58 protein-coding genes (1 of these 58 running past the window's edge) are annotated in these 57,671 nt (G+C 32.7%); 17 read left to right on the top strand and 41 right to left on the bottom strand.

Features of this window, described 5'->3' with window-relative positions; genetic code table 11:
• The 4 genes from IEU88_RS11245 to IEU88_RS11230 form a co-directional block, all read right to left on the bottom strand.
• Window positions 1-51 carry the 5' portion of an ABC transporter permease/substrate-binding protein gene (locus IEU88_RS11245; protein WP_096810711.1) on the bottom strand. It extends 1,464 nt beyond the left edge of the window, so only the first 51 of its 1,515 coding nucleotides appear in the window; it begins with the start codon at window positions 49-51; its stop codon lies off the left edge, out of view.
• Complete coding sequence (locus IEU88_RS11240; protein WP_103373362.1) at window positions 48-1,010, bottom strand: ABC transporter ATP-binding protein; 963 nt, start codon at window positions 1,008-1,010, stop codon at window positions 48-50. The genes IEU88_RS11245 and IEU88_RS11240 overlap by 4 nt, the downstream gene beginning before the upstream one ends.
• Window positions 1,011-1,300: 290 nt before the next feature.
• The gene (gene recQ, locus IEU88_RS11235) at window positions 1,301-3,079 is read right to left on the bottom strand and encodes a DNA helicase RecQ (RefSeq protein ID WP_103372533.1); all 1,779 of its coding nucleotides are present in this window, start codon (window positions 3,077-3,079) and stop codon (window positions 1,301-1,303) included.
• A gap of 13 nt (window positions 3,080-3,092) precedes the next feature.
• A complete protein-coding gene (locus IEU88_RS11230; RefSeq protein ID WP_103372534.1) occupies window positions 3,093-4,973 on the bottom strand; it encodes an ABC-F family ATP-binding cassette domain-containing protein in 1,881 nt (626 codons plus the stop codon).
• 112 nt (window positions 4,974-5,085) lie between these two features.
• On the opposite strand from IEU88_RS11230, the gene IEU88_RS11225 reads away from it, so the two are divergent.
• Complete coding sequence (locus IEU88_RS11225; protein ID WP_103372535.1) at window positions 5,086-5,904, top strand: ZIP family metal transporter; 819 nt, start codon at window positions 5,086-5,088, stop codon at window positions 5,902-5,904.
• 461 nt (window positions 5,905-6,365) lie between these two features.
• On the opposite strand, the gene ltaS is transcribed toward IEU88_RS11225, so the two are convergent.
• From ltaS to IEU88_RS11190, 7 genes are all read right to left on the bottom strand, one after another.
• Complete coding sequence (gene ltaS, locus IEU88_RS11220) at window positions 6,366-8,306, bottom strand: polyglycerol-phosphate lipoteichoic acid synthase LtaS (RefSeq protein WP_096810716.1); 1,941 nt, start codon at window positions 8,304-8,306, stop codon at window positions 6,366-6,368.
• A 955-nt stretch (window positions 8,307-9,261) separates the two neighbouring features.
• Window positions 9,262-10,266: a 5-oxoprolinase subunit C family protein gene (locus tag IEU88_RS11215; protein ID WP_103373317.1), complete on the bottom strand. Its 1,005-nt coding sequence runs from the start codon at window positions 10,264-10,266 to the stop codon at window positions 9,262-9,264.
• Window positions 10,254-10,961, bottom strand: a complete 708-nt coding sequence (locus IEU88_RS11210) for a 5-oxoprolinase subunit B family protein (RefSeq protein ID WP_096810718.1) — start codon at window positions 10,959-10,961, stop codon at window positions 10,254-10,256. Before IEU88_RS11210 ends, IEU88_RS11215 begins: the two co-directional genes overlap by 13 nt.
• The gene (locus IEU88_RS11205; RefSeq protein ID WP_157772557.1) at window positions 10,958-11,137 is read right to left on the bottom strand and encodes a hypothetical protein; all 180 of its coding nucleotides are present in this window, start codon (window positions 11,135-11,137) and stop codon (window positions 10,958-10,960) included. Before IEU88_RS11205 ends, IEU88_RS11210 begins: the two co-directional genes overlap by 4 nt.
• 249 nt (window positions 11,138-11,386) lie before the next feature.
• Window positions 11,387-11,995 carry an aminotransferase class IV gene (locus tag IEU88_RS11200; protein ID WP_103373316.1) on the bottom strand — a complete coding sequence of 203 codons (609 nt, stop codon included), beginning with the start codon at window positions 11,993-11,995 and terminating at the stop codon, window positions 11,387-11,389.
• A complete protein-coding gene (locus IEU88_RS11195) occupies window positions 11,995-13,134 on the bottom strand; it encodes a chorismate-binding protein (RefSeq protein WP_103373315.1) in 1,140 nt (379 codons plus the stop codon). Before IEU88_RS11195 ends, IEU88_RS11200 begins: the two co-directional genes overlap by 1 nt.
• Window positions 13,118-13,711 carry an anthranilate synthase component II gene (locus IEU88_RS11190; protein WP_103373314.1) on the bottom strand — a complete coding sequence of 198 codons (594 nt, stop codon included), beginning with the start codon at window positions 13,709-13,711 and terminating at the stop codon, window positions 13,118-13,120. Before IEU88_RS11190 ends, IEU88_RS11195 begins: the two co-directional genes overlap by 17 nt.
• Before the next feature lie 246 nt (window positions 13,712-13,957).
• Between IEU88_RS11190 and queC the strand changes: the two genes are divergently transcribed.
• The 5 genes from queC (at window position 13,958) to IEU88_RS11165 (ending at window position 16,919) form a co-directional block, all read left to right on the top strand.
• Window positions 13,958-14,629 (top strand): 7-cyano-7-deazaguanine synthase QueC, encoded by a 672-nt coding sequence (gene queC / locus IEU88_RS11185; RefSeq protein ID WP_096810723.1) that lies wholly within the window; start codon window positions 13,958-13,960, stop codon window positions 14,627-14,629.
• A 1-nt stretch (window position 14,630) separates the two neighbouring features.
• The gene (gene queD / locus IEU88_RS11180) at window positions 14,631-15,056 is read left to right on the top strand and encodes a 6-carboxytetrahydropterin synthase QueD (RefSeq protein ID WP_096810724.1); all 426 of its coding nucleotides are present in this window, start codon (window positions 14,631-14,633) and stop codon (window positions 15,054-15,056) included.
• The gene (queE, locus tag IEU88_RS11175) at window positions 15,049-15,765 is read left to right on the top strand and encodes a 7-carboxy-7-deazaguanine synthase QueE (protein WP_103373313.1); all 717 of its coding nucleotides are present in this window, start codon (window positions 15,049-15,051) and stop codon (window positions 15,763-15,765) included. The genes queD and queE overlap by 8 nt, the downstream gene beginning before the upstream one ends.
• Window positions 15,766-16,009: 244 nt before the next feature.
• Entirely contained in the window at window positions 16,010-16,603 is a 594-nt protein-coding gene (locus IEU88_RS11170) for a hypothetical protein (RefSeq protein WP_096810726.1), read from the top strand.
• 61 nt (window positions 16,604-16,664) lie between these two features.
• The gene (locus IEU88_RS11165) at window positions 16,665-16,919 is read left to right on the top strand and encodes a GlsB/YeaQ/YmgE family stress response membrane protein (protein WP_096810727.1); all 255 of its coding nucleotides are present in this window, start codon (window positions 16,665-16,667) and stop codon (window positions 16,917-16,919) included.
• A gap of 58 nt (window positions 16,920-16,977) precedes the next feature.
• Here IEU88_RS11165 and IEU88_RS11160 read toward each other — a convergent pair whose 3' ends face one another.
• The 11 genes from IEU88_RS11160 to norA form a co-directional block, all read right to left on the bottom strand.
• Complete coding sequence (locus IEU88_RS11160) at window positions 16,978-18,069, bottom strand: glycosyltransferase family 2 protein (protein ID WP_103373651.1); 1,092 nt, start codon at window positions 18,067-18,069, stop codon at window positions 16,978-16,980.
• A gap of 518 nt (window positions 18,070-18,587) precedes the next feature.
• Window positions 18,588-19,427, bottom strand: a complete 840-nt coding sequence (locus IEU88_RS11155; protein WP_103373652.1) for an aldo/keto reductase — start codon at window positions 19,425-19,427, stop codon at window positions 18,588-18,590.
• A 362-nt stretch (window positions 19,428-19,789) separates the two neighbouring features.
• Window positions 19,790-21,142, bottom strand: a complete 1,353-nt coding sequence (locus IEU88_RS11150; RefSeq protein ID WP_103373439.1) for a hemolysin family protein — start codon at window positions 21,140-21,142, stop codon at window positions 19,790-19,792.
• 308 nt (window positions 21,143-21,450) lie between these two features.
• Window positions 21,451-22,608, bottom strand: a complete 1,158-nt coding sequence (gene nagA, locus IEU88_RS11145; protein WP_103373440.1) for an N-acetylglucosamine-6-phosphate deacetylase — start codon at window positions 22,606-22,608, stop codon at window positions 21,451-21,453.
• Between the two features lie 185 nt (window positions 22,609-22,793).
• Window positions 22,794-24,740 carry a PTS fructose transporter subunit IIABC gene (locus IEU88_RS11140; protein ID WP_103373441.1) on the bottom strand — a complete coding sequence of 649 codons (1,947 nt, stop codon included), beginning with the start codon at window positions 24,738-24,740 and terminating at the stop codon, window positions 22,794-22,796.
• Between the two features lies 1 nt (window position 24,741).
• Complete coding sequence (pfkB, locus tag IEU88_RS11135) at window positions 24,742-25,665, bottom strand: 1-phosphofructokinase (RefSeq protein WP_103373442.1); 924 nt, start codon at window positions 25,663-25,665, stop codon at window positions 24,742-24,744.
• Complete coding sequence (locus tag IEU88_RS11130; protein WP_096810734.1) at window positions 25,662-26,420, bottom strand: DeoR/GlpR family DNA-binding transcription regulator; 759 nt, start codon at window positions 26,418-26,420, stop codon at window positions 25,662-25,664. The genes pfkB and IEU88_RS11130 overlap by 4 nt, the downstream gene beginning before the upstream one ends.
• A gap of 306 nt (window positions 26,421-26,726) precedes the next feature.
• Window positions 26,727-27,206 carry a Cys-tRNA(Pro) deacylase gene (ybaK, locus tag IEU88_RS11125; protein ID WP_103373443.1) on the bottom strand — a complete coding sequence of 160 codons (480 nt, stop codon included), beginning with the start codon at window positions 27,204-27,206 and terminating at the stop codon, window positions 26,727-26,729.
• 78 nt (window positions 27,207-27,284) lie between these two features.
• On the bottom strand, window positions 27,285-28,157 hold the full coding sequence (gene galU, locus IEU88_RS11120; RefSeq protein ID WP_096810735.1) for a UTP--glucose-1-phosphate uridylyltransferase GalU: 873 nt from the start codon (window positions 28,155-28,157) through the stop codon (window positions 27,285-27,287).
• Between the two features lie 170 nt (window positions 28,158-28,327).
• Window positions 28,328-28,999, bottom strand: coding sequence for a hypothetical protein (locus IEU88_RS11115; RefSeq protein WP_308669857.1), 672 nt, complete (start codon window positions 28,997-28,999; stop codon window positions 28,328-28,330).
• Window positions 29,000-29,486: 487 nt separating this feature from the next.
• A complete protein-coding gene (gene norA / locus IEU88_RS11110; RefSeq protein ID WP_096810737.1) occupies window positions 29,487-30,647 on the bottom strand; it encodes a multidrug efflux MFS transporter NorA in 1,161 nt (386 codons plus the stop codon).
• Window positions 30,648-30,853: 206 nt separating this feature from the next.
• Here norA and IEU88_RS11105 point away from each other — a divergent pair, with 206 nt between their 5' ends.
• The 3 genes from IEU88_RS11105 to IEU88_RS13720 all read left to right on the top strand — a co-directional run bounded on the left by IEU88_RS11105 (window position 30,854) and on the right by IEU88_RS13720 (window position 32,647).
• The gene (locus IEU88_RS11105) at window positions 30,854-31,273 is read left to right on the top strand and encodes a PPC domain-containing DNA-binding protein (protein ID WP_096810738.1); all 420 of its coding nucleotides are present in this window, start codon (window positions 30,854-30,856) and stop codon (window positions 31,271-31,273) included.
• Window positions 31,274-31,757: 484 nt separating this feature from the next.
• Window positions 31,758-32,375 carry a DUF1361 domain-containing protein gene (locus IEU88_RS11100; protein ID WP_103373206.1) on the top strand — a complete coding sequence of 206 codons (618 nt, stop codon included), beginning with the start codon at window positions 31,758-31,760 and terminating at the stop codon, window positions 32,373-32,375.
• A complete protein-coding gene (locus tag IEU88_RS13720; RefSeq protein WP_096810740.1) occupies window positions 32,372-32,647 on the top strand; it encodes a hypothetical protein in 276 nt (91 codons plus the stop codon). The genes IEU88_RS11100 and IEU88_RS13720 overlap by 4 nt, the downstream gene beginning before the upstream one ends.
• 138 nt (window positions 32,648-32,785) lie before the next feature.
• Here IEU88_RS13720 and mdh read toward each other — a convergent pair whose 3' ends face one another.
• The 5 genes from mdh to IEU88_RS11075 all read right to left on the bottom strand — a co-directional run bounded on the left by mdh (window position 32,786) and on the right by IEU88_RS11075 (window position 36,690).
• Window positions 32,786-33,724 carry a malate dehydrogenase gene (mdh, locus tag IEU88_RS11095; RefSeq protein ID WP_103373207.1) on the bottom strand — a complete coding sequence of 313 codons (939 nt, stop codon included), beginning with the start codon at window positions 33,722-33,724 and terminating at the stop codon, window positions 32,786-32,788.
• A 108-nt stretch (window positions 33,725-33,832) separates the two neighbouring features.
• Window positions 33,833-34,450 (bottom strand): DedA family protein, encoded by a 618-nt coding sequence (locus IEU88_RS11090; RefSeq protein WP_096810742.1) that lies wholly within the window; start codon window positions 34,448-34,450, stop codon window positions 33,833-33,835.
• A 41-nt stretch (window positions 34,451-34,491) separates the two neighbouring features.
• Window positions 34,492-34,791: a hypothetical protein gene (locus tag IEU88_RS11085; RefSeq protein WP_096810743.1), complete on the bottom strand. Its 300-nt coding sequence runs from the start codon at window positions 34,789-34,791 to the stop codon at window positions 34,492-34,494.
• A 25-nt stretch (window positions 34,792-34,816) separates the two neighbouring features.
• Window positions 34,817-35,725 carry an aldo/keto reductase gene (locus IEU88_RS11080; protein ID WP_096810744.1) on the bottom strand — a complete coding sequence of 303 codons (909 nt, stop codon included), beginning with the start codon at window positions 35,723-35,725 and terminating at the stop codon, window positions 34,817-34,819.
• A 38-nt stretch (window positions 35,726-35,763) separates the two neighbouring features.
• On the bottom strand, window positions 35,764-36,690 hold the full coding sequence (locus tag IEU88_RS11075) for a CobW family GTP-binding protein (RefSeq protein WP_103373208.1): 927 nt from the start codon (window positions 36,688-36,690) through the stop codon (window positions 35,764-35,766).
• 225 nt (window positions 36,691-36,915) lie between these two features.
• Here IEU88_RS11075 and mgrA point away from each other — a divergent pair, with 225 nt between their 5' ends.
• Window positions 36,916-37,359, top strand: coding sequence for a global transcriptional regulator MgrA (gene mgrA / locus IEU88_RS11070; RefSeq protein ID WP_096810746.1), 444 nt, complete (start codon window positions 36,916-36,918; stop codon window positions 37,357-37,359).
• Between the two features lie 268 nt (window positions 37,360-37,627).
• On the opposite strand, the gene cydC is transcribed toward mgrA, so the two are convergent.
• Both cydC and IEU88_RS11060 read right to left on the bottom strand, forming a co-directional pair.
• Window positions 37,628-39,304: a thiol reductant ABC exporter subunit CydC gene (cydC, locus tag IEU88_RS11065; protein WP_103372723.1), complete on the bottom strand. Its 1,677-nt coding sequence runs from the start codon at window positions 39,302-39,304 to the stop codon at window positions 37,628-37,630.
• Window positions 39,304-40,929, bottom strand: a complete 1,626-nt coding sequence (locus tag IEU88_RS11060) for an ABC transporter ATP-binding protein/permease (protein ID WP_103372722.1) — start codon at window positions 40,927-40,929, stop codon at window positions 39,304-39,306. Before IEU88_RS11060 ends, cydC begins: the two co-directional genes overlap by 1 nt.
• 380 nt (window positions 40,930-41,309) lie before the next feature.
• Between IEU88_RS11060 and IEU88_RS11055 the strand changes: the two genes are divergently transcribed.
• From IEU88_RS11055 to IEU88_RS11040, 4 genes are all read left to right on the top strand, one after another.
• Window positions 41,310-42,185, top strand: a complete 876-nt coding sequence (locus tag IEU88_RS11055; protein ID WP_096810749.1) for an undecaprenyl-diphosphate phosphatase — start codon at window positions 41,310-41,312, stop codon at window positions 42,183-42,185.
• Between the two features lie 186 nt (window positions 42,186-42,371).
• Window positions 42,372-43,073: a hypothetical protein gene (locus tag IEU88_RS11050; protein WP_103373337.1), complete on the top strand. Its 702-nt coding sequence runs from the start codon at window positions 42,372-42,374 to the stop codon at window positions 43,071-43,073.
• Between the two features lie 5 nt (window positions 43,074-43,078).
• On the top strand, window positions 43,079-43,543 hold the full coding sequence (locus IEU88_RS11045; protein WP_096810751.1) for a YaiI/YqxD family protein: 465 nt from the start codon (window positions 43,079-43,081) through the stop codon (window positions 43,541-43,543).
• A gap of 3 nt (window positions 43,544-43,546) precedes the next feature.
• The gene (locus IEU88_RS11040; RefSeq protein ID WP_096810752.1) at window positions 43,547-44,113 is read left to right on the top strand and encodes an LOG family protein; all 567 of its coding nucleotides are present in this window, start codon (window positions 43,547-43,549) and stop codon (window positions 44,111-44,113) included.
• A 104-nt stretch (window positions 44,114-44,217) separates the two neighbouring features.
• On the opposite strand, the gene IEU88_RS11035 is transcribed toward IEU88_RS11040, so the two are convergent.
• Complete coding sequence (locus IEU88_RS11035) at window positions 44,218-44,838, bottom strand: LysE/ArgO family amino acid transporter (protein WP_103373336.1); 621 nt, start codon at window positions 44,836-44,838, stop codon at window positions 44,218-44,220.
• A gap of 320 nt (window positions 44,839-45,158) precedes the next feature.
• On the opposite strand from IEU88_RS11035, the gene IEU88_RS11030 reads away from it, so the two are divergent.
• The gene (locus tag IEU88_RS11030; protein WP_103373335.1) at window positions 45,159-46,589 is read left to right on the top strand and encodes an aminotransferase-like domain-containing protein; all 1,431 of its coding nucleotides are present in this window, start codon (window positions 45,159-45,161) and stop codon (window positions 46,587-46,589) included.
• Window positions 46,590-46,662: 73 nt separating this feature from the next.
• Here IEU88_RS11030 and IEU88_RS11025 read toward each other — a convergent pair whose 3' ends face one another.
• From IEU88_RS11025 to IEU88_RS11010, 4 genes are all read right to left on the bottom strand, one after another.
• On the bottom strand, window positions 46,663-47,232 hold the full coding sequence (locus IEU88_RS11025) for a GNAT family N-acetyltransferase (RefSeq protein ID WP_096810755.1): 570 nt from the start codon (window positions 47,230-47,232) through the stop codon (window positions 46,663-46,665).
• 94 nt (window positions 47,233-47,326) lie between these two features.
• Window positions 47,327-47,623, bottom strand: a complete 297-nt coding sequence (locus IEU88_RS11020) for a hypothetical protein (protein ID WP_096810756.1) — start codon at window positions 47,621-47,623, stop codon at window positions 47,327-47,329.
• Between the two features lie 245 nt (window positions 47,624-47,868).
• Window positions 47,869-48,081 carry an SA0632 family lipoprotein gene (locus tag IEU88_RS11015; protein ID WP_096810757.1) on the bottom strand — a complete coding sequence of 71 codons (213 nt, stop codon included), beginning with the start codon at window positions 48,079-48,081 and terminating at the stop codon, window positions 47,869-47,871.
• 42 nt (window positions 48,082-48,123) lie between these two features.
• On the bottom strand, window positions 48,124-48,594 hold the full coding sequence (locus IEU88_RS11010; RefSeq protein ID WP_096810758.1) for a GNAT family N-acetyltransferase: 471 nt from the start codon (window positions 48,592-48,594) through the stop codon (window positions 48,124-48,126).
• 97 nt (window positions 48,595-48,691) lie between these two features.
• On the opposite strand from IEU88_RS11010, the gene IEU88_RS11005 reads away from it, so the two are divergent.
• Entirely contained in the window at window positions 48,692-49,375 is a 684-nt protein-coding gene (locus tag IEU88_RS11005) for a DUF1129 family protein (RefSeq protein ID WP_096811239.1), read from the top strand.
• Between the two features lie 139 nt (window positions 49,376-49,514).
• Here IEU88_RS11005 and IEU88_RS11000 read toward each other — a convergent pair whose 3' ends face one another.
• The 5 genes from IEU88_RS11000 to IEU88_RS10980 all read right to left on the bottom strand — a co-directional run bounded on the left by IEU88_RS11000 (window position 49,515) and on the right by IEU88_RS10980 (window position 54,486).
• Window positions 49,515-50,678: an MFS transporter gene (locus IEU88_RS11000; RefSeq protein WP_103373334.1), complete on the bottom strand. Its 1,164-nt coding sequence runs from the start codon at window positions 50,676-50,678 to the stop codon at window positions 49,515-49,517.
• 265 nt (window positions 50,679-50,943) lie between these two features.
• On the bottom strand, window positions 50,944-51,432 hold the full coding sequence (locus tag IEU88_RS10995) for a DUF456 domain-containing protein (RefSeq protein WP_103373333.1): 489 nt from the start codon (window positions 51,430-51,432) through the stop codon (window positions 50,944-50,946).
• Window positions 51,433-51,438: 6 nt separating this feature from the next.
• A complete protein-coding gene (locus tag IEU88_RS10990) occupies window positions 51,439-52,647 on the bottom strand; it encodes a sugar efflux transporter (RefSeq protein ID WP_096823929.1) in 1,209 nt (402 codons plus the stop codon).
• 88 nt (window positions 52,648-52,735) lie between these two features.
• Window positions 52,736-53,590, bottom strand: coding sequence for a LysR family transcriptional regulator (locus IEU88_RS10985; protein ID WP_096810762.1), 855 nt, complete (start codon window positions 53,588-53,590; stop codon window positions 52,736-52,738).
• 176 nt (window positions 53,591-53,766) lie between these two features.
• Window positions 53,767-54,486: a ribonuclease FAU-1 family protein gene (locus IEU88_RS10980; protein WP_096810763.1), complete on the bottom strand. Its 720-nt coding sequence runs from the start codon at window positions 54,484-54,486 to the stop codon at window positions 53,767-53,769.
• 209 nt (window positions 54,487-54,695) lie between these two features.
• Here IEU88_RS10980 and IEU88_RS10975 point away from each other — a divergent pair, with 209 nt between their 5' ends.
• Window positions 54,696-55,808 carry a 5-methyltetrahydropteroyltriglutamate--homocysteine S-methyltransferase gene (locus IEU88_RS10975; protein ID WP_103373332.1) on the top strand — a complete coding sequence of 371 codons (1,113 nt, stop codon included), beginning with the start codon at window positions 54,696-54,698 and terminating at the stop codon, window positions 55,806-55,808.
• A gap of 70 nt (window positions 55,809-55,878) precedes the next feature.
• On the opposite strand, the gene IEU88_RS10970 is transcribed toward IEU88_RS10975, so the two are convergent.
• Window positions 55,879-56,382 carry a cupin domain-containing protein gene (locus IEU88_RS10970; RefSeq protein ID WP_096810765.1) on the bottom strand — a complete coding sequence of 168 codons (504 nt, stop codon included), beginning with the start codon at window positions 56,380-56,382 and terminating at the stop codon, window positions 55,879-55,881.
• A 1-nt stretch (window position 56,383) separates the two neighbouring features.
• On the bottom strand, window positions 56,384-57,100 hold the full coding sequence (locus IEU88_RS10965) for a YebC/PmpR family DNA-binding transcriptional regulator (protein ID WP_103373331.1): 717 nt from the start codon (window positions 57,098-57,100) through the stop codon (window positions 56,384-56,386).
• Window positions 57,101-57,671: the final 571 nt, after the last annotated feature.

The following is a 57,671-nucleotide window of genomic DNA, read 5'->3' as shown; positions in this document are numbered from 1 at the left end:
AGTTAATAATTGTCCCTTACGGTCTAAAAGCGTATTGATCAATTCATTCATTTATCACTACCCCCCGCACGTTTCGACAGATATTGGAACATATCTTCTCGTTTAAGCACATGTTGTGTAGCAGTCGCTTCATCGTCAATAATAATAGCTTCATGGTTTGCCAAATCACTATAAATATTTTTAACTGATTGATTACTACTAACAATTGGATACCCTTGTGTTGCCTCTGATTCACTAATCGTTAAATCACCGATAAGTTCTGATAATTTGATATCTTTTTCTATTTTTGGCACTTTATCCCCAATAAACTGTTTTACAAAATCACTTTTAGGATGGTTAACCATATTTTCTGGAGTATCTATTTGTTCGACATGTCCTTTGTCTAACAAACAAATTCTGTCACCCAGTTTCATGGCTTCTTGTATATCATGCGTTACGAAAACAATTGTTTTTTTAATTTTTTGTTGTAATTCAATTAAGTCATCTTGCAGCTTCTCTCTACTGATTGGGTCTAGGGCACTATACGGTTCATCCATTAAAATAACTGGAGGATCAGCCGCTAAAGCACGCACTACACCAACACGTTGTTGTTGGCCTCCTGACAACTCATCCGGTTTTCTATCTTTGTATACTTCTGGTTCTAATCCGACCATATCCATTAATTCATCTATACGTTTATCAATATCTGCTTCTTTCCATTTTTTCATTTGCGGTACTTGTGCAATATTTTCTTTGATGGTTAAATGGGGGAACAATGCGATTTGTTGTAACACATAACCTATGTCCCAGCGCATTTCATAAACAGGGTAATCACTTATCGGTTTATCTTTGAAATAAATATACCCTTCTGTTAATGAAATTAAGCGATTGATCATTTTTAGCGTGGTCGTTTTTCCACAACCTGAAGGACCAATTAAAACAAAAAATTCACCCTCGTCTATATTAAAACTGAGATTATCTACAGCTGTTTTATCCCCATAACGTTTTACTACGTTTTTAAATTCTATCACTTTGTCACCCTCACTCTATTCATAGCACTTCACTATCTCTTTAAAATAAATACATATATTAATCACATAACCTATTTGCTAACAAGTTAATCTTATTATTTCTATAATCTAGTATAAAAAAAGAAGTTAATTCTCAACTAACCAATATAACTATTGCATTTGTATTCGCATAGTATACCTATAGTTGTCAAATTAACTTCGCTTTTTCAATAATTCCAAAATAATAAATTTTAATATCATTAAAAGTAAGTATATACGTTTATATATTCGAAAAACAATTATCTGCTCAATTAGATTTGAGCTTTATATGATTGGATGGTATCTAAAAATATGGGGCAATAGTGTTTTAATTTATAACTTCCAACGCCATCAATCAATATCATTTCTTGTTTGGATTCTGGTTTTCTTTTTGCAAACTCTTCTAAAGTAAAATCTGAAAATATACTCACAGGTGGAATGTCTAATTTTTCACTTAATTGTTTACGAACATCAATCAATTCATCAAATAACGCACGGTCAACACCTTCAACTGTATTAATATTTACTTTTTCTTTTGATTTACGTTTAAACGGCGTCGTGTAAATCGCAACCTCATTATTCAATAATTCTTTAACAGAAACATCACAAATTAATATTTCATCATGTTCATTTAAAAACCCTTTAAATCGTAATTCGTCAATAAGATGGCTGAGTTCTGACGTTGTATAGTTTTTCATAATACCATGCGTTGACAATTGATTGTAATCACAGTAGCGAATGTAATCAGAATCTTCACCTCTTAAGACTTGTATGATAACACTATAACTTTCTCGTTGCTTCATACGCGCAATACAACTCACAATCATCTTAGCCTCATTAGTCATATCGTACGTTTTATTTTCCCTAACGCAGTTACTACATTGGCCACATTCTTCAAGTTTTTCATTTGGCTCAAAATAATGAACTAAGGTTGCTTCTAAACATTTTTTAGTCTTTGTATAGAGAAGCATTTTACTCAATTTTTCACCCATTTTTTCTTTATAGTCATCGTCTGCCTTCGATGATGAAATAAAGTACTGGTGCAAACCGATATCTCTATCACTGAATAAAAGAATACAATCACTTTTTAGACCGTCACGACCTGCACGGCCTGCTTCTTGATAATACGACTCTAAATCCCCAGGCATATTATAATGAATAACAAACCGCACATTGGATTTGTCAATCCCCATACCAAAAGCATTAGTCGCCACGACCACGCGAACACGGTCGTATACAAAGTCATTTTGTGCCGCTTCGCGTTCTTTATTTGATAAACCGGCGTGATAAATAGTGCTATTAACCTTATGATTCTTAAGCGCTTCGTGCAATTCTTCCACTTGTTTTCGTGTTGAACAATAAATAATACCTGCTTCTTTACTATGATCTGCAACGTATTCTAAAACAAATTTTTGTCGTTGATATGTAGGATTAACTTGAAACACTAAATTACGACGTTTCGTGCTTGTTTTAATTTCATCTTGTTTGTCGATATTCAAGCGATCCATAATATCTTTTTGCACTTCAATCGTGGCTGTTGCTGTCAGCGCTACAATTGTAAAATCTTGTGGTAAAGTAAAAACTTTGTGAATGACTTCTTGGTAACTTGGTCTAAAATCATGGCCCCATTTTGAAATACAGTGTGCTTCATCAAATGCGACCAGGTGTATTTCTAACTGCTGTAACAAACGCATAAAGTAAGCATTGTCGAAGCGTTCCGGTGCGACATATAGGAATTGGATTTCTCCATTTTTTAATTGCGCTTCAATTTGTTTTTGTTGCTTTTGCGTCAAACTACTATTTAAATATGCTGCGTTAATACCCATGGCCTTTAATTGATCAACTTGGTCTTTCATCAACGAGATTAAAGGGCTGATTACGATTGTTGTGCCGCCTAACATTAACCCTGGTACTTGATAACAAATTGATTTTCCCCCACCAGTTGGTAAAACGCCAAGTACATTATGATGATCCATTACTTTAGTTATTATTTCTTTTTGACCTGGACGAAAGGTGTCATAGCCAAAATAATGTGATAACGTTGCTTCCATGTTATAAAATCCCTCATTGTTCTTTTAGTTCTTCAAGTTCGCTCCATCTTGTTATATCTGCTTCGTATAAAGCATTGAGTCTTTGTTGTTCTTCATTTAATTCTTTTACTTTAGCATAATCAGAACTTGCTTCTACCATTTCTTGCTCAATTGCTTCTAATCTATGCTCAGTTGTTTCAATACGTTCTATAATTGTTTCATATTCCTTTTTCTCCTTATAAGATAAACCTTTTTTCTGTTTCTTTTCATGCGTTGATTTGGCTTTCGTTTGTTGTTTTTCTTGCGCTTGTTGTTTTTCTAAATCTTTTTGGTACGCTTCATAATCTTCAAAACTGCCTATGATACGATCCATCTTTCCATCATGGATATACCAAAATTCTTGAGCAACTTTATTTAAAAAGTATCTGTCGTGGCTCACGGTGATTACAGTGCCACCAAAAGTAGCAATATAATCTTCTAAAATCGTTAAAGTTTCAGTATCTAAATCATTAGTTGGTTCATCTAATAATAAAACATTCGGTTGATGTACGAGTAATTTTAATAAATATAACCTCTTTTGTTCTCCACCAGATAGTTTATACACTTTCTTTCCATGTGTAGTACTTGGAAATAGGAAACGCTCTAATAGTTGTGTAACAGAAACTGCCGTGCCATCTTTTTCTTTAGCCACTTCACTCTCTTCTCTTAAGTAATCAATCATTCTAATATCTCTATCCATGCGCTCTTCGGTTTGTTTAAAATAAGCAATTTTGACAGTTTGACCAACTTTTAATACCCCTTCAAATGATTGGTCATCACCGTTTAAAATATTCAGCAATGTCGTTTTACCTGCACCATTGGGACCGACAATACCAATTTGTTGTCCATTTTTAATAATTTCGGTGATATGTTCAAATAACGTTTTATTGCCTATACATTTTGATATATCTTCAAGTTCGAATACCTGTTTTCCTAATCTTGAATATGCGAGATTTAAGGAAGCTTTATCTTGTTGGTGTTGATTTTTGACGTCTTCCTCTAAATCTTTAAAACGATTTTTTCGTGCTTGCTGTTTGGTAGAACGTGCCTTTACACCTGCACGCATCCATGCTAATTCTTGTTTATATAAAGCACGTTGTTTAGCTTGTTGTTTTTGTTCAATGACTTCATTTTCAGCACGTTGCGCAATGTAATCCTCATAATTACCAGGGTATGTTGTTAATTTACCACGATCTAATTCAATAATGCGGGATGATACTTCATTTAAGAAAAAACGATCATGTGTAACAAACAATACAGTGTGAGGGTATTGTTTTACATAATTAATTAACCAATTAATTGACTCAAAATCTAAATGGTTTGTAGGCTCATCTAATAATAATAAGTCAGGTTGTTCTATAAGTGTCTTCGCAAGCCCGACACGTTTTTGTTGTCCACCTGATAATGCTTTCACTTTTTTAGCTGTGTCATTGATGCCTAATTTTGATAGAATCGTTTTGATTTCAGCACTATAATCCCAAGCTTGATAATTATCCATCGCTTCCTGTGCTTGCATCATTTTTTGGAAATCTGTTTCACTCTGTGTCTCACTATAGCGTACTACGGCAGCTTCATAAGCGCGTATCACTTGAAGCGTCTTGGTTTCAGAAGTTAATACTGCTTCAAAAACGGTTAAATCATCTTGAAATTCTTGCTTTTGAGATGAATAACGTATGCGGTAAGCATTAGGGTGTGAGATTTCTGCTTCAAAATCTTCATCCAAACCCGCGATGACTTTCAATAACGTACTCTTTCCTGTACCATTTATGCCCACGAGTCCTATTTTCTCACCTTCAGAAATAGACAGATGTAAATCATCAAAAATGATTTTATCGGCATATGATTTATGTAAATGTTCAATTTTGTAGGCTTCCATCGTCCAACATCCTTTTTAATATCGAAAATTATAATGAATTCTGTTAAACTTAATTTCAGTTCTATATATTATACACCTTTTTGAACTCAAATGATACAAGGGAGCGTAGCTTATGTCGGATTTTTTCCAAGATTTACCTCCTTTTATCCAAGCATTAATTGCAGGTATCATCACTTGGTTACTTACTGCATTAGGTGCTGCAGCTGTTTTTATTTTCAAAAGAGTTAACGATAAAATACTTAATTCAATGCAAGGTTTTGCTGCAGGCATTATGATTGCTGCAAGTTTCTGGTCTCTACTACAACCCGCCATCAATTATGGTGCAGGATCAGCTTTTGCATGGGCACCAGCAGCTATCGGTTTTTTATTGGGCGGTTTTTTCATTCGCGCTTTAGATTTAGTTATTCCACACATACACCCAAACACCCAAGATACGAACCAATACCAAGAAGGTGTAGGAACTAAAAAACTCAATAAGAATACTTTGCTCGTATTAGCAATAACGTTACATAATATACCAGAAGGTCTCTCTATTGGTGTAGCTTTTGGAGGCGTAGTAGCTGGTAATGGGCAAGCAACGTTGTTAGGTGCACTTGGTTTAGCTATCGGTATCGGTATTCAAAACATTCCGGAAGGTGCTGCACTCTCTATGCCTATTAGAGCAGCTGGCGCTTCAAGATGGAAAGCTTTCAACTATGGACAGGCTTCTGCTATTGTTGAACCGATATTCGCTACTATAGGTGCTGCAGCCGTTCTATTCATTACGCCAATGTTACCATATGCACTTGCGTTTGCAGCTGGTGCTATGATATTTGTTGTTGTAGAAGAGCTTATCCCAGATTCTCAAGCTAGTAATAACACTGATTTAGCTACATTAAGCTTAATGTTAGGCTTTACAATTATGATGATTTTAGATGTTGCACTTGGATAAAGGGTTATTATGACAATACTTGAACAAAAGAACCGGGCTCAATTAGAGGGTTTTATTACACGCTTTGTTAGCCTGCTATGATATTGATAATTAATTTATTAACGTATGCAATAAATATCATTCTAGGTTTAATCACCTGCTTTCAATATCAAAGAAAGAAGAACTAGACAGAAATGACACTTTCTAAATAGGTTTCATTGTCCTCTTTGGCAAGAACGACTAGGATAAACGTTTAGATTAAGTGAATCGCATGAATGATTCATTTTTATAAGCGCATTTTCAGACCAGTCCACTTGCCCCAATAATACAAATGAGCCGGAGACATTGCACCTTATGTCTCCGGCTCATCTTTGTTTGTAAGATAGTTATGTAAACACACGTTTCAGTCAACCTGAGGAAAATGCCAGATAAAATATTAAGCCCCATCCATTATTTAAATGGAATGAGGGCTTATCATTTAACTATTTTTTCTCTTGTCCTTTTGGTCCTGGTTCGTATTTATATTGGGATGGTTTGACTTTATCGAAATCGGGATTATCATAAAATCTCAATAAATCACCGTTAATCACGTCGTCACTCATTTCCAAGTCTTTTTCAGCTTGTTGTTTTCGTGCATCAAAATCGCTTGGTTTTTCAGTAACCGGTTCGTTATTCTTATTATCGTATATTCTACCATTTACATATTTATAGTCTTTGGTAACAAAATCACCATTTCTAAATGGTACTGTATCATTATGATCTTTTGATAATAAGTCCGTTCCCATCATTAAATAGTTTTTAGTGTCAATACCCATCAAATGGAGCAATGTAGGCATAACATCTGCTTGCCCAGCATATGTCTTATCTACAGTGCCTTCTTTACCAGGTATTTTCAACCAGAAGCCTGTGCGGTTTAAATCAGTGAACTTAGCTGGTGTAATCTCTTCACCTAATAATTTTTCCATTGCTTTGTTATGGTTTTCTGAAATACCATAATGGTCACCATAAATCATAATAACAGAATCATCATAGATGCCTTTCTCTTTCAATTCATTGACAAACTCTTCTAATGATTCATCTAAATATCTAGCCGTTTGTACATAACCATCTACAGTTGAATCTCCAGTATTTGGCTTATCAATTGACGCGTCTTCTGGCGATAACGTAAATGGATAGTGGTTCGTTAATGTGATTAAATGGCTATAGAAAGGTTCTTTTTCTTTCGCTAGGTAATTCGCTGACTCTTTAAAGAACTCTTTATCTTTTAGACCTAAATTTTCAAGATTTTCTTCAGACATGTCATAATAGGTCGCATCATAAAATTTATCGATACCAAAATGTCTGTATACTTGGTCACGATTCCAGAACGTTTTATAATCTCCGTGCATTACGCTTGATGTATAACCTTGTTGTTGATGTAAAATAGCTGGCAATGCTTGGTACGTATTATCACCTTTAAGTGAGAATGCTGAACCTTGAGGCAGTCCATATAAACTATTATCCATCGTGAACTCTGAGTCAGAAGTTTTACCTTGTCCTGTTTGATGGAAGAAGTTTGGATAATATCTATATCCTTCATTACCAGTTGAAAGTTTATTCAAGAATGGCGTTACTTCTTCTCCATTTACTTTTTTATTAATTAAGAACGTTTGGAAACTTTCTAAATGTATTTTAATCACATTTTTCTTTTTAGCCGCGCCAAAATATTCTTTGTTTGGCTCGGTTCTTTTTTGTTTTGTGTAATTCAATACTTTAGTTAAATCATCTTCATTGGCCAACGCTTTTTGTTGATTATTTTGAATTGTTTTCACACCATCATAAACTGTGAAATTATACGGGCCTAAGTATTTTACTAAGTATTTATGGTCAAATGTACGTGTTAATAATTCTGGACGATCTGATTCTGCAAAAGCAAGGTTCAGGAAGAACAATGCAACAGATGCTGCCATGATTACCGGGACAAACTTTTTACTAAACACCCGTTTATCTAACCATTTTTGTTTGAAAATTAATATAAATAAATAAATGATTGTATCAATAAAGTAAGCAAAGTCATACCATTTAAATGAAGCAGAAACAGCGCCTCCCATTGATTCAACATTCCCTACTTGGTTTAATGTACTAAATGTTAAGAAATCAGAGAAAAATCTAAAATACACTACATTTGCGTATAATAGGAAAGTTAAAAGAAAACCACCTATAAATATAAACCAAAAGGCTTTCTTACCTTTGAAAAATAAGAAAATACTCAATACTAAAGCGATTAAACTATATGGATTCATTAATAAGATTAAGTTTTGAACTAACCCTTTAACACCTAAAGAAAAATCAACATAGTATGAAAAATACGTTTTAGCAGTAACTGTTAAGACAGTTATGATAAAAAACGCAAAAAGAGTTAATTTCTTTTTGTGTAGACTCATGTTTGTTCCCCCGATATAAATTAATAAAAGTTGGTCCTAGTACCTAGTCCAATAAAATATATTTGTAATCATTGTTAGTTCGTAGTTAACATCTTCTAACTATACTTTTATCGTTATTTGCGAAAGTTAAAATTTATAAAAATATGGTTTACAATTTATATAGCTAAATTCAACCAAATCTCACTTCTGAGTACTTGTTTCATCAATGATCAATTAATTCTATTAATTAAAAATATTTTCTAAAAATTTGTGAATTATAGGTGTTTTATTGTAAATTACGTTATTGTTCAGAATTATGATTGTTATTTACATCGCTTTTACTACTACTTTACCATGTAATATTTTTGTAATAAAACGATTATAGTTCAATTAATAAATATAAAGCAATTCTTAAGTAATATCAAGTAAAAACACACTTTTTTTCATAAAAAACCCCTATCAAAACCTTTTATGAAGGCATTGTTAAACGCGTATGAAAACAAGATTAAATTAAAGTAAAAAATTAAATTTCCTATATAATTATACGTGTTTCATGCGACGAATTAATCAGACTATGGACCTATTTAAATCAAAGAGGGATTATACCTATTGAGTTAAACAACCATTTAACATGAGTATACGTATAAAACGCTAGTTACACTTTAAATAAAAAGCCTGGAACATAAGCAATATCCCAGGCAATTTTTGGTATTGGCTCTCAAGCAATGAAGTGCTAATGTATTTATATAAGACTTTTAAAGCAAAACTTATATGTGAGCCCTAGCGCTTATATTCTTTTTTCTAGTTATGGTTGCTCAAATACCACAGCAAAACCATTCTATAAAATTTGATTTAGACTTGTCTCATTAGTATCAGCTATCGTAATATGATTTTAATTTCAATTTTGATGTGAGTTAAAATGTGATTGTAGTATTGCATTCGTGCGCAACTATATTCTATAAAGACACTACGTTAACTATTTTAACATCTCTAGTTGCATTCTATACTCAATTCCATGAAATAGTTGGTTTAACCAATTCGTATATTTTATTAGATTTTTTTCTGCAGTTTCGATATCTATAAATTGGAATTTCAATTTAGTTCCGGGATGTTTCTGCCCTAATTTTGTTAAATGATAACTTGCAACAGTTCCAATTTGGGGGTAACTCCCTAGTGTGTAGTGATCGTTTAATAAAATGATTGGGGTGCCATCTCTTTTCACTTGGATTGTTCCGATTTGAACAGATTGATGCGCCGGCATGTCTTCATAAAATGCTTTAACAGGCTGTCCCTCTACATACATCCCTACTCTATTCGCTTTACTTGTTACTTTATATTCTCCATAAGTGAATCGATTTAATGCATCTTGATCAAAATCTTCTGTACCTTTATTTTTAATGACATGGAACACATCTGACATATAGTTAAAAGAAAGCGCATAACCGTCTATACCCCAATTCGTTTGGTGCGTATGTTCAAGATTTTCAAAAAGTTTATAATGACGTTCTGTATAGTTACGTTTCATGTTGATTTCATCGCCTTTTTCTAATCTACGACCATGAAATCCTCCTATTTTAGACATAAAGTCTGTAGATGCAGACCCTAACCACTCGTCTAACTCGAAGCCCCCACCTACGGCTAAATAAACTCTTGAAGTACGTGTAGTTTCTGTAAATTCAAGCACGTCTCCTTTTTCCATTAAATAAAGTTTATTTGGTAAAACTTTTAATTGTTCTGTTTTAGCTTTAAAATTCCCACCGCTTAGTGCAATTAAAGTTGACTCAGTAAAACGAATACTAGCCATTCTGTTTGTCATTTCCAAAGTAGCTTCATTTTTATCATTAGCTACTAAACGATTAGCAATTTCGTGTGAGAGTGGATCTAAAGCACCTCCAGGAATCACGCCGTTATGTTCATAGCCTTTACGACCAAAATCTTGGAAACTAGAGAATAATCCTTCACTTTCTATTATGATTGACATGGTTCAAAGCCTCCTAAATCCAGTGCTTCCTCAGTAATTGCGTTAAACTGTACATTATCACCTAATTTTAGAGTAGTGAAATCTGATTGATGCGGGTTAAATAATTCAACTGGAGTATAACCGATGACTAGCCAATCTCCATACGTATCAATTGTAGTAATGCCTGTTTTTTTTCCTTCAATTATTACTGATCCTGCCGGGATAAAGACTTTTTTGCCCCCTGTATGATTTACAAATAAACGTTTATCCATACCAGTTAAATAGGGAAAACCAGGAGAATATCCCATCATTGACACAAAGTAGTTTGGAGCTGTATGCAATTTTACAAATTTATCAAAATCCATTTCATAATATTTTAATAAAGATGCTAAATCAGGCCCAAAATCACTCCCGTATACTACAGGTATTTGTATTGGGTCCGCCGTTTTTTCTACATGTTTAATTTCTAACTTTACAGATTGCAACAATGCTTTCATGTATAGAAATGGTGATTTTATGTTGTGATGTTTAATCATATCTCGCGCATCATAGCAAATCATCATATCAGACTCTGTCGGTACAATTTCTGTAATAAATGGATAGTTTTTATTAACAAGATATGTTTTTAATGCTAGTAGGTCTTCAGTTAAATCCTTAGAAACCTCTTTTTCTATAGAAACCACAATGGCTTGATCACCTTGACTGTATATCTTCATAAATTCACCTCATCTATTGTTTCTATCGATAAAATACATTCAATATCTGCGTTAAATATCTTATTATTTCTTTGACTAAAGCGTAAATAAATATCAACTGAATCGCGCATGATATAGTGACTATTAATTTTGTAATATAATATTTTTGCTGTTTCATTAAATAATTCGCGTGCCATTTAGTAAGCACACTTAGAATAATAATTAATAAAAACCATAGCACTATCATTATTTTGCCTCACTCGCCGACATTAAATTTTTTAAGATTTGTCTTACTTCATTTATATTGTTTTAATTATAATTTTAGAATACGTCATCTCATTTTATTTATTAAATGTTGATAGCGTAGTTATAGTAAACTGCTTTTTCAACACCTTAACTACAATCATTAGAATGGAAAAATATATATTTCTTATACTTTCTATATTCTATAGATTTATTTCAACATCGGCAACCTCTCTCAAACTATTTATTAGAAAAACCTTTATTTGATGGTGGCTTAATTTTTCTCTAAATTCTTGTATATCATAATTTTTTTCAATTAATCTACCTTCATCTATAAGTGCTTGCCTTTTGCAACCTTTTAAAAAATCGTTATCAAAAACAGGCGTATACAATTCATTTCCCTCTTTAATCATAATATTACCTATATCAAATTCTAATATTTTACCTTCTTTATCATATAATAATATGAGATCTGTCTCATGATTGTGCATTAAATGTGCCCTGTTTGTTGTTTTATTTGTGAGTATACAGTTATCTTGAATAGGCTGTAACTGAACAAGTTTAGCTGTAAAGCTATCTTTTGGTGGTAAACTTGCTAACTCGTAATCAAATACGCCATTTGGATTAAGTAATATTTTTACTCTATAGGTGTCATTCGAGCACAACGCTTTAATTTCTCTAATGATTGCATGCCATCTTTCATCTTGAAATGTAATGTGAAAGTGTTCTGCAGACCGCTTCATTCTGTCATGATGGTAAGATAACCTTAAAAAATCTCCTGCTTCTAATTTCAACGTTTCAAATAATTGCATTATAATCTCTCCAATATTTTAGTCTTATCTTTAAATTCTTGTACTTCTGCTTCAGGATTGGAATCTATTGTAATACCTGCTCCCACACCATATACTGCTTCTCCGTTTATATATTGTATTGTACGAATTGGTACATTAAATATAGATTTCCCACTAGGTAACAACAAACCAATTGTGCCACAGTAGCCATTTCTAGATGTTTGTTCTAATTGTTTAATATAGGTCATTGTGTTGAGTTTCGGCGCACCAGTAATAGAACCGCATGGGAATATTGCTTTTAATATACTTTCTAAAGACAAATGGCGTCCCAACTGTCCAGTTACCATGGAGGTCATTTGATAGACTGTCTGGTATGTTTCAATATGAAATGGTTTGTAGACTTTCACCGTTCCAGTATTAGCAATTCTACTAATATCATTGCGTAATAAATCAACAATCATTACATTTTCAGCTCTGTCTTTCGTGGAACATATTAACTGATTTAAATTATCTCGATCTTCTAATTCTGTTTTACCCCTAGCAATTGTACCTTTCATAGGTTTGCTTAAAATGGTGTTAGATTGTTTTTTAAAAGGTCCGTATTGAAAGAAAAGCTCTGGAGACAATGATGCAATTTGCACTTCATCTGTGTCGATTAATGCAGAATAATAACCATGGTTGTCTCTTTGCAATACATGGTACAATTCAGAGATTGGCCCTCGTATATCGTCTTTTAGCCTTGTCGTATAATTGACTTGATATGTATTGCCTTCAGTTATAGCATGTTGTACCCATTTGATGTGTTTAATCATTTGTTCATGTGCATATTGGAAGGTAAAATGATGTTTCTTTTGATATCCATTACACACTTTTTTCCCTTCATTTTTTGCTTGTTTAAATACATAAGCGGCTGCATATATAAATGAAGATTCTGATTCGATAGTTGCCATTTGACTGTTGAAGTAAGTAGCTGCTTCATAAGGCAAATATAAAGCGACATAATCGCCATTATTTTGATGTGTCTCAGCAAAACGTACAACTTCTCCTACCTCTTCAATGTGGTATGCAATTTTTTTACGCAAATATTTTGTGAGTTGCAATTGATATGTTTCATTTTGTTCTTCATCTATGTAATAACGATAATTAAACTTTATTTGCATGATATGCCTCCACAATTTCAATAAATAATTTAATTTGTTCTATACCGTACTCACTTAAAATTGATTCAGGATGATATTGCACACCGTAAACAGCATCATCTTGATGTGCACATGCCATAATAACACCTTCATCATTGATAGCTGTAGCGCGTAGTATTGAAGGAAATGTATGTATGTTAGCCATTAAGGAATGATAACGCATGACCGAAAACGTCGTAGGTAAGCCTTTAAAAATGTCTGTACCTTTATGCGTAATGAAAGTTGTATGACCGTGAATTGGTTTTTTGTTTTTTATAATGTCACCGCCGAAATGTGTAACTATGAGTTGAAATCCTAAACAAACACCTAAAATCGGGACATGTTTGGCAAATCGGTCTATCACTTTGTTCAGTATAGGATAATCTATTGGCTTGCCTGGCCCTGGCGATATGACAATCGCTTCTGGTTTCATACCGAAAATCTCATCTATAACAACTTCATCAACATCAATAACAAACACTTCTCTTGCATAGCATTGTTTAAGATAATCTACAATATTATATGTGAATGAATCTTTATTATCGATTACAAGTAGCATTAAATCACCTCAATAGTATTTATATAAACATTTATTATGTTCATTATCCCAAATCCTAACTTGATTTTACAGCTTAAATGTATTATTCTAGTCACGGTATAAATGAAACAGAGGTTTCTAGCTGACACCCTCTATAAAAAACTAGACACCGGAACGACGTCTATCTTTTTTATAGAGATAGACGTTTTTTTATGGCGTCATAACATTTATATGAAAGCTAGTATATTTTAAGGAGTGTAAATTAGAATGACGCAACGCACATTAAACAATAATAAAGCCATCGTCGTATTTAGCGGCGGTCAAGATAGTACGACATGTTTATTTTGGGCTAAAGCACATTTTGAAGAAGTCGCTTTGGTCACTTTCGAATATGGTCAACGACATGATACAGAAATCCAAGTTGCTAAACAAATTGCTAAGGAACAACAAGTTGAACACCATGTACTCGATATGTCACTATTATCTCAACTCACTCCGAACGCATTAACACAACATGATATGGATATCGAAGAAGGAGAAGATGGCGTACCAAATACTTTTGTACCAGCACGTAACCTATTATTTTTATCTTTTGCTGGGGCTTTGGCATACCAAACTAATGCAAAACATATTATTACTGGCGTTTGTGAAACTGACTTTTCTGGCTACCCTGATTGTCGTGATAGTTTTATTAAATCAATGAACGTCACACTTTCGCTCTCTATGGATAAAGATTTTGTCATCCATACACCACTTATGTGGCTTGATAAGAAACAAACATGGGCATTGAGTGATGAGCTGGGTGTACTCGACTATATTAGATATCAAACTTTAACTTGTTATAACGGTATTGTCGGCGAAGGCTGTGGCGAGTGTCCTGCGTGTAAACTACGTGCTCGAGGATTAAACGCTTATTTAGAAGAAAAAGGAGCGAAATAATATGTTCCAACAACATTACCCTAGCATTAACCATAACTACCAGTTTGAACTTAATAAAGATTTTAATTTTTCAGCCGCGCACTATATTCCGAGTGATGACGCTGGAAAATGTATGCGTACTCACGGCCATACTTACTTTGTAAATTTAACTATTGGTGGGGACGTCTTAGATCATAATGGTTTCTTAGTGAATTTTAGTGAATTGAAAAAGTTAGTGCATGATCAATTTGATCACCATTTATTAAATGAATTACCACAATTTAAAGATAAAAGCCCTTCCACAGAAATAGTTGCGCAAACCATTTACGAAATGGTGCAAACCTCTTTAAACGAAAGAGCCAATCAACCACAATGCTTACAAGTTTATGTAAGAGAAACACCAACGAGTTATGTCATATTTAGACCAAAGGAGTTAAATCATGAGTAAAATTCCTGTTCTTGAAATTTTTGGCCCAACCATTCAGGGCGAAGGTCGCGTCATTGGTCGTAAGACGATGTTTGTACGTACAGCTGGGTGCGATTACCGATGTAGCTGGTGTGATTCTAGTTTTACATGGGATGGCAGTGCAAAAGAAGATATACGTATGATGAATGCTGAAGAAATTTATGCGGCATTATATGACCTTGCTGGTGAATCGTTTAATCACGTGACCATTTCTGGTGGCAACCCTGCTTTAATCAGAGGAATTCAGGGCTTAGTGGATTTGTTTGAAGAAAAAGGTATACAAAGCGCCTTAGAAACACAAGGTAGTAAATTCCAACCATGGATGACACAAATTGATGATTTAACGATTAGCCCTAAACCACCTAGTTCAATGATGAAGCCAAACTTACCTATCTTAGATGACGTTATTGCAAAATGTGTCCCAGAAACACTAAACCTAAAAGTTGTTATTTTTGATGATGATGATTATGAGTTTGCTAAAATGATTCATCACCGGTATCCCGATACCCCTTTTTATCTACAAGTTGGTAACCCCTACTTAGATGGCGATTATGTCGAAGCACATACAGAAAAATTACTATCATTATACGAAACGCTTGTAGATCGAGTAATGGTAAGTAATGATATGAATAATGTATATGTATTGCCTCAATTACACACTTTACTCTGGAGTAACAAAAAAGGTGTTTAAATTGTGTCGAATAACCGGTTCATTGTATAATGCCTTTTGTCTATACAATGAACCGTTTTTTCATTTGAATCAATAGACTTAGGAACAATAGTCACTGTATATGTATAATGATTTAAATTAATAACCTTTTACAGGTTGACTCGTTTTTATTTCATAAATTATAAAATATCAACTGTTATTAAATGATTAAATTAAACTTACTTGATATAATGTTGCAGTGAAGTATCTAGGTTAGGAGAGCAACATGCTAATAAATATAATCATAAATATAGCTACGGTATTAATCATTCTAGGTATTGATTTATATCGTCAGAATTTCAAACAACTTAAGTTCAGCTCTATACTTTTAGCAATAACTATAAATGCTATGATCAATTTAGTTATTGTGGGCAAATATGATTACATAACATTTTATACTTGTGTTCAATTGATTATTTGGACAATGCTACAATTGTATTTAAATAAAAAGATCAAAGTATATGTGATTACTGATCAAAAATTGATTGGTTTCATTTTATCAATTATCATGAGTACATCTTTAATCCTTTCATACGATACAAGTAACGATTCTTACTATATGTCTATTCCATATTTAGCACCGGCCATTTTTATTATAGGCGCAACTTTGTTGTTCTATAGTACTTTCCAAACACATGAAAAAGAACAAATTAAAGTATTAAATCGTATTCGCCGGCCTATCACGATTGGACAAATATGTATTATATTATCTTTTACTATCATGACTTTATTAACACCGTATTGGTATGCCTTTATTATTGTACATTTGTTATTTATACTTTTTTTATTATGGCAGAATATATTTTTTTCACAAAAATGATTAACAAATTATATTTTGTGGTATGTAATAATAGTTAAATAAATTATAGAGGAGGTATATCATGTTTGGATTTATCCTTATGTTAATCGTCGGTGGTTTAATCGGTTGGATTGCTGGTGGCATCTTAGGTAAAGATATCCCCGGTGGCATTATCGGTAATATCATTGCTGGTGTTGTAGGCTCTGCACTGGGTTCTTGGATTTTAGGCGATTGGGGTTGGCACTTAGGTGGCATTGCGATATTCCCTGCGCTTATCGGAACGATTATCCTTGTAGCGCTCTTATCATTTATATTAGGTAAATTGCGCAAAAAATAATATATCATATTTAAATAACCCCAGATTAAGCGAAACCAAGCTTAATCTGAGGTTATTTTTATCTGTGTTTTACAAGTGGTTTATCTTTATCAGAAGTTGCTTTACGCGACGGTGTATATAAAGATGCTGCGCTGTTCACATTATTTTGGTTATCTTTAATTGTATAATCTGACATTTGCAATTTAGATTCAGATTGCTTTGTTTTATTTTTAGGATCCAAATTAGAAACTTGCACAATATATTTTGGACGTTGTTTGACTTCATAATAAATTCTACCAATATACTCTCCAACAATACCTATTGAAATGAGTTGGATACCGCCGAGTAATAAAATCGCTGCAATCGTTGAAAAGTAACCTGGTGTTTTAACACCATTAATCATAATGCTTCCAAAACTAAAGACAATATAGAGTAAGCTCACAAAGAAAACAACAAGCCCTAAATAAATCATGGCACGTAATGGTTTATTGTTAAATGAAATGAGACCATCAATACCATAATTCAATAATTTACCAAATGACCATTTCGATTTTCCGTCTTCTCTTTCAACATTTTCATAAGTGAATACCTTAGTGTTATAACCAATCCATTCGAACAATCCTTTTGAAAAACGATTGTATTCATTTAACTCTGTCAATGAATGAATTGCACGTTGGCTGAGCAACCTAAAATCACCAATGCCGTCTTCTAATTTTATGTCTTCAACAAGATGATTAATCACTTTGTAATACACTTTAGTTAGCCATTTTCTTGAACGTTTTTCACCTGTTCTATCACGTTTAGCCACAACTTGATCGTAACCATCTAAATAACTGTCAACCATTTGGGGGATCAACTCAGGGGGGTGTTGTAAATCAGCGTCAATCATCACTACAGCATCACAATTGACACTGTGTTGAAAACCAGCAATCATTGCGGATTCCTTACCAAAATTTCTACTGAATGAAATATATTTCACATGATTGTCATGTGTCGCCATTTCTTGAATATAATTGATTGTTTTATCGTGACTACCGTCATCTATAAATAATAATTCGTAGTTATACTGACGGTTGAGACTGTCTTCCGTTAAGATTTCTGTTAATCTGTCATACGTTTTTAATATTACTTCACCTTCATTATAACATGGCACTATTATTCTTATATCCATATTAAACACCTTCATTTCAATGACTTCAATTTCACTTTATCAATATTCACAGTTATTTTGCCATTCTTATTATTTAGATTTACGCAATCTTTATATTACCTTAATATTCATTAATGAAACTTAATTGTTTAACAAATATTGCAAATTGTTGTTAACTAAACTGCTTTTATAATTAGGAATTGTCACTGTTTGAATTACAAATTTTCTTAATACAGTAATAAATCATTAAACTTAAATATTGTTCTATATATTTTTTGTAAAAAGTTGTAACTTTGTCCATTAAGTTTATCAACTATTGCAAACGATTGAAAATAAAACCCTTTATAACTTTAATCTAAAAAACAGGAAAGAAATCAAAAGTTACTAAATTGATTTTCTCCCCTGTCCTTTAACAAGAATATAATAAGTTTTCAACATATTTAATATGAATAGATATAGCTATACTTAATTACTGTAATGAGACGCTTATAACCTGTAATAAGTGGCCTATCCGCCCAAAGTGATACTGCATGAAGGTATTATTTTAAGTCACCAATACGTACCTTATCTGGGTCTTTACCTTGACGGTCATTTCGATTTAAATTATCTATCTCAGCAATATCCCTTAATTCTAAAGTGAAATCAAAAATATCATAATTTTCCTTAATACGTTCTGGTGTTTTTGATTTAGGAATTATCAAGCGATTATGTGCTAAATGCCAACGTAAAACAACTTGTGCAGGTGTCTTACCGTATCGATTTGCGATGTCAGTTATCACTGGATGATCCAACAATCCTTGATTTCTCATTAATGGCATCCAAGCTGTTACAGCAATATCGTTATCGTCACAATAAGCTTGCAACTCGTGTTGGCTAAAGTAAGGGTGTACCTCGATTTGGTTTACAGCTGGTGTGATTTCAGTTTCAGCCATTAATGTCTCTAAATGATGTTGTTTAAAATTACAAACACCAATTGCACGAATACGTCCTTCTTTATATAGTTTTTCCATTGCTTTATAGGTTTCTATAAACAAATTATCTGCTTCACATGGCCAATGTATTAAGAATAAATCTAAATAATCCGTGCCTAAATTTTCTATTGATTTAGTGAAAAACTCTATTGTTTTATCATATCCTTGGTAATCATTCCAGATTTTAGATGTAATGAATAAATCAGAACGAGGTATATCTGCTTTTTTTAAAGCATTTCCTAATGCTATTTCATTTTTATAAAAGTAGGCTGTATCAAATGCACGATAACCTGATTCTAATGCAGCATTGACCGCTTTTTCCATTTCTTCTTCAGTGATTTTATAAACACCCAAACCAACTTTCGGCATTGGATAACCATTATTTAAATAATATGTATCGGCTAACATAGAAACAATCCCTCTCTTTATTAATTTAAGTATCATTATTATTTTAATATTTAAATTAATAAATGTATACTTTCTAAATTTTAGATATAAAAAAGCGGGATAGAAATCTATGATGCTTTAAAGATTTCATTATCCCGTTATAATTAGAATGATTATAGCGATAAAAGCTTGCTTTTATTTTAGTTATCTAGTGACAATACCATAGGTGGATTTGAATATTGATTTTATGCCAACTACTGTTAAGGTAACTAAACATCTATTTTTTAGCTCACACAAAAATGCGTCATCAACCTACCAAATCTCATTTATGCTCAATAAACTAAATTTTAGTAAGAAAATGGCTTGGGATCATATATCACGCCTTAGTTATCGTCATCTTCTTCGTCTTCTTCATCTTCCAATGTTGGACGTGTTTCATGATATTCAAATTCTAAAATCACGTTGATAATTTGATGATTATCTACTTCTGATATGACCCAGCGATCATATTGTGTATCTACGTAATCATTAGGCTGTAAATTCGTATTATGCGCTTGTAGCCAGCCACCGATAGTGTCGATATCTTCAGAATCTTCAAATTCAATACCAAATTGGTCATTCAAGTCATCTAATAAGACCCTACCATTAATTTGATACTTATTGTCGCTTAATCTTAAAACGTCGTTCACTTCGTCATCATCAAATTCGTCACGAATTTCACCAACAATTTCTTCTAGTATGTCTTCCATTGTTAGAATACCAGCTGTTCCCCCATATTCATCTATAATTAAACTAATATGGACGTGTTCACGCTGCATTCTTATAAGTGCATCGCTTATCCTTGTTGTTTCAGAAATCATTGGTAGATCATGAATATAATTACTTGCTTTCATCGGTTTCCCAGAAGCATACTCTGTTAAAAATTCTTTTACATTAATAAACCCTTTGACGTGGTCTTTATCCCCATCTTCAGTAATCGGGTAACGTGTAAATTGATGTTCTTTAATCGTTTCTAATAATTCATCAACGTTAAATGGTTCATTCAATGTAACCATTTGCGTACGAGGAACCATGATATCTTTAGCATGTCTTTCGTCAAACGAAAAAATATTTTGCATATATGCTAATTCTGTTTGGTTAATTTCGCCGCCGTTATAACTATTGTTTATAATAATTTTTATTTCTTCTTCTGACATAGCATCATTATTAGCATCTGGATCTACGCCAAACATGCGAATAATCATTCTTGCTGAACCGTTCATTAACCAAATTAATGGTTTCATGATAAGTCCAAAATAATATAGCGGTCTTGCATACACAAGCGCCAACTTTTCAGTATATTGAATTGCAAGTGTTTTCGGTGCTAATTCACCAAGAACCACATGTAAATAAGTCACAATAATAAATGCTACAATAAATGATATCGTCGTCGTTAATGCATCAGGTAAATGGATTACTTCAAATAGTGGATGCAATAACTTATTAAATGTTGGTTCTCCTAACCAACCTAAACCTAAAGATGTCACGGTAATCCCCAATTGACATGCGGATAAATAATAGTCTAGGTTTTTAATCATTTTTTTTACGATGCGTGCATTACCATTGCCCTCTGTAGCAAGTTGTTCAATCCTTGTGGTACGTACTTTCACTAAAGCAAATTCCGACCCTACAAAGACAGTAGTTAATGCTATTAAGAAAAAGAATATTACTAAATTCATTATGGTCACTGTTTCCAATTAGTTCCCTATTTCTAGGGATTCACCTCCAAATTTTGTGTCACAATAGGTGACTGCTTATCAAATCTTACATGATTGTTGATTATTGTTTTATAGGCTAAATCCTTCCCATTGTAACACCTCCCTAAAAACACGCATTACTTTTATTTTATCATAATATTTGTATTGAAAGTCATTTGTAATAATTAAAATTTTATATTCACCTAATTTACCATTTAAACGCAAATTCACTTTTAAGTCAACTTTCTGATTTATATTTCAGACGTACTAAATAGGCTTCATTCTTTTTAATCGTTTGGTTATTATAACTAATTAAATTTATGAATCTCACCTTGTTTAATTGTTGTTAGCACTTCAATATCATCGTTAACTATGACAATATCTGCATCTTTGCCAACCTTCAGACTGCCTTTTTCGTTGTCTATTTTTAAAGCTACTGCTTGGTTTAAACTGGTAACAGGCCATAGGTTATCCAACGTATCTCCTGTAAATTGCATAAGATTGTAGAGACCGTTGTTCATTTTCAAAATACTCCCTGCTAATGCCCCTGAGGCTAAACGAGCTTCTGAACCTTTTACAATGACATTTTGACCGCCTAAATCATACTCGCCATCAGGCATACCTTTCGCTCGCATAGCGTCTGTAATCAAGTAAAATTGTTTATTACCTTTTTGCTTATAAGCAATTTTTACAGCTGCTGGGTGGGAGTGGATGCCATCCACGATAACTTCAGTGCTTAATTTATCATTAAGCCAAGCTGCGCCAAATAATCCCGGTTCCCTATGTTCAAATGGCGTTCCTGCATTATATAAGTGCGTTACATGTTTTGCTCCATTTTCAGCCGCTTCATTACTCTCATCAAATGTTGCTACCGTGTGTCCGATTGAAAAGATAATGTCATCATGAAAAGCTGCTAGCGTCTCTTGTGCGCCAGCAACTTCAGGTGCAAATGTCATCACCTTAATTTGATGATTCGCTACATTTTGAAAATAATTTATTTTTTCTACTGAAGGTCTTTGTACATAGCCTGGATTTTGTGCACCCACTTTATGTTCAGAAATAAATGGCCCTTCCAGATGTACACCCACAATATCTGCCGCATTTAACGCATCGTGTTGTGCTTGATATGCAACAATATTTTCAAGTGCACGCGTAATATTATCATCTGATTGCGTCATAGTCGTTGCTAAGAAACTGGTAGTTCCTTCAGACAATAATGATTCAGATAAATGTTTCAAGCCCTCCAACGAAGCATCCATCGCATCTTCTCCATAACCCCCATGCATATGAATGTCAATAAAGCCAGGTAAGATGTGATGTCCTTGTGCATCGATAGTTTGTAACTCACCTTCATAATCCCCTATACCTACACCAGCGATTTTACCGGATTTAATAATAATATATCCACGTTCGATGATTTCTTCTTCCGTATATATTCGCCCATTTTCAATTACATATTCAGTCATTTGTTCTACCTTCTTTTCAATGATTTTACGCTCAAATATGATTGTATAACTTTTATTTTATTTTACCAAATTCATCACTTTTATTATATTCAAAAGTTTTTAATTCATAAAATGACGGCGCAAAAAGCCAGAAGATCACTCAATAATGAGTCTCTTCTGGCTTTATAACATACATCAATCTATTTTTAATCATTCATAGCTTCTGATGCTTGAATTTCTTCTTCAGTTAACTTTGGTTTTAATAAACCATAAATAATTGCACTTATAATCGCGCCTATCACAATAGCGATGAGTGATTGTAGCACATGGCTAAAGTCTGTTCCGATGATGACAAAAATACCACCATGTGGTGCTTGAATCGCTGAACCTAACCCTAAAGCAATCGCTCCGCCAATACCTGAGCCAACCATCATTGATGGAATCACTCTGATAGGGTCTGCTGCTGCAAATGGGATAGCACCTTCAGTAATAAATGATAGCCCCATAACGTAGTTTGGTACAACAGAACCTCTCTGTTCTCTTGTGAATTTCTTACGGAAGATAACCATTGCAGTAGCGATGGCAATTGGCGGAACCATTCCACCTATCATTGCAGCAGTTATTGGCGCTGCGTTGCCTTCAGTCAATGCAGCTGTTGCAAATACATATGCTGCTTTGTTGAATGGACCACCCATATCAATTGCCATCATGGCACCAATGACTAAGCCTAATAACATAATGTTCGTTCCTGATAAACTTTGTAAACCATTTAGTAATAAATTATTTAACCATGATGCCGGCGGATTTAATACATAAATCATGAGTAAACCAGTGATTGAAACTGAGAATACCGGGAAAATCAATGTCGGTTTCAAACCTTCTAATGATTGAGGTAACCCACTGGCTACTTTCTTAATACCTTGTGTTAAGTAACCTGCTAAGAAACCTGCAAGGATACCACCAATAAACCCTGAATCGCCCGAAACAGCAATCATACCACCAACAAGACCAGCTGCGAAGCCTGGTTTGTCTGCAATACTACGTGCAATATATCCAGCTAATATTGGTATAATTAACGCAAAGGCACTCTTATTCCCTATATTCCACAATTGTTCCGCAAAGGCATTATATTCTGAACTTTTTGGATCAAATGCATTTGCACCAAACAAGAACACAATAGCCATTAAAATACCACCAGCAATAACAAGTGGTAACATATTAGAAACACCATTCATTAAGTGTTTATATATTGTTTTACCGATACCTTGTTTTTCATTACTTTCTGACTGTTTACTACTTGACTCACTGCTCGCAACAAATGGTTTACGAGAAGTATCTTGCGCCATGTTAATTAGCTCTTCTGGTCGCTTAATGCCATCAGCAACTGGTACTTCTACTACATTTTTACCATTAAATCGAGCTGTTTCGACGTGTACGTCTGCCGCTACAATCACGCCGTTAGCGCGTTCGATATCTTCATTCGTAAGATGGTTCTTTATTCCTCCAGAACCGTTCGTTTCTACTTTAATTTTAACACCCATTTTATCAGCTTGTTTTTTCAAAGCATCGCGTGCCATGTATGTGTGGGCAATCCCTGTTGGACAAGCTGTAACTGCTAATATATATGGTTCATTTGTATCAGCTGCACTTTCAGCGTCTGTATTATTTACTTTTTCTGCTTCCTCTTCTTCTGTTGCTTCATCATCAGCTTTATCAATAATTTGTAATACCGATTCAGGAGACGTTGCATGAAGTAAATCTTCACGTACTTTATCATCCATTAAAATACCTGATAATTTGGCTAATGCGTCTAAATGTGTTTGTGCGCCACCTTCTGGTGCTGCAATCATAAAGAATAGATGTGCTGGTTGCATGTCTAAACTTTGATAATCTACTCCTTCTTTAGATTTACCAAAGGCAATAGCAGGCGTATCTACTGCAGCAACTTTAGCGTGAGGGATGGCAATGCCCTCTCCGATACCAGTCGTACTTTGAGATTCGCGGTTATATATCGCTTCTTTAAAAGTTGAAACATCATTTAATTTATCCGCTTTATCTAGTTGATTAACTAATTCGTCTATTACGCCATTTTTGTCTGTTGAAGAAAGATCCATAGCTATCGTATCTTTTGTTAATAACTCAGTAATTCTCATCTTATTCACTCCCATTTAGTGTCGTAATTGTCACTTGATTTTTAATAGCTTCAATTGCCTTATTTGTTGCTAAATCATCATTAAATGCAGTTGCTGTTCCCGCAGACACTGCTTGTTTAAACGATGCTTCAATAGAAAGACCTGCTTCAAGGCCAGCAACCATACCTGCTACTGTACTATCACCAGAGCCAACCGTGTTCACAACTTTGCCATTTGGGACTGTCGCTTTTAAGTTATGCGTATGGTCTACGTACACAGCGCCTTCACCACCAAGTGAAACAATGACTGATGCAGCGCCCATTTTTAAAATTTCTCGTGCGTAAAGGATGACATCTTCATCTGATTTTATCGTTGTGTCAAACATGACTTCTAATTCATCTTTATTTGGTTTAATAAATAATGGATTATATTTTAATACAGGTTCTACTAAATCTTTTTCAGCATCTACAACTAATTGCGCACCTGTTTGTTTGGTGATTTTTGCAATTTGTTCATATGCATCTGTTGGTACGCTCTTTGGTATACTACCTGCTACTATCACTGTGTCTTCCTTAGCAGTATTTCGAAGTTGTGTAAGTAATGCTGTAAATTGTGTTTCTGAAATACTTGGTCCCGGTGCATTTATTTCAGTTTCGCTACCAGTTTTTAGTTTCACATTAATGCGTGTATCTTCATCAACTTGAATAAAATCAGTATAGATTCCCGCTTTTTTCATTGTTTCTATAATGAATTGACCTGGAAAACCACCTGCGAAGCCAAGCGCTGTCGATGACACATTTAATGTTTGTAACACCCTTGAAACGTTGATGCCCTTGCCTCCTGCAAATTTATATGTTTCTGTCGCTCTATTTAATCCATCTAACTCAAAATCATTAGTAAACATAATGTAATCAATAGAAGGATTAAAAGTTACTGTGTAGATCATCGTGTGCCTCCAATAAATTTATAGTTGTCCGCAAATTTTTCAAAAATCCCACTCTCTCTTACTTTTTTAGAAGTAACGATTGTAATTTCATCTTCGATTGGGACATGCGCAAAATATACCTTGTCGTATTTATCATGATCAGCTAATAAGTAGGCTTCTGCGCCTAACTGTATCGCATATTTTTTAATAATTGCTTCTTGTTCGTCTGGTGTTGTTAAACCATACTTCGTATCTATGCCATTCATTCCAATAAAGACTTTATCAAATCGGTATCGTTTCAATGTTTCTAGAGCACTTGCGCCTACTGTCGCAAACGTCGTCGCTTTAATTTCTCCACCTAAAATAAATGTTCTAATACCATACTTAATTAACTCTTCAACATGAGTTAAGCCGCTTGTAACAACCACAATATTTTGCGCCTTTATATAAGGAATCATCTCTAGTGTCGTCGAGCCAGCATCTAAAAAGATGCACTCGTTATCTTCTATTTCCAGAGCAGCTAATCGTCCTATTTCTTGTTTTTCTTTTAAATTTGTAGCACGCTTATCAGCTAAATTGGGTTCTAAAAGAGATGATTGATTAAGTGTTGCGCCTCCATGTACTCTTTTTAATTTCCCGATTTTTTGTAATTTCGATAAATCTCGACGAATCGTTGAAGCACTACAACCTGTACGCTCTATTAATTCTTGCAACGTTAAAAAATCCTTTTTTGACAATTCAGTCAATATGAGTTCATGACGTTTTTCCGTAATCATCTCTTCACCTCATTCCATCATCATTATAATGGTTACGCTTTCTTATTTCAATCATTTTTTATCAAAAACAGTCAAAAACAGTCAAAAAAGGGTGCATATTTCATCATTTATATCTTTTTACATAAACCGTCCCTTTTTTTATTAAATGAAATGTAAATCATATACAAAATTGGTAATAAAACGCATTAAGCTTTAGCGATTAACATATGAGGCAAAATATGAGGTTAAGTATTTTATTTGTGCGCATAAAAAATCACGAAATGGCAAGTTTACCGTTTCGTGATGATACATTTTATACTACTTTTTTTAATTATGAATAACTTCTGTTACTTTCGCATGAGTGGTATCAATTAAATCATCTACTGCCATTTCAATTTGCACACCGCGTTCCCCACCGCTAACATAAATTGAATTTAAGAACGTTGCTTGTTGGTCAATCACTGTTAGGAATTGTCTTTTCATGCCTATTGGTGAACAACCGCCTCTAATATATCCTGTCACTTTCTTCAAGTCATCTAGCGGCATTAAATGTAATTTCTTTTCGTTTACAGCATAAGCTGCTGCTTTCATATCTAACGTAGCATTTACAGGAATAACAAAAACAAAGTGATCATGGTTACTATTTTCTAAAACAAGCGTCTTATATACAAACTTATCTTCGATGCCTACTTTATTTGCTACCTCAGTACCGTCCATATGTTGATCTGTAACTTCATAAGTATTCACATTATAATTGGTTTTTTGACGATCTAATATGCGCATTGCGTTGGTCTTCTTTTGCTTCATTTCTACACCTCGTAACACTTCAAGATGTGCGATGTTTAACAAATAAATTATTATCTCCACCGCTTAAATGTTTATAACTTAATCATCCAAATTCAGTTGTTTAATAAAACGTGTTAATGCTTCGTTCATTTCTTTATCTTTTAAAGCAAATTCTATTGTTGTTTTAACAAAACCTAGCTTCTCTCCCACATCATAACGATTACCTTCAAAATCATACGCGTATACTTGGCTATCTTTATTTAGTCTTTCAATTGCATCAGTGAGTTGAATTTCACCACCGGCGCCCTTGTCTTGGTTCGCCAAATAATCAAAAATATCAGGTGTTAATACGTAACGTCCCATAATCGCTAAATTAGAAGGTGCAGTGCCTTGTTTGGGCTTTTCAACAAATTGATTTACTTCGTATCTTCGACCTGTTTTTTCTAACGGATCAATAATACCATATCGATGCGTTTCATTTTCATCTACCTCTTGAACTCCGATGACAGACTTACCAGTTTCTTCATAGGTATTCATTAATTGTTTAATAGCCGGATTTTCAGACTCTACAATATCGTCACCTAATAGTACCGCAAAAGGATCGTTTCCAATAAATTGGCGAGCTGAATAAATAGCATGCCCTAGTCCTTTTTGCTCTTTTTGTCTAACATAAAAAATATTAGCTAACTCTGTAGAATAATTCACTTTTTCTAATAAATCTGTTTTTCCTTTTTCTTGTAATATCATTTCCAATTCTTTTTGATTATCAAAATGATCTTCAATTGCACGTTTATGTTTTCCAGTTACGATAATAATATCTTCAATGCCAGCACGAGCGGCTTCTTCAACTATGTATTGAATCGTTGGCTTATCTAAGATTGGTAACATTTCTTTTGGCATAGCTTTAGTTGCTGGAAGAAATCTTGTACCTAACCCAGCTGCAGGTATAATTGCTTTTTTTATTTTTTTCAAAACATTCATCCTTTTCAATTCAAATTAGTTATTGTTATATATTTTTTTAGAATATAAAATCTCTTTAATGTTAATATAATCATACCATTGATACATTTAACTTTATACATTTTTCCAAAAATAAAAACATTCAACTTCAATAAAGTCAGGAAGCTGAATGTTTTTTTTTATCACTTATTCAAAGCAGGTTGACGTATGACATCGCCTACTTTATTTACAGTAACTTTATACTCTTTGTTAGCAGTCGAATTATAAAATGTATAAGACATACCTTGTTTAGACGCTTGGACTTGTTTCAAAGTAGCATAGTTACCTAGTGCATCTTTTGCATATTTTTGTGCTATGACTTCTGATTCATGTGGTGAAATACGTGGTTTATTTAAATCCGGGTTATCTTGAACGCGATAGCTGTTATCAAATATTCTTGCATGGTTATTTTGGTCTACAGTAACTCTATAATATGTATTTGGTTTTTTCTGATTTTTAAATGTAAATACATAGTAAAATGCTCCTTGACATGTACGATCTATCCCGTAATCATTATATTTATTTTCAGAATGGTTATCATCATTCACAATAGTTTGAGCTTTACTTAAAGCTGCTGTAAACTGAGGCAAATTAGTTTCCCCAGAGGTTTTATCTTTCAAATGATGTGTCGCTGATGATGCAATTGGTACATGATTTTTTGCATTATATGGCTTTTCTTTTTTCTTTTCTCCCTTTGCATCTGAGTGAGCGTTGTTATCTTTCGTTTTGGATTGAATCGCTTTATTTGTTTCAGAGTAACTCGAGATTGTCTCATGTACTTTAGCAAGTGCTTGCTGGTTAGTAACTAATACCAATAAAAATATGAAACAACACGAAAGCAGAAAAGCCAATATCGCCAATAGTAAATTTTTCAAGTTTATCCCCTTAATTCATTCTCTCTTTATTAATAACAATTTCATATTAGCACATATATTTAACAAAAAACTTATATAGACCGCAATTTAAAACAATTGTAACTTCTGTAACATAAATATTATATGTGCAATTAATCTTAAACATACGTGTCATATTTAGTGCTGTTTTCTAACAAGGGAATTTGTATTAATTAAAGAGACAAACACGTCAATCATATTTGTCTATCACATATAAGAAGAAGCGGATAGCCATCTTTTTTTAAAGACTGCTGCCCGCTCCCTCTTTACGTTATCAATACCACACAATTTCAAATAAATTGTAATTATCATTTTAAAAGATATTTCCAACTCTTATTTAAATACTTTTAGACTGACCCATACATTTTATTCGTTATCAAAAACTTTCACAATGTTAAGTTATATCCAGTTAAGACTTTTTTGTCCTCTTTTGAATTATTTTTTCAACAAATATTACTATCATACCTATAAACATTACTAATATTGCCATATATAATGGAAATTCAAAGTTCACATCATATAAACTACCCGCGACTAAAGGACCGATGAAATTTCCCATACTTGTAAATGTAGAGTTTAGCCCACCAGCAAATCCTTGTCGGTTGCCAGCTATATTAGAAAAATAATTTGTAATAGCTGGTCGAATCATATCAAAACCTATAAATACAACAAAGCTAATGACCATAATTGACCAGTAACTATGCATCAATGTCAATGCGAGTAATATTATAGCAGAATAAAGCAAAGCATACGTAATAAATGTAAGCTCTTCAAAATATTTCATAAACTTATCAAAGAAAAACACTTGGAAGAGTGCCCCAAAGATACCTCCACCTGTAATTGCAAGTGAAATATCTATAGGTGAATAATGTGCCTTGTCCGCTGTATATAATGGGAATAACGTTTCAAACGCTGACAAACCAAACGCTAATACGAGCGTCAAAATGACCGGAGTAAGAAACACTTTCCAATTTATTTTAGAAAGTAATTCCGGTTGATATTGAGTAAAGCCATCTTGTGTCTCATGTTTAGGATTTTTAATTAATGTAACTGATAATATGAGTGCAATCACACCACTTGTACCTGCTACATAGAATGGTAATCTATGTGAAAATTCAGCTAGTAAACCACCTAGACCAGGACCTAAAATGAAACCAGAATTAATAATGGCTGACATATAACCAAAATTCTTTGCTTTGTCTTTTCCTAAAGAAATATCTGCAATCATACCAGTAACCCCTGGCATAACCATACCAGCACTGAAACCACCTAAAATTCTGGAAACGATTAATAGTGGAAATGTGTAACTCGCTGCAAATAAAAATTCTGAAATAGCAAAAAGTGCGAGACCGATACAAATAATTAATTTTTTCCCTAATTTATCTGCAAGCGTACCACCAAAAGGCGAAATAATCATTTGCGCTAGTGCGAAAACCGCAACAAGAATACCTAAGTCACTACCTTTTAAACCTAAATCCTTTAAATATACTGGTAGTACTGGTACAACCAAACCTATACCTAAAAAGACTAAAAATATATTAAAATATAAAATATAAAATTGTTTGTTCACGCTTTTCACTCCATTCTTTCGTAGATTTTAAATTGTTTTTGTTTTACATTATCTTATTCGAGGAATGCATAATATTAGAACATTCTATAACATTTTCTAATAGAAACACAATAGAAAAATTCAACTTCATAAACAATATTATACATCTTATAAATAATTATTTGTATAATGTAATTAAAGTTAATCATTTGAATGGAGGTTTCAAAATGGTATATCAAGTTGATGGCAAAACAATTGTATTAGTGTTAGAACAAGGGGAAGATATTGTCGACGCAGTGACGGATATTGCGCGTGAACAAAATGGTAAGTTTGGCACAGTGAGTGGCGTAGGTGCCTGTGATGATGTAGAATTAAATTTCTATAATTTAGAAACTAAGTCATATGAGAAAAAAGAAATTAAAGCGCCTTTAGAGTTAATTAGCTTGTTAGGTAATATTTCTCATATAGACGAAAAGCCATTCGCGCATTTACATGCAACATTTGGCACCGATAAATATGAAACTTTAAGTGGTCATTTAACAAAAGCAGTCGTTTCTGCCACGGCAGAAATTGTTATTACAATGACAAATCTCGATATCAATCGTAAACACGATGAACATATCGGTTTGAATTTACTAGATTTATAGCTGTTTGTGCATTAAGAGGTAAAAAAACTATTCTCGTTTATACAAACATCACTATATAAATATTTATGACAAATTAGCACTTCATAAGGCTTCAAAAATACATCTATTTAGTAGTTTTAGCAATATAGTCATCCTATGCAAAGGGAGTAATCATAAGAAACCAAACTAAATGCTTTGCTTTCTGATTCACTCCTTTTCATTATAACCGTTTTCATTACATATAGACTATGTTTATAATTGAAATTTATCAGGTGAACTTGTATTATAAATATCCATATTCAAAATTTTGTGTTCATATTCCCTTGAGCAATGCGCTTTTATGGGAATTTTTGTTTTCATATGGTTTGTAACATTGACTATAAAAGGCTTAAACGCTCATATGGTATAAGTGGTGAATATCTGAACAAACAACAAATTCTGGTTATAAAACTAGATTATTACCCTATTCCACTTATATAAATTTAAAAAGAAAGTAGGTGTAAGTATGGCCCCCCGTTACATTGCTAGGACAGTATTCCTAATATTAATGATTATTTCTATTTTCTTTAATCATTTTTATCAATTTATGACATTGAATCTTTTTCTAGCATATATACCGTTTGAACTGTGCTTACTTTTAAATTTATTTAAACCTAAATATAAATATGAATGGCCATTATTCATTGTCTTTATACTCATATTTTTATTCATGGTTCCTAATACGTTGTACATGGTGACAGATTTAATACATTTAAATCAATTTACTTTCAGTTTTTACCAAGGTTTAGTCATCGTTGAATGGATGTATTTTACATTTCTAATTTCAGGCGTGTTGCTTGCATTATATTTATTAATTTTAATGTTTATAGAAATAGAGCACTTTACTAGTGCTCATTGGTTTAACAGAATATTAATATTAATCATGATGATGCTCAATGGTTTTGGTATATACATCGGACGTTTTTTACGTTTACACTCTGTTTACCTTATCAACGAACCTCTTAGGATATTTAGAGAAGTAACAAATAACTTAAACCTCGATGCTTTACTTTTTATAACATTACTCGTATTACTACAAATATTGATTTATGCGTTTGCGAAAGGAGTACGAAGTGCAAAATGACCATCAATCTTTTAATATTAATTATTGTACTCATCGTATTTCAGTTAATCATTGGGCATTTACTTCATGACATAGGGTTTTCCTATACTAAAAGTATTTTGCTCATGTGTTTGCCATTGGGCGTAGGTTTATTTTATCTACAATTGTTTTACTACGAACGCCGTCACCCTAATTGGCATGTCTCTATTCAAGAAAAACTGAAGTTAAAATATATGTATATCTTCACTTTCTTTGAATATGTTGCTGTATATATATGTATTTTCAGAATGTAATTAGAGACAATTGAAAAAATAATATAAACTAAACCCCGCAGAAATGTTTATTCATCATTCTGTGGGGTTTTATATGAACGGAATATCAATCTTTTTAATGCTTCACTAACCCATTAACCATTGATCCGATTGCTAAACTTATACATTTTTAAGAGACTGTTTTACTTCTTGTACAGCATTTGCAGAAGTTTGTAACTGGTTTTGTTCTTCATCTGAAAGTGTCAGCTCTAGTACATGCTCTATACCATTTTTTCCTAATATTGCAGGGACACCCAAACAAATATCTGAAAAACCATATTCACCATTTAAAAGTGCAATGGTTGGTAGTAAACGCTGTTGGTCTTTTAAAATAGCTTCCAACATGCTATATACCGCTGAGGCAGGTGCATAATATGCTGAACCTGTGCCTAGTAATTCGACAATTTCAGCACCACCTTTTCGAGTGCGTTCGACAATCTCATTAATCACACTTTCATCTAAAAGGTCAGTCAATGGAACGCCATTAACATTTGTAGCTTTTACAAGTGGAACCATCGTGTCTCCATGCCCACCCAATACTAAACCTTTAATATCTTTAACGGACACACTTAAAGCTTGTGCAATAAATGTTTGATATCTTGCAGTATCTAGAACGCCAGACTGCCCTATTACACGATTTTTAGAAAACCCTGATGTTTTCAAAACTGTATACGTCATCGCATCAACTGGGTTTGTAAGAACCACAACTTTACAGTCAGGCGCATATTTAATAATTTCTGTTGTGACTTCTTCCATTACTTTTTCATTAATTTTGACTAAATCATCTCTACTCATCCCGGGTTTACGTGGTGCCCCCGCAGTAATAACAACGATGTCAGAATCTTTTATATCCGAATAAGCTACTGATCCAAATACATTTACATCAAAACCATAAATAGGACTACTTTCTAGTATATCTAAAGCTTTACCTTTGACTTGCCCTTCATTCTTAGGCTGATCAATCAATACTACATCTGCTAATTCACGTTCGGCAATAAGAAACGCTAACGTTGAGCCCGTATTGCCGGCGCCTATAATTGAAATTTTTCGCTTTGTCATAATGTCATCCCTTTCAGCATTCGATTTATACATCATTATAACATCTAGCATGTGGAATAATTACACAATAAGAGTCAAAAGGTGCATTCAATTTCTTTGAACTTATCATTACTTTTTCTTATATTTTCTTTGACGCTTTACCCATTTCCAAATAATAAAAATAATCAAAATAATAAGTACAATATAAATAATTTTAGAATAAATATCCATGTAATGCACGATTGCTTTCCAGTTACTGCCAACAGTTTGTCCTAAATAGATTAATACTACATTCCAAATCAACGTACCAATAGTAGTAAATAATAAAAATAATGGCATATTCATACGCGTTAAGCCTGCTGGTATTGAAATCAAACTTCTTAAAAGGGGGACGAAACGACAGAAAAATATAGTCCAATAACCGTATTGTTCAAACCACTGAATTGTTTTATCCAAGTCACTTTCTTTTACGCGTATTACTTTGCCATAACGGGCTACAATTTTATATAAATTGCGTTCACCTATCCAAGCACCGATACCATAGAGTGCAATAGCCCCAACAACGGATCCCACTGTAGATGTTAACGCGACACCAACAAAACCTAAGTTAGCTTGTGTGGTCATAAAACCACCAAAGGTTAATATAACTTCTGATGGTATAGGCGGAAAGATATTCTCCAAAAATATCAGAAATGCAATCCCCCAATAGCCATATTGCTCCATAAAATGTGTAATCCATTGCTCCATGTATTGCCTCCTGATTATTTAGTTCATGTACTTTTTTGGTACTACAGTAAATTGTTTGCTTTAGCGTATAAATACATTGTCATTCCGAATAATGCTAGAGATAGTAGCGTTAATATGACAGCTAAAACCATTACGCGTTTATAATGTTTAATAAATGCAACAAATAATATCCCTCCATTATATAGGAAAAACAAACCAAATAATGTCATCATTACATTAATATCGGGGTAGATAATGTTTAATAAAGCAATTATCAACGCGAATCCTAAAAATGGGAAATTAATAAAATTGCGTTGAAATTTAAACTGATTTCTATAATGTTGTTCGTTTTGATTGTTCATCATTTACGCTCCTTCTATTTTAAAACTAAGGAATATCATGACCTAAAGAAGCTGTATAAATATCAAACCATTCTTGATCAGTCAACGATAATTCCATACCTTGTAATGCTTCATCGACACGGTGAATTTTTTGCGTTCCAAACACAGGCATAATAGATGCTGGATGCTTATTTAACCAGGCCATAATAATTGCCGTTGTTGTAACTTGGTATTTTTGTGCTAACGGAGAAATCACCGCTGTGATTCTTGCCGTTTTTTCATCTTCTAAATCAAATAACTTTCCTCCAGCTAATGGACTCCATGACATCATTTTAACATCATCTTTATACATGTGATTAATTGTTCCATCTTCAATTGCGTCTAATGTATAAGGTGAAACTTCTAATTGATTTAAAGTAATATGCAATTTGTCACAAACTAAACATTTACTCAATAAATCATATTGTGATTTATTGAAATTAGATACACCAAATGATTTAATTTTCCCTTCTTTCACTAAAATTTTAACGGCTTCTGTTATTTCATGAGGATCCATTAATGGGGAAGGTCTATGAATAAGCACAGCATCTAATTGTTCTATTTGTAATTGCTTAAGCGAGCGCTCGACAGATTGTATGATATGCTTTTTGCTGTGGTCATATCGATGACCATCTGCTTGTTCTATTTTATTTGAAGGCAATATAATGCCACATTTAGATACGATCTCAAGATGATTTCGTAAATTGGGTGATAATTTGAGTGCTTCTCCAAAAATTCCTTCACAAGTATAATTGCCATATATATCTGCATGGTCCATCGTCGTTATACCACGTTCGACCAATTCATTAATATAGCGATTTAACTGTTGTGGCGTCCACTGCCAATCTTTCGCTCTCCAAAAACCTTGTATTACATTTGAAAATGATACATGCTGGTTAATCTTTACTCTATCCATAATAAATCAAACCCCTTTCTTTATTTCATTGATGTAAATTATGTGAATTGAAGCATATCCAATTGATTCCGTAACTTATTCTCGTCTAATTGCTCACCAATAATAACTAGCGTGAGTGGCAATGCTTCATCTACAATTTGATAATCAGGCAAACCAAATGCATATTGAAACTCATAAATATCATTAGGCATATCTCTAAACTTTACATATCCCTTTAATCTTAGAACATTATCTGGTAAGCGTAAAATAAATTGATAAAACAGCTGCCTATTAATCGGACCAGAAAAATGATAATTTACACTATTTATACCATGATGATGTGCATGAGTGCTAGCTTTAACACCACTATTGTCTGAAGTTATATGAATATTATCCATACTTAAATTCGCGTATGTGGTAAAGTACTTAGAAGCGGTAGGGTTAATTTCATTTACTGCCATATCCATTACCTGTTTATTATGGTCAATAAGATCCATTTTATTCATAACAATCGCATGACACACAGCTAATTGCTCTTCCATTAACTGTATTGTATGCTTTGTATATTGGCCACGATTTAAGAATCTAGGCCCGTCTACTAAGCCTATCACCGTTGGTAGACTGACTTGTTCAACAATTTCTGGGTCTTGGCATGCTGCAATAATATCAATCGGATGTGCCAAACCTGTAGCTTCAATTATTATATGGCGCGTTGCACTTTTGCTAAGAAAATGTTTTAATTGTTTTATTAAATCTAGTTGCAAATCACAGCATACGCAACCATTTAATATGGACACAACCTCAATATCATTGCTTATTGCATGGCTATCAATATCTAAATTACCGTATTCATTTACGATAACTGCTGGGTTTTCATTGTTTTTTTGTAAATATTTTATATATTTGCTTAAGAACGTGGTTTTGCCACTTCCTAAAAACCCTGTGATGACTGTAATTGATGTTTTTTGATTTTTAATATTTTTCATATACTCACTCATTTCGTAATTAAAAATGTTTGCGTAAAACCTTAATTATTCTTATAATTAATCTTTCACTTGATAAAATATTGATTTTCTTCTAAACTTTATACATACTTTATTTTAGCATGGCACAGTGCGAAAGTATGTTTGAGGAAGTGTTACACAACATTAGACGGATTCAAATCCGAAACAGAAGGAAGAAAACGGATAGAATGTCTGGAGGAGAACTTTATGTCTGAACCACTTAATTTAAAGGATCAACTATGTTTTAGTTTGTATAACGCTCAAAGACAAGTAAATCGCTACTACTCAAATAATGTCTTTAAAAAATACAAGCTAACATATCCACAGTTTTTAGTTTTAACAATCTTATGGGCTGAATCACCTGTTAACGTGAAAAAAGTCGTTACTGAATTAGCGCTTGATACAGGCACTGTATCACCATTACTGAAAAGAATGGAGCAAGTTGATTTAATCAAACGTGAACGTTCTGAAGTCGATCAACGTGAAGTATTTATTCACTTAACAGATAAAAGTGAAGCAATCCGTCCTGAATTGGATACTGCATGTCAAGATGTAGCAATTGCATCTTCACTAAGCTCAGAAGAAAACAAAGAACTAAACCGATTACTTTCTAAAGTAATTAACGCCTTTACAGAAGAAAAAGCAAAATAACGCTAAGTATTAAATGTTTAGGTTGAACTACCTCAAATTGGATAATCTAAATATATTTGATTGATGATAAGGTGTACAGGACAGCAATGCATTTTGAAAAAGAAGCATTGCTTACTGTCTCGCCAAGACATTGGTGGATTGCATTAGAACTACTTGGTATAAGTTAGTTTATTTTTAGACTGATTCACCAAATACCAATATCAGATTAAGAGGCTGAGACGTTTAATAATGTCTCAGCCTCTTCTTTAGTATCTATTAAAATTTAAATTTACAACTGATTTATCGTTACCATTTGATATAAATAACCTTTGTTTGCTAATAGTGATTGATAATCACCATATTCAATGATTTCACCATCGACCATAACTGCTATTTTATCAAATTTTGGTAATAATCTTAAGTCATGAGTTGCAACAATTAAGGTTTGTGCTTGTTTATGAATTTCTTCCATTACAAGGTTCGTATGATAAATATCTAAAGCTGTCGTTGGCTCATCAAGGATCCATATAGGCGCTTCCTTCAGCAGTAATCTTGCAATACCTAGCCGTTGAATTTCTCCACCTGATAATGTATTACCAGAAAGCGTAATATTTCTATCTAAGTCTATATGCGTCAATCCTAATATATCGAAAACTTCTTTTATTACCTCATCCTCTTCATCTGTAAATAAGTTATCACGTACTTTACCATCAAATAATTGTTGTGTCTGTAATAATGCGTTAATGGCATCATATTTATTTGAATCTAAAATGTTTGTGACATCTTGTTGATTTATTAAAATAGCTCCATTATCACTTTGATAAAGACCTAACATCAATTGTAACAATGTACTCTTTCCTGAACCTGAAGGTCCAATAACTGCGACATGTTCACCTTCATGAATATTTAATTGAACTGCTTGCAAAGTATATGTGGATTGGTTCCAATATTTAAAGTTAACATTTTGAACTTCTAATAAAGGTTTATTGCTAGTAGCAGTTAACTCTAATTGCTCGTCCCCTTGTTTCATTGGATGTGCGATAACTTCATTTATATTACTTAAAGCTTCATCTGTGTCTGCCTTGTAATATGCAACATTGCTCATAGGTATAGCTTGTTCAAATAGTGTCAGCATCATTAGCACAATGCTTGTCAAATAGACAACATCTAATTGGTGATTTTGCACTTGTATTACACCCAAAGATAAAGTAGCAAATAAAGCAATCATTGATACTACATTCAAACTAAATTCATACAAAGATAAAAACCGTTGCTCTTTTGCTTGAGCTTGTTCATATTTACCTAATTGGTTTAAAACCCTTTGTTCATACAAAGCCGTTTGTTGGAAACGCTCTAATTCTTCATATCCTTCTTTATAGTCATAAAATTGATTTAAAAACTGACCTTGTACGTGGTTAACCCGTTTTTTTAGTGTTTGCGCTTTTTTAGCACTTAGCCAAGGTATCAATACCAACGTTATTAACATACTTAAAAATATGATTATTGCATGAACATAAGAAAAATAAAATGTTACAATCATTGCAATCAACGCAGTTAAACCTATAACGACCGGCGGGTAATAAACTCTTAGATAAATGTTTTGCAGTGATTCTACACTACCTACCATACGACCAAGAAGATCGCTTGAATTAAACTTTCTATAAACATCTGGTACAACAGGTATAATCCGTTTAAAAAATTGTACTCTGACATTTCTAAGCATAGTAAATGTTGTTTTATGCGATAATAGACGTTCAATATATCTTGCAACAGCTCTTAAAAATCCAAAGAATTTGACAGTTACGATTAATATCATTAATGCAAATAGTGGTGCACCGAGCGCACTTTGGGTTACCATATAACCGCTTAAGAAAAACATACCGAGTGCAGTTAAACTACCTAATACGCCAACAATAATAGATAATATTAAATCTTTATCTAGCTTAAATTGAATACGTGGTCTCATCACATGTCACCACCTTTATATTCATTTTCGTTTGTTACTTTGTTAGATTCAACCGTACCTTGATTAATTACAATACGTCTATCTGCATTTTTAATTGTATTCTCTCTATGAGCTATCGTAATAATAGTAGTATTTTTAAATTTTCTACTGATTGCTGATTGTATGATTTGTTCTGTTTGCACGTCTAACCCTGTTGCTGGCTCATCAAAAATCAATACATCAGGTCGCATTAATAACAGTCTTGAGAGTTCGATTCTTCTCATTTGTCCGCCTGATAGCATTTCTCCTCCCTCGCCAATCCAGGTATCTATACCGTCTTTTAAAATATTAACTTGTTGTTTTAAGTCAACATCTTCAAGGACTGCAAATATCTGATTATCATCTATCTCTTGAAACATCGTCATATTATCACGAATGGACGCATTAAAAATATATGGGCTCTGACTTAAAAATCCAATTTTCAATTGTTTTTTCTGATAAGTAACAGACCCAGTTTGCTGTATAAAATGTTGCGCGATTACTTGGGCTAAAGTAGACTTGCCTGCACCACTTTGACCAATTAATGCAATATGCTCTCCATTATAAATATTTAAATTGATATGCTTCAATGCCCGATGTTTCGCACCTTCATATTGATAGTCCACATTCTCAAGTTGAATTAAAGGCGTTTGCTGTATATTGGTCGGCACTTCGCGTTTGTTAATTGTTTCTTGTCGATCTAATAAATCAAACACAACGTCGCTTGAGCCTTCACTCTGCTTTCCTGTATGAAAAGATTGACCTAAATCTTTGATTGCATTATAAAATTCTGGAGCTAGAATAATGGCGATAGCTGCAGTTTTAAAGTCTATATTGTGAAATAAAATTAACCCTAACCCTGCTTCTAACGCGACAAGACCAATACCTAACATACTAATAAATTCCAACATTAAACCCGATAAAAATGCACTTTTTAAAATACGCATTGTTAAATCTCGAAATGTTGTACTTTCTTCGTATAAAGCTTGTTCGGTAATCTTTGTTTTATTAAATAGTTTTAATGTGATAAGTCCTTTTATTTTATTTAAAAATTGTTGACTAAATTGATTTAAATAAGTCATTTTGTCTTTCGACTCATCGCGTGTTTTTAGTCCAAAAATGATATAAAATAATGGGATAAATGGCGCTGTTACAATCATAATTAACGCTGTATTCAAATGAATAAAACACATGGCGATAATGATAAATAAAGGAATCATCATTGATTTGAATACTTGTGGAAAATAACTATTAAAAAATGGTACGATGCCATCGATATTTTCTGTCAGTGTATTAATTTGAACACCGATTGGATCTGAAGATTTATTTAAAATCAATTGACGGCGCAAATCATATTTTACTCGTGTAGACATACGATCGCCTATCATTTGATTCATTGTATTAAATGTCGCTCTTGCTAATAAAATAATTAATGTTATCAGTAGTAAAATTAACAAATCTTGATGCGTATTACTTAACATTGCATTTAAAATTTCTGCTATAGCAATATTTTGAATAACTACAGTAATAGCTAATAATGTACTGATTACAAACATTAAAATAGGATAAGTTTTATATTTTACCGCTAAATTTGTTAATCTTTTCACAATTATCACCTAGTTCATATTATATAGGGATTATACAAAAATTAAATCAATTCGCTCATTGATTTATGTATTTTTATGAATGTAATTCATACTTTTGTCATAATTATAATTTTATTATTAAAACCTAAATTACATTCATGTAAACCATTCTTTTTTGACAATCCTATTTAGTTTTTGGATTATAGTAGATAATTCTATGCTTTTCTTGCTTTATTAAGACATTTAAACGCATAAACATTAAGCTAATCTAAAAATTTTTATTTTCTCTCGGCCTTTAGTCCAAATTCATATATATCTGTAGCACATTACATTTTTAATGTGCTATTATTATAAAATGAAAATAAATAAATTATAATCCATAATACGAAAGTAGGTTAATTATGATATTGATTGAATTAATAAAAGGTATCATTTTAGGGATTGTTGAAGGCTTAACTGAGTTTGCACCGGTGTCTTCGACTGGTCACATGATTCTTATAGATGATATGTGGCTCAAATCAACTCAATTTTTAGGTTCAGAATCCGCATTCACCTTTAAAATTGTCATTCAACTAGGATCCGTTTTCGCAGGAGCTTGGGTATTCCGTGAACGTTACTTTGAAATGTTACATATAGGAAAATATAGAGGTGAGCCTATCGACGGTATAGGCCAAAAACCAAAACGTCTAAACTTGTTACATATTATCGTTGGTATGATTCCAGCAGGCATTTTAGGTTTATTGTTCGATGATGTTATTGAAAAATATTTATTTAGCGTCCCAACAGTTATGGTTGGACTATTTGTTGGAGCAATTTATATGATTATTGCCGATGTGTATAGTAAAAGAGTAGCTCACCCTAAAACGGTTGACCAAATAAACTATTTCCAAGCTTTTGTGATAGGTTTATCTCAAGCCATTGCTATGTGGCCAGGTTTTAGTAGATCAGGATCTACAATTTCTACAGGCGTTTTAATGAAAATGAATCATAAATCAGCTTCCGATTTTACGTTTATTATGGCAGTACCTGTGATGTTAGCCGCTAGTGGATTATCTTTATTCAAAAACTTTGAATATATACAATTAGATCACTTTGGTTTTTACTTATTAGGCTTTATTACAGCCTTTATTGTTGGTTTAATTGCAATCAAAACGTTCTTATTCTTGATTAGTAAAATAAAACTCATTCCATTTGCTATCTATAGAATTATTTTGGTCATTATTATTGCTATTCTATACTTTGGCTTTGGTATAGGACAAGGTATTTCTGGTCAATAAAATGAGATTAAATACCAATTAATACTTGAAAAACTATTGAAATTCACCAAAAATTTCAATAGTTTTTTTAATATTTCCCTTTAATAATCCAAGCAATAAATCCTTGAAAGACCGTATATTTACCGTTTATTTTCATGTATCATAGGGTAATAAGTAGATAGTATAAAATTATTGGAGGCAACGAGTATGGACAAAAAGCAATTAATCAGAACAATCATCACAGTAGCACCTGTGTTTTTAGTACCGTTAATCGTTGAACGTAAACGTATTAAGGATCACCCTGATGTTAAAAAAGCAAGTGATGCAACTGCTAAAGCTTCAAAAACAGTAGCAAACAAATCTGTTCAAATTAAAGATACAGTGGTAGACAAATCTGCTAATGCTAAAGATTACGTAATTGATAAAAAACACAATATTGAACAAAAACGTGAATTAAAACGTATTGCTAAAGAACATGATCCTGCTTATATTGAGAAAAAAGGCGAAAAACTTGAAAAAGAAAACCGCAAAGAAGCAGATAAAATGAATAAGACGCTTCAAAAAAATATAGATAAACGTCATAAAGAAGAAGATAAATCACGTCAAGAAAACGAAAAACAACGCATCCATTCAATGAAAAAATCTAACAAACATATGGAAAAAGTTGGCATGACACCAGGAAAACTTGACGAAGAAACTGAGAAAAAAGGTGAAAAATTAGAAAAAGAAAATCGCAAAGAAGCAGACAAAATGAATAAAAAGCTCCAAAAAAATATAGACAAACGTCATAAAGAAGAAGACAAAGCTCGTGAAAAAAATAAAAAAGCGCGTTTAGCTGAATTCAAAAAATATAAAGATTATGTTGCTAAAAGTATTGTTAAACAGAACGATGAAGAAAAAGGTAAATAAACATTATGGCTCAAATCATAATTGACGGAGATGCTTGTCCTGTTACCAATTCAGTAATTGAATTGACTAAAGGGACAAGCATCTTTGTTACCGTCGTTCGTAGCTTTAGTCACTTTTCTACCACTATACAACCTGACCATGTCAATATTATTTACGTTGATGATGGACCAGATGCTGTCGATTATAAGATTGTTAAGCTGGTCCAACCAAATGATATTGTAATTACACAAGATTATGGTCTTGCAAGTTTATTACTAAATAAAGCCAAATTAGTAATGCATCATAAAGGTTTTATTTATAATCAACATAATATCAATACATTACTTGAACAACGACATGCGAGTGCACAATTTCGAAAAAGTGGCGGTCGTACTAAAGGACCGTCTGCTTTCACATCAGAAGATGTCGCTTTATTTGAACAAAGATTTTTGTCTATTATAAATGAATCATCATTATTTACGGAGGAATGACATATGAAAAAAATTGCTGTTTATTGCGGTGCAAGCAAAGGTAAAGATGCTTCTTATATGAAAGAAGCATATCATTTAGGTCGTTATATGGCTGAGAATGGTTATGAACTCATATTTGGCGCAGGTTCAGTGGGAATCATGGGTGCTATTCAAGACGGTGTATTAGACTATGGCGGTTCAGCCATTGGTGTCATGCCGAATATGTTAAATGAACGTGAAATCACCAGTACAAGATTAAGTGAACTTATTTTAGTTGATTCTATGCATGAAAGAAAAAATAAAATGGCTGAATTAGCAGATGCATTTGTTATGGCACCAGGTGGCGCAGGGTCTTTAGAAGAGTTTTTTGAAATGTATAGTTGGGCACAAATAGGTATTCATCAAAAACCGATTGCTGTATTTAATATCAATGGTTTTTTCGAACCTTTACAATCGTTAATTAATCATATGATTCAAGAAGGCTTTATAGACGAAAAATACAAAACACTTGCCCCACTTTGTGACAGCCCGAAAGAACTGTTTGACTCCATTCATAACTATAAACCATTAGGTGTTAGAACATATGATTAAAATTATAAAAATATGAATAAATCATAAATAGCACAAGCTTCAAGATAATAGAGCGGGGTGACGAATTCTTTAAAATGTAGTCCTTCCCCGCTCTCTTTTTATAATTATCTAAATAATATATTCAACAATTGTTTTAATATGAGACATGCAACAATGATGATAATAATGGCTGAAATTTTATTTAATACTATGATGTATTTACCTGTTCTATCAACATGCCCTACAAATTTACCTGCAATTGCCAAAAATATAAACCAAATCCATGAAATAGTTACCGTTGCCACAGTAAACAACACTTTATCCGAACCTTCATATAACGCAGCATTGGTGCCAATAACGCCAATCGTATCCATTATCGCATGTGGATTTAATAATGATACAGATATTGCGAACCCTATTTGTTTTCGTGCTGTCATAGAGTAATAATGTTCAAGTGTTTGTGGCTGTTCTTTCCACAATGACCAAGCCATATAAATAAGAAATACAAAACCTATGCAATAAATGATAATTTGTAATACCGGTAAAGATAATAATATAATGGAGACGCCTAAAACAGCTAACACAATTAAAAATGTATCACATAGCCCCGCAGTTATAATGACTGGCATTGCCTTGATTAATCTTTTATGATTTGCTCCTTGATTAAATACAAATACATTTTGCGCACCTAAAGGTAAAATCAAACCAAAGGCTAAAATCAAACCATGAATTAATGGTTGAATCATCCTATCTTCCTTTCTCTTTGTAATAACACAACTTTCCAATATAAAATCATACCATCATCTTCAAAACACATTATTTAACCAACCAATTTATTTACATCTTTAAATCATATGTTGATATAATCTGTTCTCCCTTAACTCATGCTTAATGTTAGTATATTGCCTATAAGAAGTTATTTGTATACTACAAATTAGAATTAAATATTTGAGGTATATCTTCTAATCTATTCCTCTATATTAAGTATGATACAATAATTTCAAATTGATTTTATCAACCAGCTACAAACTAAAAAACCCACCAATCATTCAAAGGAGAAGTTTTAATGTTCATGCCAAAATACAAGCGAATTATTGATGATATATTATTAAAAATACATGACGGCGATTTAGAAGTAGGGATGAAACTCCCCTCTCAAAGAAATTTAGCTAATCACTACGGCGTCAATCGTTCAACTGTTATTCAATCATTAGAAATATTGCAAAGTTATGGTGTTTTAGAAAGTAAAGAACGTGATGGTTTATATGTGTCGAATAGTAAATGGAATACTTACATTAATCACAATATGAATTGGCATGAATATATTCACAATAGCAGCTCAAAGAACAATCAATACTTTATACAAAGAATCAATGAATTAGAGTTTGATGAAAGTTTATTACGTTTAAGTACAGGAGAACTTAGTCCAGATTTAATTCCAAACGAAAAATTTCGAAATATCTTTTCCAAGCATCTGACAACGCCTCTCAATACAAATTATGAACACCCTTTAGGGAATTTAAATTTAAGAAGCGCTATTGTAGATTACGTAAAAAAAAGAGGTATTCAATGCAGTGAGGATAATATTTGTGTTATTTCTGGAGCATTGCAAGGGTTAAAACTTATTGCTGATGGACTGCTAATACCGCATTCAAAGATTATTATAGAAACGCCTTCATATATAAATTCAGTGCACACGTGGCATAATATTCGAGCAGACCTTAAATTTCTACCAATTTCTAAGATTAAACAACAAATTAATAATATTTTTAATGTTAACACTCAAAATCAAAATAATATCTTCTATTGTATACCAACTTTACATAACCCTACGCAAAATTCATATACACAGGCAGAAAAGTATAAGCTAATTCAACAATGTAAACAGGCACATATACCAATTGTCGAAGATGATGTATATGGTGATTTGTGGTTTGAGCATCAACGCCCTCAACCTTTAAAATCTTTAGAAGATAGCGATAATATATTATACATCAGTAGTCTATCTAAAACAGTTAGCCCGGGCCTAAGAGTAGGATGGATTATAGGCAAGCCATCTGTTGTGATGCATTTAGCAGATTTAAAAATGCAAAATGATTATGGCGCAAGCTCATTATCACAATTTGTCGCTACTGAATGGTTAAAAAACCCTGCATACCATGAGCAACATTTAACACATCTAAATCGAGCGCTTTCAATACGACGTGATAAATTTTTAGACGCTTTAAATAAACATTTTCAAGCACTTGGTACCTGGACTGTCCCCCAAGGATCTTATTATATTTGGTTCAAATTAAATGTACCGTTGAACATGAAATTACTGTTTGATTCAGCTATTCGTCACCATATTTTAATCAACCCTGGTGAAATATACGATAAAAACGCGCGAGATTATATTCGTTTTTCTTATTCTTATATAAATATTGAAGACATTGATTTTGCATTAGGCACCTTGAGTAAACTAATCAAAAACCAAATTTGTAATAAAACAAATTAAATATCTAACAAAATTTGCATAATAATTAAAAAGAGGGTTAACTGATTATAACCACCAATCAGTTAACCCTTTTTTAAAGGTCTTGTTCTTTATTTTGCTTTTTTGTTAAATCTTTAAAATATCTCACGTGCCTTTTAAGTGGATGATATTTACTTAGTTCTGGGTATTCAAAATAGTCATATCGTTCCATACCTATTTTTTCCATTACTTTACGCGAAGCAGCATTGCTTTCAGAAGTAAATGCATAAACTTCGTTAATGCCCTGTTGTTTGGCGTATGTTAGCACTGATTCTGCACCTTCAGTAGCCAAACCATTTCCCCATACTTCAGGTATCAAACGCCAACCAATTTCATAAAATGGTAATTCATCAAATGAATATTTACTTTCTTTAGGTACATAATTCAATCCGATAAAACCTAACCATCCATTTGTTTCTTTTAATTCAACAGCAAAAAGTCCAATACCATAATTTTTTATGATTTCATTCATTTTTTTCATATCATGTTCTGAACGTCTATAACTCAATAAACTTGGGAAATATCTACGCACTTGGTGGTTCGCATTCATCTGTTGAAACGGGAGTAAATCCTCCGCCTGCCAATCCCGTAATCTTAAACGCTCAGTTTCTATATAAACGGTCATATGTTACACCTCTAAACTGAAAAATAAATTTCTATAGAAAAGTAACGCGTTATGATTATCCTCATATCGCGCTACTACATGTATCAAGCGTTGCTTATGCTCTTGAAATATAACTAATTAACTCAACGTTCACAGCCACTTCTTTTAAACGACCACGTTCGCTTTTTGGCGCAGTGAATGTTGCGTCTATAAAATCATTTCTATGATTTAATTTGTAAGTAGCAACAAACGTATCAGTATCCGACTCAAAGTTAGGTAAATGTGCTATAACACGTTTAATCTCACCAGTTGAGTCTTTAATTTCTCTGCCTGTTATATGCTCAATTTCTCTACCTAATTCTGGTAGTGTAATAGAACGACCTTCCAATAAAATAAAATCTTTTTCATGCATTGTTATTCCCTCTCTCCTTATGAAAAATGCTTCTTTATAAACTTCGAATCATAAAGTCAAAATCAATAAATTAAAAATTGTCCCATTCATTAATCAGACTTTTAATTTTAAATGTACTTTTACAATTTTATTTATGCTCATTATGTTAATGATACCCATTATAACAATTAGTAAAACGATAATACAATCATTTCCTGGGAAATACAGTATTATTATTTTATAAACTGATTTAATTTAATTACAAATTATGTTTCAGCACTGATGTCTTTTTCTAAATTTTTAGATTTATCTTGAAGTTTGTCTTTTTCTTTTTCCAAATCTTTTTTCTGTTTTTCCAAATCTTTATTTTGTTTTTCTAATTTATCAATATCTTTCTCTAGCGATGCTTTTTCGTCATTTTGCCCGCACGCTGTAAATAATACAGTTGATGCAAGTATGAGTGCTAAACACTTTTTCATGTAAGAACTCCTTTTTAATGTCTTAATATTAATATAATTTTATCATTTTTCACTTTTATCTTCATTATTTATTGTTAATCTTTTACTCATTATCACCTTTTTTATATGATAACCTTGTTCTATATTGAGCCCTTGCATGATGCTATTATCGTTTGCTACTGTACTTTCAATCTCAACTGCACCTTTAGCATAAGCCCATAATTCAATCTCTTTTTTTAATGATTGGGCTATACCTTGATGACGATACGGTTTAGCAACATAAAGTATTTCTACAACGACTTTTTCTTGTTGTTTCAAATATCTGGCACAAATAAATGCAATTAATTGTGAATGCTCCCTTTCAATTAATACAATATCCGTTTCAGCTTTTAATCCACGTTCAATCATTTCTTTACGTAAAGCAACAGTGATAGTTGTCTTTTTATAATTTTCATATTGTTGCTCGAGTTCTTGTTCATGAATTTCAGCAATTTCACTTAGATATCGTTGTTCTGATAATTTTAATTGTTCCATAATGCCTCCTTTAAATGTGTTATTGATTTATATTACTATATTAGTCATAATTAGCTTTATCAATCTATTTCATATTAAGAAGGAATGTGATGTGACAATGAAATCTACTGATAAATTAATGCGTGAAAATAATGTGAAAGCATTACGTTTAAATAATACTGATCGTGATACATTTGAAAATTATATGACATACGTAAGAGCCGATTTAAGTGTAAATCCACATGACTCTGAAAAAATGTTAAATCGTGTATTAAACCAATTGCTAGAAGCTGAAAAAGATGGTGCGCTAGCAATGGAATTTTTTGATCATGACCCTAAAACCCATGCTAAGAAAGAACTTAGACGTTTACCTAATGAAACAATAAGAAATATTTTCAAATATATTATAAGACATATTATGCTTTTTGTTGGTATCTTTTGTTTCCTTAAAGGTTTTGCAGGTTTTTTTATTGGTGCTAAACGGTTATATCTATATACCTTTCCAATCACATTATTTGTCGGTATTGCGATTATCTTTTTCTTTATTTGGATGTTGTTCAAAACCGTTCAAATACGTTGTTTTAGCACTTCACATTGGGCATGGTTTTTAACTTATCTAGTTCTTTTGCTATCTGTATGCGGGATATTTTACGTATTTTTCATACCCCAAACTTTTTTGGCCATAGGTCCTTATATACTCATTAATAATTGGACATTTATCATTATTTCGTTCATTTTCATTCCAACTTCACTTTATATCGATCATCACTTCACTAATAAAGATACGAATGCTTCTTTATAATCTAAATATTATAAACAAGCTATCATAAATTACCATATAACAAAAACACCCCCTTCAAAGTTCTCACTTTTTAAGTGTCTACATTGAAGGGAGTGTTTAAAATTAAATAATGCATGCACAATTTTTATAAATGTTTTAATTAAGACATTTTCATGCTTTCTTTCTTTTCTACTGCAACATTTATAAATAAGAATATAAGGCCTATAGCCGTTAAAATTGGCGCAACTAAGCTTAGTGATGCGACTGGTAAATTCGTTACTACGACGCCTCCAATAAATGCACCTAATGCGTTACCTAAATTAAATGCTGATTGATTGAGTGTGCTGGCAAGTGTCGGCGCGTCTTGAGAAATTAATGTACTCTTATATTGAAGTGAAGGACTCATACTGAAACCTATGAGGCCAAAGAAGAAAATACCTGCTACCATCAACAATCCATTCATTTGGACAAAGTATAGTAAGATGAAATATAAGATAAACACACTAAATATAATTTTTAGTGCTTTATTCAAATTCCAATCCGCAAGTTTCCCACCTACAATATTACCTAATGTGACGCCCACACCGAATATAATCAATAGATAAGAAATTAAGTTTTCTTGTACATGTGAAACATCAATTAATACAGTTGATATATAAGTAAAGTATGCAAATACACTACTAAATCCAAAAAGTGTAACTGCTAAAGTGAGCCACAAACGTTTTTCTTTTAATATTTTCAATTCATTTAAAACAGAGGATTTCACAGTTTCTTTTTGCATTGGCACAAATATAATAATACCAATTAATGCTAATGCACCTATGATAGAAATAATAATAAATGTCATTGGCCAACCGAAGTTTTGCCCTATTAATGTTCCAAATGGCACACCTAATATGTTACTCATACTTAACCCCATAAACATTAATGCCATCGCACTAGCGCGTTTTTCAGGCTTAACCATGCTTGCGGCTAATATTGAGCCTATACCAAAGAATGAACCATGAGCTAATGAAGTGATAATTCTACTTGTCATCATAAAACCATAACTTGGACTGAATGACGCTGCAAAATTACCGATAATAAATATGGTCATTAACGCTAATAATAAGTACTTTCTGTTCCATTTAATGGTTAACATCACAATGATAGGACCACCAATTGCAACGCCTAAAGCATAACCAGTGATCAGCTGTCCTGCTTGGCTAACACTAACGTCAAAGTCTCGAGCGATATTAGGCAACAACCCCATTATTACAAACTCTGTCATACCGATTGCAAAAGCACCGATTGCAAGCATCCATATGGCAATTGGATATTTCATTTAAGACACCCTTCCTATTTCCGTTTTTTACACATGTTTGTGATTATACTAAAGTAACCACAGCGAAAACAAGCGTATTGCTTAAAATTTTTCCAATACATTATATTAATGCGCTTACATAAATTACCTTTTTTATTTATTGCTATATAGCCACCTCTGAAGCTTCAAAAAAGCAATACAAAATAAAAAAACTAGTAATTATTTAAAAATCAAACCATAAACTTTATACATGTTTATGATTGAATATAACTACTAGCTTTTGGGTTTAATTGATTAATAAAGCATCGATAAAAAACCATATAACCATAATAACCATAATGATTGCTTGCGCAATAGAACTTGCTAAAAACGCTATAACTGAACCAAAACTTGCTTTTAACGCTTTCGACAAATTCGGCTCTTGTATTAACTCTACCGCTAATACGGCCACAAACGGAATAATAATTATTCCAAAAGGTGGAAAGACAAAACACCCTATTACCACACCGATTAATGCTGCATATTCACTTAATTTAGAACCGCCAAATTTGTTTACAAAATACTTATTCATAACAAAGTCCGCTATAATAATAAATACTGTAAACAAAATCATCGATACATAAAATACCCAAAATAAGTTTTGATTATCAAAACCAAATTGATAAATCAAAAAACCTATCCATAATATAAGTACTGAAGGAATAATCGGTTTAATAAGCCCGATGAACGCCAAAACAAATGACGCTATAATGAATAACCATAAAATAAATGTCATCAAAACCTACTCCAAACTTTCTTCCGTAAATTTTTGTTCTTTTGTGAAGTATATTAATATCATACCTAAAAAGATAGAACACGCAGAAACAAAAAACACATTGCCTAAACCTACCCAATGGCTCATAATTCCCCCTAAAAGGTTACCACATAGTTGTCCTATTACCATTGCATTCGCAAACAGCGTAGATGCGTAACCTGGGAAATCAGGTAAAATATCTTGGAAGTAACTAATACCTAAACCTAACAAAATAGCTAGGAAAATAGCTAGAAACACTTGTCCTACAATCATCATTACAATACTGTTAAACACACCAATACTAAAGTAGAACAACCCTCCAAATAGTCCACCTAGTAGGAGTAAAGTTCGTGTAGTAAGTTTAGCTGATAAAATGCCTAATATGACCATAAATGGTACTTCTAAACCTGCACAAATACTTGCTAAAACGCCCACGCGGCTCTCTGGTTCTTTTAAATAATTGGTAACATACAATGGCATATTCAAGGTATACATCCATTGACCAATATGCAATAAAATGAAAGCTAAAAACGGTACAAATAGTACTTTATCACGTAACATATTCGGTGCAGCCGCTTCTACATGCGTACTGTCAGCAACTGGACGCTTCGTTTTAATGTCTTTAAAGAAAAATACTTGTAATAAAAGTGTAATTAAAATGATTGTTATCGTTCCGCTAAATAATCCTGCATATCCTTTAAACTCTAGTAACAATGCCCCAATTAGTGGACCAAATAAGAAGCCAAATGAAAACATCGAACGTAAAACCGCATTGGCAAATTTAGCTCTATCTTTTGAAGTAGAAGTATTTATGGATTCTCTTGCCGATGCATACATTTGAGGCATAGCCGGAGCAAAACATCCTTGAAAGATGGCATACATTGCTATAAATATCCATATCTCATGAATATAAAAATAAATTGAAAAACTGATTGCTCCCATAAAAAGTGCAGTAATGATAATGACTTTCCTGTTGATACTATGTGTATCAGAAAAACGCGCTACAATTGTATTCATAGTAAATTGACTAATTGCGGCTAACGCTAACAATAAACCGTACTGAGTAGATGTCATACCTAAATCATTTGTAGCGAATAAAACAAGATATGGCACTGTAATAGCAATCCCCATACCTAACAACATCATATTAACTACAAATAATTTATAATTTTTTATATGTAATAGTTCTCTAAACATTTAGCAGCCTCTATTCCTATTAATTTCAATTAGCTTCTGGCTAAGTTAAATTTATAATCGAATAATGATAAGCACTTTCCATGTACGATTACTCTACATATTCCATCATTAAATTAATAAATGAATCTACTTGGGGCAACTGTAACATGCTCGGGTCATAACTCAAATAAGTCGAACGAATTAATGGTTTATCATCGATGTCTACACGTTGAAATTCGAACTGTTCCCGATCTAAGTGTTTCATCATAATCTCAGGTAAAATCGTAACGCCAACACCATTTAATAACATTTCTTTACATGTTGCAACTTGGTCAACTGTAATCATCGCATGGTAATCTTGTCCTATTTGATTACCGTACCATTCTTTAATTTGATTAATGTATATCGGGTCAGCTTGAAACTCGATAAATGGCATTTTCTCAACTTCATCGTTTCGATTTTTAGGATGTATGAAAAAATGTTCGTCATTAAATAAATGTGTATTACTCAAATTCATCATTTTATTACCACGTATAATCATTACATGGTAATCTCTATGGTTTGCTTTAATCTGCTCGCTTGAACCTACTTGAACTTGGATTTCTACATTTGGAAATTGTCGTGTATATAAATTCAAAACAACTGGTAACAATGTTTGGCCAATTAAAGATGAACAACCAATCGAAATCGTACCGTTTACTTCACCGATATGTGCTTGCATTTTATCTAAAAACAACCGTTCTCTGTTTAACATATCACGTGCATGTTCAATTATCATCATGCCTTCTGTTGTAGTTATCAGCTGTTTTTTAGTACGTATAAATACATCTACACCAAATGCATTTTCTATCGCTTTCAACCGCTGTGTTACTGCCGGTTGCGAAATATATAAAATTTCCGCTGCTTTTCTAAGCGTTTTTGTCTCATCTAATGTAGTTAACAAGCGATAATCGTCAATCTTCATAATTATCCCCCTATTTTTGGCAAATACTTCAATATTTTTATTTCCTTTTGTGGCGACTTTCCGGTTACGCTTCAACAATCTATTTAAATGCGATTTTTTCAAAACTTGCAGTGTTTACTATAACATGGTTATACCATAACTCATATAGCTAATTTCTATATCTCATAACCTAAAAATCATCGTGAAGTATAAGTGTTTTTGGAGTCTATATTGTTATTGGCTTTATTTTTATTTTGGCTAGTATCACAATGATGGTTATTATCATTTCCAGACTTCTTATACTGCGTATCTTTATGTGTGAAATCTTTACGTTTTTTGCTTTTAGCTTTATTTTTATGCACAGACGATTGCTTTTGGTTTTTGGCTTTTTGCTTTATTTTATGATAACAATACATCATTTTATCTTGCATCGTTGTAAAGTCTGTATCAATTTTAATCATCAATTGATGGGCTATAATATACGCTTCATGGTATTGCTTGTTTGTTATTTGCCCTTGATTTAATGCACGTATCAAGTCATCTTCATCAACAAGTTCGTATTCACCATTAGGCAAAACTAATACATCTAGACATAAATCAATAGTCCGTGCATTGCCCTTTTGTGTAACATTTTTTATATTTATATCGAAGTAATACTCTAATGGATTGCCCTTGTCGTCTAACATCACCGTGATACTATAACGTTTTTTTTCAGGTAATATTTGTAACCACTGATAATTATCATCAGCGACAATAATATTTTGTCCTACAACCGAGACTTCTAGCGGTTCCCGTACTTTTTTCATAGTTACTAACCCAATAATACCTTTGAATTTGTTATTATTCACTTTGACTTCGGTATATTCTCGGTCAACGATGCGACGCCAGTGACGTTTATCAATATATTTTACTTTCACTGCCACCATCTCCTTGTCATTATTATATAAAACTGAATCCTACATGTCATCTTATGTTTGTTGCATTTAGTTTTAAAATTGGTATCGAAAAGATAATTATTTTTATTGTACTATATTTCATAGTGTAAAAGCGAAATTGACAATCATTGATAATTTTGTTAAATTTTATACATATTTTTCAGAAAATTCTTTAAAAGGGAGATAGTATTATGCCAACGACTCAAAGACCATTTAGAGCAGATCATGTAGGAAGTTTATTGCGCCCCCAACGTTTAAAAGACGCGCGTAAAGATTTCCAGAACAATGCCATTGACGCACAGACATTAAAAAGTATTGAAGATGAAGAAATTGAACGCATCATAGAAAAACAGCTAGAAATTGGATTACATAGTATTACTGATGGCGAATTTCGCAGAAGTTGGTGGCATTTTGATTTCTTAGAAAATTTAGACGGTGTAGAAGGCTATACATCTGACCGCGGATTATCATTTGAAGGTGTTGAAACTCGTAATCACAATGTCAAAGTAGTTGATAAAGTGAAATTCAACCCAAACCATCCTCATTTTGAGCACTTTAAATTTTTATTCGATAAAGTGAATGGTCGAGCAACAGCTAAAGTTTCTATTCCAAGCCCAAATCAGTTGTTCCATCCTAATATTTTAAATGAAGCTATCTATCCAGACATCAATGACTTTGCACGTGACGTATCAAAAGCTTATCATGATAGTTTACTTAAATTTTATGAATTAGGCGCGCGTTATATCCAACTAGACGATGTCTATTGGGCAAATCTAACGTCTGGAACACAAAATACACGTGGTAGAGACAGAAGTGAAGAAGAAAAAGAAATTGCACGTCAACTTGCTTATAAAGTCGTTAATGATGCAGTAGAAGGATTGCCGGAAGACCTATTAATTACAACACATATTTGTCGTGGTAATTATCAATCTACTTGGGCAATCTCAGGAGGGTACGAACCAATTGCACCTTATTTATTTAAAGAACAATTAGACGGTTTTTTCTTGGAATATGATGATAACCGATCAGGTGATTTTGAACCTTTAAGATTCTTCCCTAAATCGCGTTCCTATGCAGTATTAGGATTATTCACTTCAAAAACAGGTGAGTTAGAAGATAAAAGTACTATTTTAAAACGGGTGAAAGAAGCACAGAACTATATAGATTTAGATCAAATCTGCTTAAGCCCACAATGTGGCTTTGCCTCTACAGAAGAAGGAAATAAATTAACTGAAGACGCCCAATGGAAAAAATTAGCATATATTGTTGAAATAGCAAATGAAATTTTTGGCACTTCAAAATAACTTAAACTAAAAGAGCGTATGACTTTTTCACATCAAAACGATTGTGAGAGTCATACGCTCTTTCAAGTATTTAACGTTTTATATCTTTTTGTGATAAAGCATAACGATTGTTAATTGTTTTTAAATTTGGATAAGTTTTATTCAACCATTCTTTACTGTATAATTCAAAATGATTAAATTCAAATGCAGGATGGCACATACATCCCACGAGCGCATAACCAGAACCACCTTCAATAGACGAAGCAAAAATCGTCCCCTTTGGGACTACAAATTGTAAAACATCGCCATTCTCAATATGAGGCCCTACCGTGACTTGTTGATAATTACCTTCTGGATGTATCATATGCACAGTAAGCGAATCGCCTGCATGATAATACCAAATTTCATCAGCATCTATACGATGAAAATGTGAAATATTATCATGTGTTAAAAGAAAGTAAATACTTGAGTAAGCTGGTCTTAAACTTTCCTCATTCCATACTTCTTTAATCACTTCTTTATAATATCCACCTTCTGGGTGCGGGTGTAATTGTAATTGATTAAGCCATTGTTCTACAGCGTTATTTTTGTTCATATTATTTCAAATCCACGTTATGGAATACGTTTTGAACATCCTCTAGATCTTCTAGCGCATCTACTAATTGTTCAAATGTTTCTTGATCTTCTGGTGATAATTCAATATCTGTCTGTGGTAACATTTCAAACTCAGCTACTTTAAATGTTTCAACACCTGTTTCACGTAAAGCGTCTTGTACTTGAGCAAATTGATCTGGTTCAGCGTATACAATGGTTAGACCGTCTTCATCAAAAACATCTTTAACATCGATATCTTGTTCCATCAAACCTTCTAAAATATCGTCAGCTGGTTTACCCTCAATGCCAAATACCGCAGTATGTTCAAACATATAAGCAACAGAGCCAGAAACACCCATGTTACCGCCATTCTTACCAAACGCAGCGCGGACATCTGAAGCTGTTCTATTAACATTTTCTGTAAGTGCGTCAACGATTAACATTGAACCATTAGGACCAAAACCTTCATATCTCAGTTCATCGTAATTTTCTTCCCCGCCACCTTTGGCCTTTTCGATTGCTCTATCGATAATATGATTTGGCACGGAGTACGTTTTTGCTCTTTCCAATGTTAAGCGTAATGCTTGATTAGATGTAGGATCTGGTTCCCCAGATTTAGCTGCTACGTAAATCTCTTTACCAAATTTAGCATATATTCTACTAGTATTTTTATCTTTCTGGGCTTTTTTCTCTTTAATGTTATTCCATTTACGTCCCATGATTTCATCTCACTTTCTAAATAAATACCTTTATCAATATGATATATTATACAATATTTTCATTATATTACATAGATTAAGCGATGTTTTTTTGAATTAACACTTAAACAGACTATATTTATTAATAAAATAGAGTCTTGTATCATTATACTTTCGATAACGGTATGATTGGTTCAAAGCCAAAACACTTGTTTGTTAAGAAAAAGCAAGATAGAAATTCAATTTTTAAATTGGATTACTATCTCGTCCTTACTATAAATATTTTAATCCTAAACATCGTATATATAACTTTAGAATTAAGATAGTTAATTTTTTGTCGTTTATACAAACATATGACATTTAATATATTTTTTAAAGTTTCAATATAAGTATGCATTCAATTTTTATTATATTTAACAAAGCAGATCGTTTTAAATAGTGAATTGTCAGGCCATACATAGATAAAAATGGGCTCTATACTAAACAGGACTGATATAAAAATCAGTCCTGTTTTTTGGTACAAAAAAAGCGCAAAAATCTCTATAATTTAAATATCTGACCAAATAAATTAAGGAGAGATTATGCGCCTATG

It is taken from the genome of Staphylococcus nepalensis (assembly GCF_014635045.1).
Taxonomy (GTDB): Bacteria; Bacillota; Bacilli; order Staphylococcales; family Staphylococcaceae; genus Staphylococcus; species Staphylococcus nepalensis.
This window is presented reverse-complemented; position numbering and strand designations above follow the sequence as displayed.

Excerpts from the sequence above, each read along its gene's own strand:
- IEU88_RS11205 (WP_157772557.1), bottom strand. The coding sequence starts at position 11,137 with ATGGCACGCGAATTATTTAATGAAACAGCAAAAATATTATATTACAAA.
- IEU88_RS11015 (WP_096810757.1), bottom strand. The coding sequence starts at position 48,081 with ATGAAAAAGTGTTTAGCACTCATACTTGCATCAACTGTATTATTTACA.
- IEU88_RS10970 (WP_096810765.1), bottom strand. The coding sequence starts at position 56,382 with ATGAACAAAAATAACGCTGTAGAACAATGGCTTAATCAATTACAATTA.
- IEU88_RS11215 (WP_103373317.1), bottom strand. The coding sequence starts at position 10,266 with ATGTCAATCATAATAGAAAGTGAAGGATTATTCTCTAGTTTCCAAGAT.
- ltaS (WP_096810716.1), bottom strand. The coding sequence starts at position 8,306 with ATGAGTCTACACAAAAAGAAATTAACTCTTTTTGCGTTTTTTATCATA.
- IEU88_RS11040 (WP_096810752.1), top strand. The coding sequence starts at position 43,547 with ATGAAAAAAATTGCTGTTTATTGCGGTGCAAGCAAAGGTAAAGATGCT.
- IEU88_RS11160 (WP_103373651.1), bottom strand. The coding sequence starts at position 18,069 with ATGGATATAAGAATAATAGTGCCATGTTATAATGAAGGTGAAGTAATA.
- IEU88_RS11025 (WP_096810755.1), bottom strand. The coding sequence starts at position 47,232 with ATGACCGTTTATATAGAAACTGAGCGTTTAAGATTACGGGATTGGCAG.
- pfkB (WP_103373442.1), bottom strand. The coding sequence starts at position 25,665 with ATGATCTACACAGTAACTTTTAATCCTTCTATTGATTACATTATGTTT.
- IEU88_RS11195 (WP_103373315.1), bottom strand. The coding sequence starts at position 13,134 with ATGCAAATAAAGTTTAATTATCGTTATTACATAGATGAAGAACAAAAT.
- IEU88_RS11200 (WP_103373316.1), bottom strand. The coding sequence starts at position 11,995 with ATGCAATTATTTGAAACGTTGAAATTAGAAGCAGGAGATTTTTTAAGG.
- IEU88_RS11000 (WP_103373334.1), bottom strand. The coding sequence starts at position 50,678 with ATGAAATATCCAATTGCCATATGGATGCTTGCAATCGGTGCTTTTGCA.
- IEU88_RS11155 (WP_103373652.1), bottom strand. The coding sequence starts at position 19,427 with ATGTTAGCCGATACATATTATTTAAATAATGGTTATCCAATGCCGAAA.
- IEU88_RS11005 (WP_096811239.1), top strand. The coding sequence starts at position 48,692 with ATGAAATCTACTGATAAATTAATGCGTGAAAATAATGTGAAAGCATTA.
- IEU88_RS11165 (WP_096810727.1), top strand. The coding sequence starts at position 16,665 with ATGTTTGGATTTATCCTTATGTTAATCGTCGGTGGTTTAATCGGTTGG.
- IEU88_RS11010 (WP_096810758.1), bottom strand. The coding sequence starts at position 48,594 with ATGGAACAATTAAAATTATCAGAACAACGATATCTAAGTGAAATTGCT.
- IEU88_RS10990 (WP_096823929.1), bottom strand. The coding sequence starts at position 52,647 with ATGTTTAGAGAACTATTACATATAAAAAATTATAAATTATTTGTAGTT.
- IEU88_RS11090 (WP_096810742.1), bottom strand. The coding sequence starts at position 34,450 with ATGGAGCAATGGATTACACATTTTATGGAGCAATATGGCTATTGGGGG.
- IEU88_RS11170 (WP_096810726.1), top strand. The coding sequence starts at position 16,010 with ATGCTAATAAATATAATCATAAATATAGCTACGGTATTAATCATTCTA.
- IEU88_RS11055 (WP_096810749.1), top strand. The coding sequence starts at position 41,310 with ATGATATTGATTGAATTAATAAAAGGTATCATTTTAGGGATTGTTGAA.
- queE (WP_103373313.1), top strand. The coding sequence starts at position 15,049 with ATGAGTAAAATTCCTGTTCTTGAAATTTTTGGCCCAACCATTCAGGGC.
- IEU88_RS13720 (WP_096810740.1), top strand. The coding sequence starts at position 32,372 with ATGACCATCAATCTTTTAATATTAATTATTGTACTCATCGTATTTCAG.
- IEU88_RS11230 (WP_103372534.1), bottom strand. The coding sequence starts at position 4,973 with ATGGAAGCCTACAAAATTGAACATTTACATAAATCATATGCCGATAAA.
- cydC (WP_103372723.1), bottom strand. The coding sequence starts at position 39,304 with ATGAGACCACGTATTCAATTTAAGCTAGATAAAGATTTAATATTATCT.
- IEU88_RS11190 (WP_103373314.1), bottom strand. The coding sequence starts at position 13,711 with ATGCTACTTGTAATCGATAATAAAGATTCATTCACATATAATATTGTA.
- IEU88_RS10995 (WP_103373333.1), bottom strand. The coding sequence starts at position 51,432 with ATGACATTTATTTTATGGTTATTCATTATAGCGTCATTTGTTTTGGCG.
- IEU88_RS11050 (WP_103373337.1), top strand. The coding sequence starts at position 42,372 with ATGGACAAAAAGCAATTAATCAGAACAATCATCACAGTAGCACCTGTG.
- IEU88_RS11035 (WP_103373336.1), bottom strand. The coding sequence starts at position 44,838 with ATGATTCAACCATTAATTCATGGTTTGATTTTAGCCTTTGGTTTGATT.
- queD (WP_096810724.1), top strand. The coding sequence starts at position 14,631 with ATGTTCCAACAACATTACCCTAGCATTAACCATAACTACCAGTTTGAA.
- IEU88_RS10985 (WP_096810762.1), bottom strand. The coding sequence starts at position 53,590 with ATGAAGATTGACGATTATCGCTTGTTAACTACATTAGATGAGACAAAA.
- IEU88_RS11105 (WP_096810738.1), top strand. The coding sequence starts at position 30,854 with ATGGTATATCAAGTTGATGGCAAAACAATTGTATTAGTGTTAGAACAA.
- queC (WP_096810723.1), top strand. The coding sequence starts at position 13,958 with ATGACGCAACGCACATTAAACAATAATAAAGCCATCGTCGTATTTAGC.
- IEU88_RS11020 (WP_096810756.1), bottom strand. The coding sequence starts at position 47,623 with ATGCATGAAAAAGATTTTATTTTATTGGAAGGTCGTTCTATTACACTA.
- IEU88_RS11210 (WP_096810718.1), bottom strand. The coding sequence starts at position 10,961 with ATGAAGATATACAGTCAAGGTGATCAAGCCATTGTGGTTTCTATAGAA.
- IEU88_RS11225 (WP_103372535.1), top strand. The coding sequence starts at position 5,086 with ATGTCGGATTTTTTCCAAGATTTACCTCCTTTTATCCAAGCATTAATT.
- IEU88_RS11140 (WP_103373441.1), bottom strand. The coding sequence starts at position 24,740 with ATGAGAATTACTGAGTTATTAACAAAAGATACGATAGCTATGGATCTT.
- ybaK (WP_103373443.1), bottom strand. The coding sequence starts at position 27,206 with ATGAAGCAAAAGAAGACCAACGCAATGCGCATATTAGATCGTCAAAAA.
- nagA (WP_103373440.1), bottom strand. The coding sequence starts at position 22,608 with ATGACTGAATATGTAATTGAAAATGGGCGAATATATACGGAAGAAGAA.
- IEU88_RS11045 (WP_096810751.1), top strand. The coding sequence starts at position 43,079 with ATGGCTCAAATCATAATTGACGGAGATGCTTGTCCTGTTACCAATTCA.
- IEU88_RS11130 (WP_096810734.1), bottom strand. The coding sequence starts at position 26,420 with ATGATTACGGAAAAACGTCATGAACTCATATTGACTGAATTGTCAAAA.
- mdh (WP_103373207.1), bottom strand. The coding sequence starts at position 33,724 with ATGACAAAGCGAAAAATTTCAATTATAGGCGCCGGCAATACGGGCTCA.
- IEU88_RS11075 (WP_103373208.1), bottom strand. The coding sequence starts at position 36,690 with ATGAAAAATATTAAAAATCAAAAAACATCAATTACAGTCATCACAGGG.
- IEU88_RS10965 (WP_103373331.1), bottom strand. The coding sequence starts at position 57,100 with ATGGGACGTAAATGGAATAACATTAAAGAGAAAAAAGCCCAGAAAGAT.
- IEU88_RS11080 (WP_096810744.1), bottom strand. The coding sequence starts at position 35,725 with ATGGATAGAGTAAAGATTAACCAGCATGTATCATTTTCAAATGTAATA.
- IEU88_RS11100 (WP_103373206.1), top strand. The coding sequence starts at position 31,758 with ATGGCCCCCCGTTACATTGCTAGGACAGTATTCCTAATATTAATGATT.
- recQ (WP_103372533.1), bottom strand. The coding sequence starts at position 3,079 with ATGGAAGCAACGTTATCACATTATTTTGGCTATGACACCTTTCGTCCA.
- mgrA (WP_096810746.1), top strand. The coding sequence starts at position 36,916 with ATGTCTGAACCACTTAATTTAAAGGATCAACTATGTTTTAGTTTGTAT.
- IEU88_RS11030 (WP_103373335.1), top strand. The coding sequence starts at position 45,159 with ATGTTCATGCCAAAATACAAGCGAATTATTGATGATATATTATTAAAA.
- IEU88_RS11085 (WP_096810743.1), bottom strand. The coding sequence starts at position 34,791 with ATGAACAATCAAAACGAACAACATTATAGAAATCAGTTTAAATTTCAA.
- IEU88_RS10975 (WP_103373332.1), top strand. The coding sequence starts at position 54,696 with ATGCCAACGACTCAAAGACCATTTAGAGCAGATCATGTAGGAAGTTTA.